This is a genomic window from Rhizobium sp. NLR10b (assembly GCF_019685435.1).
Taxonomy (GTDB): domain Bacteria; phylum Pseudomonadota; class Alphaproteobacteria; order Rhizobiales; family Rhizobiaceae; genus Rhizobium.
In genome coordinates this window covers 56797-113681 of record NZ_JABDWV010000005.1, presented here as the reverse complement: position 1 = coordinate 113681, position 56885 = coordinate 56797, and the positions used below count along the sequence as shown (strand labels likewise).

The 56885-nt window shown below is 61.3% G+C and carries 53 protein-coding genes (2 of these 53 only partly in view); 21 read left to right on the top strand and 32 right to left on the bottom strand.

The genetic code is table 11. From position 1 onward, the window contains the following. Positions 1-7 carry the 3' portion of a DUF992 domain-containing protein gene (locus HJB91_RS09535; protein ID WP_210629819.1) on the top strand. 476 nt of this gene lie to the left of the window's left edge, so only the last 7 of its 483 coding nucleotides appear in the window; its start codon lies beyond the left edge, outside the window; the stop codon is at positions 5-7. Positions 8-38: 31 nt separating this feature from the next. Here HJB91_RS09535 and HJB91_RS09530 read toward each other — a convergent pair whose 3' ends face one another. From HJB91_RS09530 to HJB91_RS09505, 6 genes are all read right to left on the bottom strand, one after another. Continuing rightward, complete coding sequence (locus tag HJB91_RS09530; RefSeq protein WP_210629818.1) at positions 39-1433, bottom strand: NAD(P)(+) transhydrogenase (Re/Si-specific) subunit beta; 1395 nt, start codon at positions 1431-1433, stop codon at positions 39-41. Positions 1434-1440: 7 nt separating this feature from the next. Next, complete coding sequence (locus tag HJB91_RS09525; RefSeq protein WP_003582338.1) at positions 1441-1839, bottom strand: proton-translocating transhydrogenase family protein; 399 nt, start codon at positions 1837-1839, stop codon at positions 1441-1443. After that, positions 1839-2984, bottom strand: coding sequence for a Re/Si-specific NAD(P)(+) transhydrogenase subunit alpha (locus HJB91_RS09520; protein ID WP_221154523.1), 1146 nt, complete (start codon positions 2982-2984; stop codon positions 1839-1841). Before HJB91_RS09520 ends, HJB91_RS09525 begins: the two co-directional genes overlap by 1 nt. A gap of 309 nt (positions 2985-3293) precedes the next feature. Further along, the gene (locus tag HJB91_RS09515) at positions 3294-3518 is read right to left on the bottom strand and encodes an aa3-type cytochrome c oxidase subunit IV (RefSeq protein ID WP_011426827.1); all 225 of its coding nucleotides are present in this window, start codon (positions 3516-3518) and stop codon (positions 3294-3296) included. Between the two features lie 223 nt (positions 3519-3741). After that, on the bottom strand, positions 3742-4494 hold the full coding sequence (locus HJB91_RS09510) for an N-acyl amino acid synthase FeeM domain-containing protein (protein ID WP_210629816.1): 753 nt from the start codon (positions 4492-4494) through the stop codon (positions 3742-3744). A gap of 141 nt (positions 4495-4635) precedes the next feature. Next, complete coding sequence (locus tag HJB91_RS09505; protein WP_210629815.1) at positions 4636-6939, bottom strand: bifunctional diguanylate cyclase/phosphodiesterase; 2304 nt, start codon at positions 6937-6939, stop codon at positions 4636-4638. Between the two features lie 327 nt (positions 6940-7266). On the opposite strand from HJB91_RS09505, the gene HJB91_RS09500 reads away from it, so the two are divergent. Then, complete coding sequence (locus HJB91_RS09500) at positions 7267-7806, top strand: TRAP transporter small permease subunit (protein ID WP_210629814.1); 540 nt, start codon at positions 7267-7269, stop codon at positions 7804-7806. Between the two features lie 20 nt (positions 7807-7826). Continuing rightward, a complete protein-coding gene (locus tag HJB91_RS09495; RefSeq protein ID WP_221154518.1) occupies positions 7827-9320 on the top strand; it encodes a TRAP transporter large permease subunit in 1494 nt (497 codons plus the stop codon). A gap of 81 nt (positions 9321-9401) precedes the next feature. Here the strand turns inward: HJB91_RS09495 and HJB91_RS09490 are convergent, their stop codons facing one another. Then, complete coding sequence (locus tag HJB91_RS09490; RefSeq protein ID WP_210629812.1) at positions 9402-10508, bottom strand: TRAP transporter substrate-binding protein; 1107 nt, start codon at positions 10506-10508, stop codon at positions 9402-9404. A gap of 289 nt (positions 10509-10797) precedes the next feature. Here HJB91_RS09490 and HJB91_RS09485 point away from each other — a divergent pair, with 289 nt between their 5' ends. Continuing rightward, on the top strand, positions 10798-11577 hold the full coding sequence (locus HJB91_RS09485) for a gamma-glutamyl-gamma-aminobutyrate hydrolase family protein (RefSeq protein WP_210629811.1): 780 nt from the start codon (positions 10798-10800) through the stop codon (positions 11575-11577). Between the two features lie 92 nt (positions 11578-11669). Here the strand turns inward: HJB91_RS09485 and HJB91_RS09480 are convergent, their stop codons facing one another. From HJB91_RS09480 to HJB91_RS09470, 3 genes are all read right to left on the bottom strand, one after another. Further along, positions 11670-12635, bottom strand: a complete 966-nt coding sequence (locus tag HJB91_RS09480; RefSeq protein WP_210629810.1) for a 2-hydroxyacid dehydrogenase — start codon at positions 12633-12635, stop codon at positions 11670-11672. Positions 12636-12662: 27 nt separating this feature from the next. Beyond that, positions 12663-13685, bottom strand: coding sequence for a LacI family DNA-binding transcriptional regulator (locus HJB91_RS09475; RefSeq protein WP_020922290.1), 1023 nt, complete (start codon positions 13683-13685; stop codon positions 12663-12665). Between the two features lie 119 nt (positions 13686-13804). Continuing rightward, a complete protein-coding gene (locus HJB91_RS09470) occupies positions 13805-14317 on the bottom strand; it encodes a MarR family winged helix-turn-helix transcriptional regulator (RefSeq protein ID WP_210629809.1) in 513 nt (170 codons plus the stop codon). Between the two features lie 85 nt (positions 14318-14402). Between HJB91_RS09470 and HJB91_RS09465 the strand changes: the two genes are divergently transcribed. The 4 genes from HJB91_RS09465 to cysE all read left to right on the top strand — a co-directional run bounded on the left by HJB91_RS09465 (position 14403) and on the right by cysE (position 18546). Then, a complete protein-coding gene (locus HJB91_RS09465; RefSeq protein WP_221146388.1) occupies positions 14403-15191 on the top strand; it encodes a creatininase family protein in 789 nt (262 codons plus the stop codon). Between the two features lie 145 nt (positions 15192-15336). Further along, positions 15337-16416: a GTP-binding protein gene (locus HJB91_RS09460; protein WP_221146387.1), complete on the top strand. Its 1080-nt coding sequence runs from the start codon at positions 15337-15339 to the stop codon at positions 16414-16416. After that, on the top strand, positions 16416-17405 hold the full coding sequence (locus HJB91_RS09455) for a WD40 repeat domain-containing protein (protein WP_221154517.1): 990 nt from the start codon (positions 16416-16418) through the stop codon (positions 17403-17405). The genes HJB91_RS09460 and HJB91_RS09455 overlap by 1 nt, the downstream gene beginning before the upstream one ends. 319 nt (positions 17406-17724) lie before the next feature. After that, positions 17725-18546 carry a serine O-acetyltransferase gene (gene cysE, locus HJB91_RS09450; RefSeq protein WP_221154516.1) on the top strand — a complete coding sequence of 274 codons (822 nt, stop codon included), beginning with the start codon at positions 17725-17727 and terminating at the stop codon, positions 18544-18546. A gap of 97 nt (positions 18547-18643) precedes the next feature. On the opposite strand, the gene HJB91_RS09445 is transcribed toward cysE, so the two are convergent. From HJB91_RS09445 to HJB91_RS09420, 6 genes are all read right to left on the bottom strand, one after another. After that, a complete protein-coding gene (locus HJB91_RS09445) occupies positions 18644-19621 on the bottom strand; it encodes a phosphodiester glycosidase family protein (protein WP_221154514.1) in 978 nt (325 codons plus the stop codon). A gap of 141 nt (positions 19622-19762) precedes the next feature. Further along, positions 19763-20917 (bottom strand): GGDEF domain-containing protein, encoded by a 1155-nt coding sequence (locus HJB91_RS09440; RefSeq protein ID WP_221154512.1) that lies wholly within the window; start codon positions 20915-20917, stop codon positions 19763-19765. A 110-nt stretch (positions 20918-21027) separates the two neighbouring features. Continuing rightward, the gene (locus tag HJB91_RS09435) at positions 21028-22053 is read right to left on the bottom strand and encodes a serine hydrolase (protein ID WP_221154510.1); all 1026 of its coding nucleotides are present in this window, start codon (positions 22051-22053) and stop codon (positions 21028-21030) included. A 221-nt stretch (positions 22054-22274) separates the two neighbouring features. Continuing rightward, positions 22275-22865 carry a GNAT family N-acetyltransferase gene (locus HJB91_RS09430; protein WP_221154509.1) on the bottom strand — a complete coding sequence of 197 codons (591 nt, stop codon included), beginning with the start codon at positions 22863-22865 and terminating at the stop codon, positions 22275-22277. A 96-nt stretch (positions 22866-22961) separates the two neighbouring features. Beyond that, positions 22962-24095: a type III PLP-dependent enzyme gene (gene odc2 / locus HJB91_RS09425; RefSeq protein ID WP_210629800.1), complete on the bottom strand. Its 1134-nt coding sequence runs from the start codon at positions 24093-24095 to the stop codon at positions 22962-22964. Continuing rightward, positions 24092-24601, bottom strand: a complete 510-nt coding sequence (locus HJB91_RS09420) for a hypothetical protein (RefSeq protein ID WP_210629799.1) — start codon at positions 24599-24601, stop codon at positions 24092-24094. Before HJB91_RS09420 ends, odc2 begins: the two co-directional genes overlap by 4 nt. Before the next feature lie 23 nt (positions 24602-24624). On the opposite strand from HJB91_RS09420, the gene HJB91_RS09415 reads away from it, so the two are divergent. The 3 genes from HJB91_RS09415 to HJB91_RS09405 all read left to right on the top strand — a co-directional run bounded on the left by HJB91_RS09415 (position 24625) and on the right by HJB91_RS09405 (position 27360). Continuing rightward, positions 24625-25518 carry a LysR family transcriptional regulator gene (locus HJB91_RS09415; RefSeq protein ID WP_210629798.1) on the top strand — a complete coding sequence of 298 codons (894 nt, stop codon included), beginning with the start codon at positions 24625-24627 and terminating at the stop codon, positions 25516-25518. Between the two features lie 130 nt (positions 25519-25648). Continuing rightward, on the top strand, positions 25649-26290 hold the full coding sequence (locus HJB91_RS09410; protein WP_210629797.1) for a DUF1007 family protein: 642 nt from the start codon (positions 25649-25651) through the stop codon (positions 26288-26290). Beyond that, complete coding sequence (locus HJB91_RS09405; RefSeq protein ID WP_221154508.1) at positions 26284-27360, top strand: nickel/cobalt transporter; 1077 nt, start codon at positions 26284-26286, stop codon at positions 27358-27360. The genes HJB91_RS09410 and HJB91_RS09405 overlap by 7 nt, the downstream gene beginning before the upstream one ends. A gap of 36 nt (positions 27361-27396) precedes the next feature. Here the strand turns inward: HJB91_RS09405 and HJB91_RS09400 are convergent, their stop codons facing one another. The 4 genes from HJB91_RS09400 to HJB91_RS09385 form a co-directional block, all read right to left on the bottom strand. Beyond that, positions 27397-27606, bottom strand: a complete 210-nt coding sequence (locus tag HJB91_RS09400) for a hypothetical protein (RefSeq protein WP_210629795.1) — start codon at positions 27604-27606, stop codon at positions 27397-27399. Then, complete coding sequence (locus HJB91_RS09395; protein WP_210629794.1) at positions 27603-28298, bottom strand: GNAT family N-acetyltransferase; 696 nt, start codon at positions 28296-28298, stop codon at positions 27603-27605. The genes HJB91_RS09400 and HJB91_RS09395 overlap by 4 nt, the downstream gene beginning before the upstream one ends. Positions 28299-28415: 117 nt before the next feature. After that, positions 28416-29135 (bottom strand): tellurite resistance TerB family protein, encoded by a 720-nt coding sequence (locus HJB91_RS09390; protein ID WP_210629793.1) that lies wholly within the window; start codon positions 29133-29135, stop codon positions 28416-28418. A 111-nt stretch (positions 29136-29246) separates the two neighbouring features. After that, positions 29247-29885, bottom strand: coding sequence for a 2-dehydro-3-deoxy-phosphogluconate aldolase (locus tag HJB91_RS09385; RefSeq protein ID WP_221154505.1), 639 nt, complete (start codon positions 29883-29885; stop codon positions 29247-29249). Positions 29886-30039: 154 nt separating this feature from the next. On the opposite strand from HJB91_RS09385, the gene HJB91_RS09380 reads away from it, so the two are divergent. From HJB91_RS09380 to HJB91_RS09370, 3 genes are all read left to right on the top strand, one after another. Next, positions 30040-30528: a CYTH domain-containing protein gene (locus HJB91_RS09380; RefSeq protein WP_210629791.1), complete on the top strand. Its 489-nt coding sequence runs from the start codon at positions 30040-30042 to the stop codon at positions 30526-30528. Next, positions 30506-31414, top strand: a complete 909-nt coding sequence (locus tag HJB91_RS09375; RefSeq protein WP_210629790.1) for a CHAD domain-containing protein — start codon at positions 30506-30508, stop codon at positions 31412-31414. The genes HJB91_RS09380 and HJB91_RS09375 overlap by 23 nt, the downstream gene beginning before the upstream one ends. An 86-nt stretch (positions 31415-31500) precedes the next feature. Beyond that, positions 31501-32430, top strand: a complete 930-nt coding sequence (locus HJB91_RS09370) for a rhodanese-related sulfurtransferase (RefSeq protein ID WP_221146498.1) — start codon at positions 31501-31503, stop codon at positions 32428-32430. A gap of 42 nt (positions 32431-32472) precedes the next feature. Here the strand turns inward: HJB91_RS09370 and HJB91_RS09365 are convergent, their stop codons facing one another. Together HJB91_RS09365 and HJB91_RS09360 are read right to left on the bottom strand one after the other, a co-directional pair. Next, positions 32473-34686, bottom strand: a complete 2214-nt coding sequence (locus tag HJB91_RS09365) for a bifunctional diguanylate cyclase/phosphodiesterase (RefSeq protein ID WP_221146372.1) — start codon at positions 34684-34686, stop codon at positions 32473-32475. 81 nt (positions 34687-34767) lie between these two features. Further along, on the bottom strand, positions 34768-36162 hold the full coding sequence (locus HJB91_RS09360) for a GH1 family beta-glucosidase (RefSeq protein WP_221146370.1): 1395 nt from the start codon (positions 36160-36162) through the stop codon (positions 34768-34770). Between the two features lie 252 nt (positions 36163-36414). Here HJB91_RS09360 and HJB91_RS09355 point away from each other — a divergent pair, with 252 nt between their 5' ends. After that, positions 36415-36816, top strand: a complete 402-nt coding sequence (locus HJB91_RS09355) for a DoxX family protein (RefSeq protein WP_221146369.1) — start codon at positions 36415-36417, stop codon at positions 36814-36816. Between the two features lie 85 nt (positions 36817-36901). On the opposite strand, the gene HJB91_RS09350 is transcribed toward HJB91_RS09355, so the two are convergent. From HJB91_RS09350 to HJB91_RS09330, 5 genes are all read right to left on the bottom strand, one after another. Beyond that, positions 36902-38089 carry a Gfo/Idh/MocA family protein gene (locus HJB91_RS09350; protein WP_210629785.1) on the bottom strand — a complete coding sequence of 396 codons (1188 nt, stop codon included), beginning with the start codon at positions 38087-38089 and terminating at the stop codon, positions 36902-36904. A gap of 190 nt (positions 38090-38279) precedes the next feature. Further along, entirely contained in the window at positions 38280-39335 is a 1056-nt protein-coding gene (locus tag HJB91_RS09345) for a sugar phosphate isomerase/epimerase (RefSeq protein WP_210629784.1), read from the bottom strand. A 248-nt stretch (positions 39336-39583) separates the two neighbouring features. Then, positions 39584-40531 (bottom strand): substrate-binding domain-containing protein, encoded by a 948-nt coding sequence (locus HJB91_RS09340; protein ID WP_011426857.1) that lies wholly within the window; start codon positions 40529-40531, stop codon positions 39584-39586. An 86-nt stretch (positions 40532-40617) separates the two neighbouring features. After that, positions 40618-41622 (bottom strand): ABC transporter permease, encoded by a 1005-nt coding sequence (locus HJB91_RS09335; RefSeq protein WP_221154503.1) that lies wholly within the window; start codon positions 41620-41622, stop codon positions 40618-40620. Between the two features lie 77 nt (positions 41623-41699). Further along, on the bottom strand, positions 41700-43226 hold the full coding sequence (locus HJB91_RS09330) for a sugar ABC transporter ATP-binding protein (protein ID WP_221154501.1): 1527 nt from the start codon (positions 43224-43226) through the stop codon (positions 41700-41702). A gap of 255 nt (positions 43227-43481) precedes the next feature. Here HJB91_RS09330 and HJB91_RS09325 point away from each other — a divergent pair, with 255 nt between their 5' ends. Continuing rightward, on the top strand, positions 43482-44513 hold the full coding sequence (locus tag HJB91_RS09325; protein ID WP_097597195.1) for a LacI family DNA-binding transcriptional regulator: 1032 nt from the start codon (positions 43482-43484) through the stop codon (positions 44511-44513). 61 nt (positions 44514-44574) lie between these two features. Here the strand turns inward: HJB91_RS09325 and xylA are convergent, their stop codons facing one another. The 5 genes from xylA to HJB91_RS09300 all read right to left on the bottom strand — a co-directional run bounded on the left by xylA (position 44575) and on the right by HJB91_RS09300 (position 51639). Continuing rightward, entirely contained in the window at positions 44575-45885 is a 1311-nt protein-coding gene (xylA, locus tag HJB91_RS09320; RefSeq protein WP_221154499.1) for a xylose isomerase, read from the bottom strand. A gap of 200 nt (positions 45886-46085) precedes the next feature. Further along, positions 46086-47540, bottom strand: a complete 1455-nt coding sequence (gene xylB, locus HJB91_RS09315; RefSeq protein WP_221124204.1) for a xylulokinase — start codon at positions 47538-47540, stop codon at positions 46086-46088. A 20-nt stretch (positions 47541-47560) separates the two neighbouring features. Further along, positions 47561-48583 carry a LacI family DNA-binding transcriptional regulator gene (locus HJB91_RS09310; RefSeq protein WP_210629779.1) on the bottom strand — a complete coding sequence of 341 codons (1023 nt, stop codon included), beginning with the start codon at positions 48581-48583 and terminating at the stop codon, positions 47561-47563. A gap of 201 nt (positions 48584-48784) precedes the next feature. After that, entirely contained in the window at positions 48785-50386 is a 1602-nt protein-coding gene (locus tag HJB91_RS09305) for a DHA2 family efflux MFS transporter permease subunit (RefSeq protein WP_210629778.1), read from the bottom strand. A gap of 44 nt (positions 50387-50430) precedes the next feature. After that, complete coding sequence (locus HJB91_RS09300; RefSeq protein WP_221154498.1) at positions 50431-51639, bottom strand: HlyD family secretion protein; 1209 nt, start codon at positions 51637-51639, stop codon at positions 50431-50433. A gap of 152 nt (positions 51640-51791) precedes the next feature. Here HJB91_RS09300 and HJB91_RS09295 point away from each other — a divergent pair, with 152 nt between their 5' ends. From HJB91_RS09295 to lysS, 5 genes are all read left to right on the top strand, one after another. Beyond that, on the top strand, positions 51792-52472 hold the full coding sequence (locus tag HJB91_RS09295) for a TetR/AcrR family transcriptional regulator (RefSeq protein ID WP_221154495.1): 681 nt from the start codon (positions 51792-51794) through the stop codon (positions 52470-52472). Between the two features lie 107 nt (positions 52473-52579). Continuing rightward, positions 52580-53419, top strand: a complete 840-nt coding sequence (locus HJB91_RS09290; protein WP_221146362.1) for an AraC family transcriptional regulator — start codon at positions 52580-52582, stop codon at positions 53417-53419. Positions 53420-53518: 99 nt separating this feature from the next. Then, the gene (locus HJB91_RS09285) at positions 53519-54268 is read left to right on the top strand and encodes a TerC family protein (RefSeq protein WP_210629774.1); all 750 of its coding nucleotides are present in this window, start codon (positions 53519-53521) and stop codon (positions 54266-54268) included. Between the two features lie 242 nt (positions 54269-54510). Then, positions 54511-55977, top strand: coding sequence for a glutamate--tRNA ligase (gene gltX, locus HJB91_RS09280; protein ID WP_210629773.1), 1467 nt, complete (start codon positions 54511-54513; stop codon positions 55975-55977). Positions 55978-55999: 22 nt separating this feature from the next. Continuing rightward, positions 56000-56885, top strand: partial view of a lysine--tRNA ligase gene (lysS, locus tag HJB91_RS09275; RefSeq protein ID WP_210629772.1) — the 5' portion only. The gene runs 611 nt beyond the window's last position; the window shows 886 of its 1497 coding nt (coding positions 1-886); it begins with the start codon at positions 56000-56002; its stop codon lies off the right edge, out of view.

The window sequence follows — 56885 nt, the reverse complement described above, 5'->3', positions numbered from 1 at the left end:
GATATGAGAAAGCCGCCCCAAAAGGGCGGTTCATCAGCTCAATGCGCGATCGCCTTGTTGATATCCTCGGTCATTTTCTTGGCGTCGCCGAGCAGCATCATCGTGCCGTCCTTGTAGAACAGGGTGTTGTCGATGCCGGCATAACCCGAACCGAGCGAGCGCTTGACGAACAGGCAGGTCTTGGCCCGATCGACGTCGAGGATCGGCATGCCGTAGATCGGCGAGGTCTTGTCGTCACGCGCTGCCGGATTGGTGACGTCATTGGCGCCGATGACATAGGCGACGTCGGCCTGGGCAAATTCCGAATTGATATCCTCGAGCTCGAAGACCTCGTCATAGGGAACATTGGCTTCGGCCAGCAGCACGTTCATATGGCCGGGCATGCGGCCGGCGACCGGGTGGATAGCATATTTCACCTCGACGCCGTTCTTCTTCAGATTGTCGGCAAGTTCGCGCAGCGCATGCTGGGCCTGGGCGACCGCCATGCCGTATCCCGGCACGATGATGACCTTCGAGGCATTCGCCATCAGATAGGCTGCATCCTCAGCCGACCCGAGCTTGACGGTCTTGTCTGACGTATCGGCCCCACTCGACGCCGTCTCGCCACCGAAGCCGCCGAGAATGACGGAAATGAAGGAGCGGTTCATCCCTTTGCACATGATGTAGGACAGGATGGCGCCTGAGGAACCGACGAGCGCGCCGGTGATGATCAGCGCCAGATTGCCGAGCGTGAAGCCGATGCCGGCCGCAGCCCAGCCTGAATAGGAATTGAGCATCGAGACGACGACGGGCATGTCGGCCCCGCCGATCGGCACGATCAGCAGGACACCGAGCGCCAGCGACAGTGCCACGACCGCCCAGAAGTCGAAGTGGCTTTCGGTCGCGGCAAGGCCGATGATGAAGAGCACGATCAGCGCCAGCAGGGTTGCATTGATCAGGTGCCGGTAGGGCAGCAGGATCGGCTTACCGGACATGCGCCCGTCGAGCTTCAGGAAGGCGATGATCGAGCCGGTGAAAGTCAGCGCCCCAATCGCGACGCCCAGCGCCATCTCGATGCGCGCCTCGGTGTGGATATGGCCGATATCGCCGATGCCGAAGGAGGCGGGCGTATAAAGCGCGGAGGCGGCGACCAGCACGGCGGCAAGGCCGACCAGCGAATGGAAACCGGCAACGAGCTGCGGCATCGAGGTCATGGCGATGGTGCGGGCGACATAGGCGCCGACGCTGCCGCCGATGGCAAGGCCGAGGACGATCAGCACGAAGCCGGCGAAATTGGGCATCGCCAACACCAGCGTCGTCAGGATGGCGATCCCCATGCCGATCATGCCGTAGAGATTGCCCTTGCGGCTGGTGGCCGGGTGCGACAGGCCGCGCAGCGCCAGAATGAAGAGGACGCCGGAAACGAGGTAGAGGAAGGCTGCGATATTGGTCATCGGTCCCTCACCTGTCTTTCTTGCGGTACATCGAAAGCATGCGCTGCGTGACCAGGAAGCCGCCGAAGATGTTGACCGAAACCAGCACCAGGGCGACGAAGCCGAAGCCGGTCGCAAGTCCGCTTGTGGAGATGCCGACCGCCAGCAGCGCGCCGACGACGATGACCGAGGAGATCGCGTTAGTCACCGCCATCAGCGGCGTATGCAGCGCCGGCGTCACCGACCAGACGACGTAATAGCCGACGAAAATCGACAAGACGAAGATCGCCAGCTGAAAGACGAAGGGATCAATTGCCCCGCCCGTTGCCGCACTTGCCGCTTCCGGGGCATGCGCGGCTGCAGTGGCGACGGCCGTCACGGCGTCGTTTAACTGCTGCAGGGCTCTGTCCATTGCTTCGCTGGCCATCATATGTCTCCCTTCTTCGCGCCGAAGGCGGGATGAACCACGTCGCCGGCATAGGTCAGCATCGTTGCCTTGACGAGCTCGTCGTCGAGGTTGACGACGACCGCCTTCGTTTCCTTGTTGACCATCGTCTCGAGGAAGGTGACGAGGTTCTTGGCGTAAAGCGCCGAGGCGCTGGCCGCGACCCGGCCCGGCATATTCGCAAAGCCGATCACGCTGACGCCGTCGACGTCGGCGACCTCGCCGGCGACGACACCCTCGATATTGCCGCCGCGCTCGACCGCGAGGTCGACGGCGACCGCACCTGGCTTCATAGAGGAAAGCATGGCGCGCGAGACGAGCCGCGGCGCCGGCCGGCCGGGAATGAGAGCCGTGGTGATGACGATATCCTGCTTGGCGATATGTTCGGCGACGAGCGCCGCCTGCTTCGCCTGATAGTCTGCCGACATTTCCTTGGCATAACCGCCGGCCGTTTCCGCTGCCTTGAACTCCTCGTCCTCGACAGCGATGAATTTGGCGCCGAGCGAGGCAACCTGCTCCTTGGCGGCCGGGCGCACGTCGGTGGCCGAGACCGCAGCACCGAGGCGGCGCGCCGTCGCAATCGCCTGGAGGCCGGCAACGCCGGCGCCCATGACGAAGACCTTGGCGGCCGGCACCGTGCCTGCCGCCGTCATCATCATCGGCATGGCGCGATCATAGACCGCCGCGGCCTCGATGACGGCCTGGTAGCCGGCGAGATTGGCCTGAGAGGAGAGCACGTCCATCGACTGGGCGCGGGTGATGCGCGGCATCAGCTCCATGGCGAAAGCCGAAAGCCCGGCGCTCGCGAGTGCCGCAATCGCCTCCTCATTGCCGTAGGGGTCCATGATCGCGATGACGACGGCGCCGCTCTTATAACCCGCGATTTCCGATGGGCTCGGGCGGCGCACCTTCAGCACCACGTCGGCCGAGGCGGCATCGGCAAAACTGCCGATTCTCGCGCCGACGGCCTCGAACTCGGCGTCCGGAATGCGCGAAGCCGTACCGGCGCCGGCTTCGACGACGACATCGAAGCCGAAACTTTTCATCTTCTTCACGGTCTCGGCGGAAGCCGCGACTCGCGTCTCTCCGTCCGTGACTTCCTTTGCAACGAAAACAATATTGCCCAACTGCCCCCTCCTCCGGGTCAGCCAGACCGCCGCAGGCTCGCCTGCGCAGGCCAAGCACCTAGAGCAATTCCAGGAAAGTGCGAATCGGTTTTCCGTCCGGAATTGCGTAAATCCAAAATGTTAGAGCGGTTCTGCGCTTCGGTGAAAAGCTGAACCGCTCTAATTCACAAAGCTTCGGAGAAGCCTCCCCTCCCCTTAGAGCGCCGTGCGTCCCCCTCCGGACGCACAAAGACGCTGCAACTCCCTCAGTCGACACATCGTGTTTGCTGAAAGTCAATTGCGATTTTCAGGCCGATGCGCCAGCCGCGATCAGCGGAACAGGAAGATGCCGGCGGCGAGAAGAACGATGAAGACGAAGAGGCCACCGAGAAGGCCGGCGCCGCCGAAGAAACCGGCGGTCATCGCCAGCAGGAGAACGACGAGAAGCATCGTGCCGTATTTCGTGCCGGCAATGAACATGTTGTAGGTCTGCTCATGTTCCTTGTAATCCATCGGCGCGCCGGTCTCGACCGGTCCGGTATGATGTTCGGCCATAAATATCGTCTCCCTGAAATGCTTTTGCGCTGCCTGATTCCCTCTTACGCCGAGGGAAGTCCCTGCCTGCAGGAATTACACAATGACAGGCGAAAGCGCAATGCATGAGAATGCCGCAGCCGCGGTTCCAAACCACCTTCTTCCGCAAGGAAAAACGTGAGGGCGTCGGCTGCGGATTTTGTTACCGCTATATGACTTCTCCTCATTCGCAGAGCAGGAGAAATTACAGCGGCAGGTCGGTGCCGAATTCACCTTGCGGCACGAAGCGCGCCGTCGGGATGATGGTAAGCGGCGGCAGCGTATCGTGGGGAGTGCGCGAAAACATCATGCGCTGTTCGCTGGCGCTGGAGATGAAGAAAGGATAGCGCGTCAACAACTTGCGCCCCACCTCCACCACATTCGTCGCCATCAGCGTGACATCAACCCCGTAACTCTCCGCCAGTCGGCCGGGCACGATGGTATCGGCATAGAAGACCCGCTTGTAGAAGGCGGCATGCGGGGGCCGGACGGACTGAATAACGCGGTCAGCCCGGAAATACGCTGCCGCGACGATGGCAGGTCTCAGCGTCAGATAGGGAACCCATGGCATGTTGGCGGTGAGCTCCGGATCGGCTGCGAAACGCGCCGGGTCGATCAAGGTCAGCCCCGCGTCCAAAAGCTCATCCATCGCCTCGGGAAAGGCCTCTCCGGATCGGCTGATACGATGCTCCGGCGTCACATAATGAATTCGGATCGTACTGACCAGTTCGCCATAATAGTAGAGACCGAAGATATAAGCATGGCTGTCGAAATCGACATCGTCCAATAGGCCTTCCGGGGCAAGCGACAGCGCGCCGTGGGCCTTGTAGGCCTTGTAGCGCAGCCGCTCCACCTCCTCCATGTCTTCGCTGCTTTCGACACGGCGATATTCGACGTGATCGAGAATTTCCAAAATTTTCGTACTGAAATCACTACGCGTGAACAGTGTGTCTGACATATTTTGATCCACTCGTTAACGGATCATTAATCATATGCCCGCGAGATTTAGGCAAGGAAATCCGATAATTCGGACCATTTATAAAGTATTAAGGTTAACGGCGGGGGAGTGTGACAAGGAAAATAGGCGGCTGCCGAGTGCTCAGGCGACCTTGTTGCGGCGACGTTGGACGACGCGGCGGCCGACGCCCTGTTGCAGAAGCGGGATGTTCTGGGAAGGCACCGGCTGCGAGAAAACATAGCCCTGCACCAGATCGGTGCTGCGGTGTTTGTTGAGCAATGCGAGCTGCTCTTCGGTCTCAACCCCCTCGATGACGATCTTGAGGCCGAGTTCCCTAGCGAGGTTGACCGTGCCGCGCAAGAGCTTGAGGCGACGGGTATCCTCGACGATATTACGCACGAAAGAGCGGTCGATCTTGACGATATCGAGCGGCAGCGTGTCGAGATAGCTGAGGCTGGAGAAGCCGGTGCCGAAATCGTCGATCGCGATGGTGATGCCGCGGGCTCTGAGTTCCGCCAGGATGGCGCGCACAGCCTGCGGCTCGTCGATCAGGCAGCTTTCGGTGACTTCGAGATGCAGCCGCGCCGCGTCGAGCCCGGAATTGGCAAGCGCGTCGGCGACCACCGACAGAATGTCGGCATCGCGCAAATCCCGTGCCGAGAGGTTGACCGAGACGGCGATGTGCTCCGGCCAGGTCATGCATTCGCTGCAGGCCTTGAACAGCACGAAACGGGTGATGTCGGAGATGATGCCCATATCCTCGGCGAGCCGGATGAAGACATCAGGCGGAATTGAACCCTTCTCCGGATGCACCCAGCGCGCCAGCGCCTCGGCGCATTCGATGCGCGAGCCGTCAGACCGGAACATTGGCTGAAAGACGAGATGCAGCGCCTGCGCCGTGACCGCCTCGCGAAGGTCTGCTTTCAGCTTCTGCTGCTCGATATAGCGCCCGTCCATCTCGCGTTCGAAGCCCGATATACCGCCCCTGAAGCGCGACTTGCTCTCGAACAGCGCAAGATCCGCCTTGACGCTCCATTCGTCCATCGCAAAAGCGGAACTTTCGAGAATGGCGTAACCAGCACTGAGCGAAATGAGGAAGGTCAGTTCATCGACCTCAAAATGGCCTTGGATCGCAGCGTGCACGCGACGGATCTCGAGGTCGAGTGAGGCTGGCTCCTTCGCATGCGGGAAGAACAGGATGAACTGGTCGCCCATCAGCCGGCCGAGGATGGCGTTGCCACAGACCTGTTTGATGCGGGCGGCGATGGCGCAAAGCAGATGGTCGCCGGTGACGTGACCGCGCATGTCGTTGACATGTTTGAACTCGTCGATATCGAGCACCATAAAGCCAAGCGGCCCCGATTTCCTCGGATGTTTGGCGAGATACTCCTGCACCAGCTGGCCGAAATATTCGCGGTTCGGCAGGCCGGTCAGCGCATCGAAGCGGACCATGTGCATGATCTTCTGCTCGGCTTTCACACGGCTGGATACGTCTTCGAAGATCAGCACTGCGCCGCCGTCAGCCCTGCGGCTGGCGGAGAATTCGAGCGACAGGCTCTCGGGAAAATGAATGAGCGTGCGCGACAGGTTGCCTTCGGCCACCTGGGTGAGCTGGCGCAGAATGAGCTCCGGCTGTGAGGCGTCCATGAAGCTGTAGCGTGCGCCATAGCGCAGCACGGCGCCAAGATCGCGGTCCTTCAACCGCTCCGGCGCGCCGATTTTCAACAGTTCGCAGGCCTTGCGGTTGACGACCTGGATGCGGTTTTCGGCATCGACCATCACGAGGCCATGCGGCATGTTGTTGAGCGCCGTGTCGAAACGGTCGGCGATGATGGTGATTTCCCGGCGCGCGATAACATTCTCATACAGAAACTCGCGCACGCCGTTCGCCATCGCCCGCGTCGTCAGCCAGAACGGGATGAGAAAGATCGACAGCACGCCGCGATAGAAGTCCAGCGCCAGCAGGCTGCCGACGATCATCGGCAGGCAGCAGAAGGCCGTCTGGAGGTCGACCGCGAAACGCGAGCCGTAGTTGCGCCCGACAACGGAAACCATGGTCGCCATGGTGACGGAAATGCAGGCAAGCTCCGCAAAGGAATCGTGCACGACGAAGATAGCGTAGCCGCTGGCGATGCCGAGGAGTGCGGTGGTGCAGGATCCGGAGGCAACAAGAATCCTCTCCCAACGTTCGATCCCGGCGCGCGACAGGCTCTGCTTGTCGATACGATCGAACTGCCGGAAGATGGCCATGCGAGCGCTGAAGACCAGAAGGAAGGCGACCGACAGCAGGATGTAGATGGAGTACTGTGTCTTGGCAGCCACTGCAAGGCACGTGGCGACATGGACGATCACGCCGACAAGAAGCGTCATGCGGTTCCCGGAAAGGGAGCTCACAAACGACAAATACACATCAATAGGGACCCTGTTCGGGTTATCTGGCTTCATCCACACTTTCCCTGTGCGCGGGGATTCTAAGCCCAACCCTTTAAAAATTGATTTCAATCGAATCAAACATTTGGTCAAATTTTCTAAAACCAACGGATGAACACCACAGCTTACGCGAGATAATGCATCCTGCTGGCGAGAACTGGAAAATAATTTATCCACGCCTGGGTTGTTAAAACATCGGCGAACCATACAGGCCGCCCGTTGCGACTTAGACTATGCTCTAACGCGAAGCATTTATCCTTCCAATTTCAAAAGCCGTGGTCTACACCGATTCCAAAGAGGGAAAGCTGCCGAAAAATGGCAGGACAAGAACAAGGGAAACGAATGTCGAGACTTCTGGCGGCAAGCCGGCTGATTGATTCGGTCAGTCGGATCATGGGCAAACTTTCCGAATATATGGTCCTGTTCTGCTGTCTCATCAGCGCCGGTAATGCCATCGTCCGCTACACCTTCAACTACAGCTCGAACGGTTGGCTTGAGATCCAGTGGTACCTCTTCGCCTTCGTCGTCATGCTCGGCGCCTCGCATGCGCTGCGCAACAATGAGCACGTTCGTGTTGACCTGATTTATGGCGCAGTGTCCGACAAGGCGAAGATCTGGATCGACATCGTCGGCCTCATCCTGTTCCTCATTCCCGTCTGCGTGTTCCTCACCTGGCTCTGCTGGCCCTTCTTCGCGCTTTCCTATCGGCAGGGAGAAATATCGGGCAATGCCGGTGGGCTGATCCGCTGGCCCGTCAAGCTGATCCTCGTCGCCGGCTTCGCGCTGCTTTCCCTCCAGGGCGTTTCCGAGCTGATCAAACGGATCGCGGCGCTGACCGGCCACATCAGCATCGACACCAAATACGAAAAGCCGCTGCAGTAGCGCTCCCGGGAGGAACGGATTTGTTTGATTTCGGCATCATTCCGCCGGCCATGTTCCTGGGCATGGTCATCTTCATGCTCTATGGCTTTCCGGTCGCCTTTTCACTCGCCGCCGTCGGCCTGTTCTTCGGCATCATCGGCATCGTCACCGGTCATTTCAGCGAAGCCTTTCTGCAAGCGCTGCCGCTGCGCTTTTTCGGCATCGTCTCCAACGACCTCTTGCTCGCCATTCCCTTCTTCACCTTCATGGGGGCGATATTAGAACGCTGCGGCCTTGCCGAGGATCTGCTCGCAGGCACCGGCAAGCTCTTCGGCGGCGTTCCCGGCGGCCTCGCCTATGCGGTCATCCTCGTCGGCGCCGTGCTCGGCGCCATCACCGGCACGGTAGCCGCCTCCGTCATTACCATGGGGGTGATCTCGCTGCCGATCATGCTGCGTTATGGCTACAGCCCGCGCCTTGCCACCGGCGTCATTGCCGCTTCGGGTACAATCACCCAGGTGATCCCGCCCTCGCTCGTGCTCGTCGTCCTCGCCGACCAGCTCGGCAGATCGGTCGGCGACATGTATCTCGGCGCCATCGGCCCCTCGATCCTGCAGGTGACGATTTTCGTGCTCTTCATCCTGGTGATGTCGATCATCCAGCCGAAATCGATGCCGCCGCTGCCGAAAGAGGTGCGCGGTGACTTCAACTGGGCGCTTTTAGCGAGGGTGCTGATGGGCATGGTGCCCTCGATCGTGCTGATCTTTCTCGTGCTCGGTACGATCTTCATGGGTCTTGCGACGCCGACGGAAGCCGGCGCGCTCGGCGTCGTCGGCGCCATGGCCCTGGCAGCCATGAACCGCCGTCTTACCTGGCCGCTGATCCGCGAAGCAATGACATCGACCACCCATATTACGTCGATGGTGGTGATGATCCTGATCGGCTCCACCTGCTTCAGCCTGGTCTTCCAGGGCATGGATGGTTCGCGCTGGATCGAGCACATGCTGTCGGGGATTCCCGGCGGCCCGGTCGGTTTCCTGATCTTCGTCAACATCTTCATCTTCGTGCTCGCCTTCTTTCTCGATTTCTTCGAGATTGCCTTCATCGTCATCCCGATGCTCGCCCCCGTAGCCTCCAGTCTTGGGATCGACCTGATCTGGTTCGGCGTGCTGATCTGCGTCAACATGCAGACCAGCTTCATGCATCCGCCCTTCGGCTTTGCGCTCTTCTACCTCCGCTCGATCGCCAGCAAGGACGTCAAGACCTCGGATATCTACATGGGCGCCCTTCCCTGGGTCGGCATGCAGATCATCCTCGTGGCGATCGTGATTTTCTGGCCGCAGTCGGTCACCTACTGGCTGGATCATGGCCCCAAGGTCGATCCGAACTCGATCAAGATCGAAGTCCCCGGCTTCGGCGGCCAGCTCGGCCTGCCGCCGGTGGGCGGCGGGAGCAACGGCTCGCCGCAGAATCCGGGCCTGACCCTGCCGCCGCTGAACGGCCTGCCGGTCGCCCCGCCGGCGCCAGCCAAATAGCCAAACAAAAACAAACCCCGGATCAATGATCCGGGGTTTTTCTTGCATTCGCCTAAAGCGTCGATGTCGGTCGTGGAAAGCCTAAAGCTTCCCGGCCCGCTGCTGGATCATCATGAATGTATCGAAGGTGTATTCCGAAAGCTGCATCCAGAGATAGGCGTCGCGCTTGAAGGCGGTCTGGTCCTCGTAGATCTTCTTGAAATACTGGTTGTTGGCCGAAATTTCGCCGTAGATGCCCATTGCCGCCTGGAAGCAGGCTTCCATGATCTCCTGGCTGAACGGGCGCAACGTCGCACCCTCCGCAACGAGCTGTTTCAGCGCCGTCGGATTCTTCATGTCGTATTTCGCCAGCATGTTGGTGTTGGCGAAGGCGCAGGCGTCGGCGAGCGCTGCCTGATAGTGCTTCGGCAGGTTGCTCCACTTTTCCAGGTTGAAGAAGGCGTGCACCGTCGGGCCACCTTCCCACCAGCCCGGGTAATAGTAGTATTTCGCCACCTTGTGGAAGCCGAGCTTCAGGTCGTCATAGGGACCGACGAACTCGGCCGCATCGATCGTGCCCTTTTCGAGCGCCGGGTAGATGTCGCCGCCGGCGATCTGCTGCGGGACGACGCCGACCTTCTCCATGATGCGTCCGGCAAGGCCGGCAATGCGCATCTTCACACCCTTCAGATCGTCAAGCGTATTGATCTCCTTGCGGAACCAGCCGCCCATCTGCGCGCCGGTATTGCCGGCCGGCAGGGCATACATGCCCTGTGTGGCGTAGAACTCGTTCATCAGCGTATTGCCATTGCCCTCGTAGAACCAGGCATTGGTCAGGCGGCTGTTCAATCCAAACGGGATGGCTGTTCCGAAGGCATAGGCCGGATCCTTGCCGACGAAATAATAGGAGGTGGTGTGTGCTGCCTCGACGGTCCCTGCGGCCACCGCATCGACAGCCTGCAGGCCCGGCACGACTTCACCGGCCGCGAAAGGCTGGATCGTGAAATTACCGTCGGTGGCGGCGGCAACATGCTTGGCGATGTCTTCCGCACCGCCATAGATCGTGTCCAGGCTCTTCGGAAACGATGACGTCATACGCCATGCGATCTTCGGATTTTCCTGCGCGATCGCAGGCGCTGCCAGCGCCGTTGCGGCAACCGCTCCGGCGCCGGCGGTTCCCGCCTTCTTGAAAAACGAACGACGATCCATCAAAAAACCTCCCGTATAGATGGCACTGCGCGGCCAATCCATCCCTACCCGCAGCGAGGGCAGAGCTAAGCATGGAGGGGGCCGCGATTCAAGCTTTAGTCTATTAGCCTTTGGCATCAGGATAGCAATAGGGAGCGCGCGCGGCGCCCATCAAAATCAGCAGCTTAGCGCGGGCGCCGGAACCGCGACGCCGTTTGCGGCGCAATTGGTCGTCGGACAAAGCCAGGCGTTGACATCACCACCGTTCTGGCGGCAAAAACGACGAGCAGAAGATTTTACCGGTGCAAAGATGACGAAACCGATCATTGCCATTCCTGCCGATATCCGCAGCTTCGACGGCGCGACCTGGCATGCCGTACAGCATCAATATCTCAGTGCCGCATTGAATGCGGCCGGCGTCATGGCCTTCGTGATCCCCGCCTTCGAGGCAGGCTATGATCCCGACGCGGTGCTCGACCGCGTCGATGGTCTGCTGGTATCAGGCTCGGCCAGCAATGTGCATCCCTCGCTTTACGGCGCCGAGGCGACCGACCGGGACGGCCCCTTCGACCCGGCGCGCGACGCCACCAGCCTGCCGCTCATTCGCCGCGCCATCGACCGCGCCATCCCACTGCTTGCCATCTGCCGCGGCATTCAGGAACTGAACGTCGCTCTCGGCGGCTCGCTGGCAAGCGAGATCCATGAGCAGCCCGGCATCTGGGACCATCGCCGGCCGGAGGGCGTCGACCGTGACGGCATGTATGCCATCCGCCAGACCGTCCATGTCAAGGAAGGCTCCTGCATATCAGGCATTCTCGGCCCGGGCGATATCCGCGTGAATTCGCTGCATCGCCAGGCGATCGCCAGAACCGCACCGCGCCTGCAGGTGGAAGCCACCGCCGAAGACGGCACGGTGGAGGCAGTATCCGTTATCGATGCCCGGGCCTTCGCCGTCGGCGTACAATGGCATCCGGAATATTGGGCCGAAACCGACAAGGCGTCGAACAAGCTGTTTGCCGCCTTCGGCGACGCCGTCCGCAGCTACGCCGCCAGAAAACTGGCGGTTGTCGCCGCGCAGGCGATCGCCTAGCGCATCGGCCGACCGTCGGTGCCGATTTCCGGAAAGCACGAGCGTCCTTTGTGCGTCCTCAAGCACGCATGGTATCTCAGAGGCAGCCGAGCTCAGTCTCGCTTCGCCTTTTGCGGTGTCTCCGGCACCGGCGTCAGCGCCGCCCCCACCTCGAACCAGGCGACGAGATTGTCGGCGACCAGATCGGCCATTGCCATGCGCGTGGGCACGGAGGCCGAAGCAACGTGCGGCAGCAGCACGGCATTGGCCGCTTCCAGCAGGCCGGATGGGACGCTCGGCTCTTCGTAAAAGACGTCGAGGCCGGCCGCACCGAGCGCGCCTGATGCGAGGGCGGCACTCAGCGCCTCTTCGTCAACCGTCCAGCCGCGGCCGACATTGACGAGAATTCCGTTCGGACCGAGAGCGGCCAGGATATCGGCATCGATCGTCTTATGCGTCTGCGGCGTTTTCGGAACGATGGCGATCAGCGTGTCCACCGCCTCCGCCAATCCCTTCAACGTCGGGTGATAATCATACGGTGCATCCGGATGGCGCGAACGCGTGTGATAACTGATCTTCACCTTGAACGGCTCCAGCCGTTTAGCGATCTCGACGCCGATGCGGCCAAGGCCGTAGAGCCCGACATGACGGCCCTTGAGCGAAAAGCGTGACAGCGGATAAGCCGTGCCCGGCTTCCAATTGCCCTGACGCAGCCAGGCTTCGGCCCGCGGCAGCTCGCGAATGGTGTTCAGGAGCAGGCCGATCGCCGTATCAGCAACCTCGTCGTTCAGAACGTCTGGCGTATTGGTGACCACGATACCCTTTTCCGCCGCACGCTTCACATCGATGCCGTCATAACCGACGCCGAAACTGGCGATCACCTCGACGTCAGGCAACTGGTCCATCCAGGCGCCGGGAAAAGCGCCGGAGACGGCGACGCCGCGGATGCGGCCGGCGGTGTCGCTGTCGAGCGCTAGCTTTTCCTCGCGGGTGACAGCGATGATCTCAAAACGATCCTTCAGCCTTTCGAGAACACGCTCGTGTATCTTCCCAGGAACGAGAATGGCGATGCGGGACATGGCTTTTCCTCTTGGACGGGGGCTGGTTCAGGCGCGGGGCCGATGGGGACTGGTCGACTGGCGGATGCGCATTTCCGGCTTGATGAGATGCATGCCATCCGGTTCGTGGCTGCCGGCAAGACGATCGAGAAGCGCGCGCGCAGCCAGGCGGCCGACTTCGGTCTGGCCGTTCCAGACGGTTGTCAGCGCCGGCGTGGCGATCGAGGCCTCCTCGAGATCGTCATAACCGGTAACGGAAATATCCCGGCCCGGCACCAGGCCGGCGCGGGCAATGCCGTTCATCAGACCAATCGCGACGAGGTCGTTCCAGCAGACGGCCGCCGTCGGTTTCTGCGGCAGCGAGAGGAAATGTACCGCCGCCTCGAAACCGCCCTGCTTCGAGCGGGGCCCGGGAATGCGCAGGTTCGGATCGACTTCGATGCCCGCCTTGCGCAGGGCATTGACATAGCCCTGGTAGCGGTCGCGGCCGGTGGATGTCTGGTCCGTACCGCCGATCATGGCGATTGAGCGGTGACCGAGACCGATCAGGTGGTTGGTGGCGAGCGAGATGCCATAGCTGTCGTCACCGCGATAGGTCGGCAGCTCCAGACCGTCCATCGAGCGGGCGACCAGGATCGCCGGCATGCCGTTCTCTTCCGCCAGTTGCAGATCTTCCGGCGGCGTACCGATTGCTGGAGACATGATGACGCCGTCGCCGCCGAGCTGCAGCAGCGTCTCGATGAAGGTGCGCTGCTTTTCGACATTGTCGTAATGGTTGGAAAGAATGAAGGTGTGACGGCTGCGATCGAGCTCGCTTTCGATCGCCTTCAGAATCTCCCCGTAAAATGGGTTCATGATATCGTGGACGACGACGCCGATGATGCCCGAGCGCGAGGTGCGCAGGCTGGCGGCGCGGCGATTGTAGATATAGCCGAGCGCGCGCGCCTGCTCCTTGATCTTCTCCCGCGTATTGCCGGCGACGAGCGGACTGTCGCGCAAGGCGAGCGACACGGTCGCCGTTGAGATGCCGAGCGTCTCGGCGATTGTCGAAAGCTTGATCTTCTGGACCACGTGTCCTCCTCCAGGCAGCACGCAAGGCAGCAAGAGACCACGCCGGAAACGGCGCCGCCCTTAAAATGTTTAATTAAAAGATTTAACCGGCGGAGGCAATTCGTCTTTCAGGGGAAATTTCAGTCTTCGTCCGGCTCTTCGATGGCCTGCGCCTCGGCCTGCAGATTGGCGTCGATCGCCTTCAGCAGACGAACCAGATTGCGGATTTCCTTTTCTGAAAATTCCTGCGTCGCCAGCCTGTCGCAGGCCGAGGCCGCCATCTCGATCGCCCGCACGCTGTCACGGCCGAGCGCAGTGAGATAGACCTTGGTGAGGCGTGCATCCTCGGCATCGGGCTTGCGCTCGAGAAACCCCTGCGCCTCCATGCGACCGATTGTGCGCGTCATCGTCGGCGCTTTCACGCCGAGCTTTTGCGCAAGACCGCCCGCTGTCATGCCGTCGCTCTCGGCAAGCGAGAGAATGACGCCGTCCTGGCCGGCATAAAGACCGCTTTCGAACAGGTTGCGCGAGAGCACCGTGCGCATGGAACGGGCCGCCTGGGTGAGCGCCGGAGAAAGATCGACGAGCGTGTACTCCGTCTGGTCCTTCTTCTTGGACTTGCTCTTCTTGCCGTCCTTGTGCTTCTTTCCCATAGCCATCCCTTTGATCTTTAAGCCCCGACGCCACTGCGCTATGACATTGCCCATGATCTCGTCATAAACAAGAGGCAACGACCGGATGATGACGCCTTCGCCCCGTTTCGAGGACAGCGGCTCGGTCTGCGCCCCTGCCGGGCGCCATCCGATCGCCGTACTGCCGCTTGGCGCCCACGAGCAGCACGGCCCTCACTTGCCCTTCGAAACGGACACGCTGATTGCCGAAGGCATCGCCGGACGATTGAAGATGGCCCTGCCCGCCGGCCTACCCGTTACCTTCCTGCCCGCCGAATCGGTCGGATATTCCATAGAGCATACGGATGTTGAAGGAACGAAGACGCTCGCCTTCGAAGAAGCGGTCAACCGCTGGCTCGGCATTGCCGAAGGGTTGGCGAAGAGAGACATTCGCAAATTCGTGATGCTGAACGCCCATGGCGGCAATTCGCCTCTGATATCAGTCGTCGCGACCGAGGCGCGGGTCCGCTTTGCCATGCTGGCGGTAGCGACGAGCTGGACCCGCTTCGGCCTGCCGGATGGCGTGATCCCACTGGCAGAAAAGGCGATCGGCATCCATGGCGGCGATATCGAGACCTCGGTGATGCTGGCGCTTCACCCCGACAAGGTAGACATGGCAAAGGCTGAGGATTTTCCCTCGCGGCAGACGGAATTCGCCACCCGCTTCAAGCACCTGCGCGCCTACGGCCCGCATGCCTTCGGCTGGAAGATGTCGGATATCAATGAACAAGGCGTGGCGGGCAATGCCGCGGCTGCGACGGCTGAAAAGGGCGAGGCGCTGATTGCCCATGCGGTGAAGGGGTTGGTGGAATTGTTGGAGGATGTCGATGCCTTCGACGTCAGCGCACTGAGTTGAAGAGGGATCATCCGCATCGGCCGGCAACGTGATCTTATAACATATAAAATCCTTTGAACTGCCGTGCCCATGCCATTATATGAGACCAACCGTTCAAGCGGCCGATCCCTAGCCGCTCGGCCGTACGCCTAATTTAGAGGTTCTCATGACCGACGCGATCTCCACCCAGAAGCCTATTCCCGTCACTGTGCTCACCGGTTATCTCGGTGCGGGAAAGACGACCTTGCTCAACCGCATCCTCTCCGAAAACCACGGCAAGAAATACGCGGTCATCGTCAACGAGTTCGGCGAAATCGGCATCGACAACGACCTGATCGTCGAGTCGGATGAAGAAATCTACGAGATGAACAACGGCTGCGTCTGTTGCACGGTGCGCGGCGACCTGATCCGTGTCGTCGAGGGCCTAATGCGCCGCCCCGGCCGTTTCGACGGCATCATCGTCGAGACGACAGGTCTCGCCGATCCGGTACCGGTCGCCCAGACCTTCTTCATGGACGACGACGTTCGCGCCAAGACCGAGCTCGACGCCGTCATCGCCCTCGTCGACGCCAAGCACCTGCCGCTGCGCCTGAAGGACAGCCGTGAGGCCGAAGACCAGATCGCCTTCGCCGACGTCGTCGTCATCAACAAGAGCGACCTCGTTACCCCGGAAGAGCTCGATGTGATCGAAGACATCGTCCGCGCCATCAACCCGGCCGCCCGCGTCTACAAGACCAGCCGCTCCGGCGTCGATCTCGCCCGCGTGCTCGATCAGGGCGCCTTCAACCTGGAGCGCGCGCTCGAAAACGATCCGCATTTCCTGGAACACGGCCATGACGACCACGTCTGCGGCCCGGATTGCGATCATGATCACGACCACCACCATCACGATCATGGCCATGATCACGACCATCACCATCATGGTGCGATGTCGGCGATCCATGATGTGACGGTGCAGTCGGTGTCGCTGCGCGGCGGCGAGATGAATCCGGAGCGCTTCTTCCCGTGGATTCAGAAAGTCACCCAGGTGCAAGGCCCGAACATTCTTCGCCTCAAGGGCATCATCGCATTCAAGGACGATCCCCAGCGTTACGTCGTCCAGGGCGTACACATGATCATCGAGGGTGATCACCAGCGTCCGTGGAAGGATGGCGAGAAGCATGAAAGCCGTCTCGTCTTCATCGGCCGCGATCTCGACCGCGAAAAACTCGAGGCTTCCTTCAAGGCCTGCGAGGCAGCCGCCTGATGCCGACAGTTGCGCCGCTTGATCTCGACGGCCACGTTCTGGCCGTCGAATTTTTGGGTGATGTCCCCTTCTTCGCAAGCGCAAACGGTACGTTTCACCGGCTGGATGGCGGCGAGAAGGTTTCAGAGGCCCATCAGGGCATGCTCACCGCGATCCGCGATCCCTACAGCGAAAGCCTGATCTCCGGCGGCGAGGATGGCAAGGTCCTGCGCATCGCCGCCGACGGCAGCGTCAGCGAGCTCGCGACCGCGCCGCGCAAGTGGATTTCTCAGGTCGCGGCCGGCCCGCAAGGCGCCATCGCCTATTCCTACGGCAAGAGTTCGCTCGTGCGTCTTGCCGACGGCACGACCAAGGAATTCGCTGAGGAGCGCACCGTCGAAGGAATCGCCTTCGCGCCGAAGGGTCTGCGCATCGCCGCCGCCCGTTACAATGGCGTGTCGCTCCACTGGGTCGGCATGAGCGCCAAACCGGTCGATCTCGAATGGAAGGGTGCGCATACCGGCGTGACCTTCTCGCCTGACGGCAATTTCCTCGTCACCTCGATGCAGGAAAACGCCTTGCATGGCTGGAAGCTCGACAGCAAACCCGGCGCGGAAGCCCGGCACATGCGCATGACCGGCTACCCCTCCAAGGTGAAATCCCTCTCCTGGTCGGTCAAGGGCAAATGGCTCGCCTCCTCGGGCGCGCCGGCGGCCATCGTCTGGCCGTTCCAGGGCAAGGACGGGCCGATGGGAAAGGCGCCGCTGGAGCTCGGCACTCGCGCCAACATCATGGCGACGTCGGTGAAGTTCCATCCGCTGGAGGATATCCTTGCCATCGGCTTCGTCGATGGGATGATCCTGGCTGTGCGCATCGCCGACAGCAAGGAAGCGCTGCTTCGCCGCCCCGGCAAGGGCGCGATCACGGCGATGAGCTGGAGCAGGGACGGCAAGCTGCTTGCGTTCGCCTCGGAAGCCGGCGATTGCGGTGTCGTCGACATTTCGGCATGAGGCTGCGTTACCCGCAATGGCCGATGCCTTGACGGAACCTAAAATCGTCGCACTTGGCGCCGACCAACTACGAGCGGCGGTAAGGATTCGGCCTGTCACTCTGTGGGAGCCGCTGCCCGCTGCAGACGCCTGGGAAAGAAGAGCCTGACGTGCTCTTTCATTCGCGCGCCGGCTTCCGAAGCCGACGCCTGCCTGAACGAACTGGCTAGAAGATCGGATGCCAAGGCTTTAGAATATCGGGCTTGCCACTGTCTTGGCCAGAGGAAACATAAAAATCCGCGCAGCGATCACCTGGGCGTGACGGACGGAGGAAACGCCAATGCCGGAATCGACCGGCCTCGGTTTGGCCGAGCCACAGGCTCAGTCCCTCGATAGCGTATCCGCCGTCTGGGCCGTGATCCGCGCCGAGGCGAACGAGCTTGCGACGCGCGAGCCGATATTGCGGCGGCTGCTTGCCGAGCAGGTGACGGACGCTGCCGGCAGCCATGAGATCCTCGCCCGCGTGCTAGCCGCGCGGCTCGCGGTGGCGCAAGTTGAAACAGGCGATCTGTTCGATCTCATCCTGTCTGCGCTTGATGACGACATCATGCGGAAAGTCGAGGCCGATCTCGCCGCCGTACGCGAGCGCGACCCGGCCTGCACGACGTTTCTGCACGCGCTTCTGAACCTCAAAGGCTTCCATGCGCTGCAGACCCATCGCATCGCCCATGCGCTCTGGAACGGCGGCCGCCCGGAGATTGCCACCTGGCTCGCCAATCTGGCCTCGCTGGTCTTCGGCCCCGATATCCATCCGGCAGCACGGATCGGCGCCGCCATCATGCTCGACCATGGCTCGGGCATCGTCATCGGTGAAACGGCTGTCATCGAGGACGAAGTGTCGATCCTCCAGAACGTCACGCTAGGCGGCACCGGCAAAGAGACGGGCGACCGTCATCCGAAGATCCGCCACGGCGTGATGATCGGCGCCGGCGCCAAGATACTCGGCAATATCGAAATCGGCGCCTTCAGCAAAATCGCCGCCGGCAGCGTCGTGCTGAAGCCGGTTCCCGAACATTGCACGGTCGCCGGCGTGCCGGCCGCTGTCGTTCGTATCCATCGCGGCGATGAGATCCCGGCCGAGACGATGGATCAGAATATTTAGCGCAAATCCTCCGATCGATGAATCGATTGCGATGTGACGACGGAGCTCGAATGCCGGCGGAGACGACAGGTATTGTTCTTGCGGCTTTGCCCTCAAACTATCTCCGCTCGACCGTCAAAACCATCGGCATGGCCCAAGTGGCCTGAAGAATCGGCCAACGTAGCAATTTGACGTTGTCATCCTCGACCTGCGCCTCCCATCGCGCATAAAATTTCTGGCTATACCCGTTCAGCCGAACGCTGCGGTGCGCGAGGGGTCCGCCGTCAAGGTTAAGGGCGACCTTGAGATCAAGTGGCGACGCCTTGAGAAATTCCGCCAACCGATCGAGAGAAAAGAACGCCTCCTTCGTCGTGCCGATCACGATGCGATCTGAGCCATCCTTGGCGACAAAGGTTCGATTGGCCAGCCAGCGGCTTTTCACATTCACATGAGTCTGACCATCGTCGCCGATCAGGAGCGGATAAGAAACCATCGCATTCGTCGCCCCGGCGAAGGCGCTTCCCCAATCTTGATGGGTCAGGTCACGGATGTCGGCGGAGGCAGCGTCCGCGATGAAGGCGCCTGCCTTCGCATCATACTGCTGGGGACCCATCGCTACACCCTCACTGATGAAGGGCGTGTCGGGCCGGCCATGCATGTCGTAGTAGCTGCCATTGACGATCAGCACGGCCTTGGGCAAGGCATGTTCCCATTCGTCAATGCCCTTAACACCCTGTGACGCATTGTGGACGACGAAGCGGAAGCGCGCCGGATCAATTCTGCTGAGGAAAATGCGATCGACTTCACGACCATTGGCAAGCACCGGCAGCTCCGCCACCTCGAAGCCAAGTTCAGGTTCTTGCCAGGCCAGCGATCCCGGCTGCACGGCCGGAACCGGGCTCTTCAACGCCAATTGCATCGAGGCCGATAGCCGCTCATCGTCAGGCTTAACAGTGATCCAGTAGGTTCCGCCACGGCGCAATATCGTGTTGAACCCATAAACGCCGGCGACCTGCCAGAGCCAACCGGCGCCGACAACAATCATAACGACAAAAGCTGCCGTCAGCCCGAATAGGAGCTTGCGAATTACTGACATCAAATTCTCTATGAGCAAATAGTCGGGTTCAGTATGCGACGCGATGGTTCGCCCTGCGCAAATGCGATTTCAAGTGAGGCTTTTCTACGACGTCCAAATACATCAAAGGCGGCACCTAGGCTTCGCCGATAAGTACGGCCCTTAGGCAGCCTGCTGATTTTCTCCGAAGGCTTCGACGCGGTTGCGACCTTCACGCTTCGAGCGATAGAGCGCCTCGTCGGCCTTGTGTACGAGCCGTTCGAATTCTCCGCCGCCTTCCCGCGTGGCGACGCCGATGCTCAGCGTCGGAAAGACGGCGAGATCCTGCCGCTGCGTGACGGCGGCGGCGAAGTCGAGACGGATGCGCTCGGCAATCGCCACCGCATCTTCCTGGGAGAGGTTTTTCAGCACCGCCAGGAACTCGTCTCCGCCTTGCCGGGAGAGCAGATCGTTTGAGCGCATGATGCCTTTACAAATGCTGGCGAAAAGCCGCAGGATCTCGTCGCCGGCGGCGTGGCCATGCCTGTCGTTCAGCTGCTTGAAATGGTCGATATCGATGATCAGCAGCGATATCGGCCGGGAAGCGAGAGCGGGCAAATGCTGGGCAAGGCCGCCCCGATTGAGTGCGCCGGTCAGTGGATCGTGATGGGCGAGTTCGGTCAGCTGATTGCGGCTGCGCTCGGCTGCCATCAGCACCATGGCCATGCTGCGCAGCATGATGAAAGCCACCGCCGATACCCCCATCCAGCTATGGACCACGCTGCCGCCGAATGGATCCGGCCCGCCGATCTCGCCGGTCGCAGCAAGGATGCTGCGGACCGCAAAGATCATGGCGGTGCAGACATAGAGGCCGATGAGCAGACCGGCGGAATAGAGCTTCTCGCGGCGGACAATGCTGATCGCCTCCCCTGCGACCGCAAGATCGCACAGGCTGCAGATGACTGAGACGTAAAGAAGCCTTGCCGAGACCGCTGCGGGATCGCTGACGATCAGCACGACGGGAACGCTGACGAGAGAGATGGCAAGCCAGAAGGTGCGCTGGTCGAGAACCCGTCCCGAAAAGACGCGCACGGCAAAAAACATCAGCATATAGCCCGCGACGGTGACGATATTGCCGCCGTCGACCGAGACCGCGTAGGGAACGAAATTGCGCAGCACCACGAGGAAGGAACCGACGCCGACGAAGAGGTTGCTCAAGCCCCACCAAAGCGGCCACCTCTCGAAGCGGCCTGTTGCATAGGCTGCAAGCTGGAGAATCCCCAGCACGAAGCAGCTTACGGCAACGATGAAATAGATCGTCCTGAGATCCAGTAGCATGGCGCTTTTCCGAAGTTCTGGTGGCGGAACCTACAGCAAGGATTTTGCGGTTTGATTGGAGCCTTCGTTAAAACTTGAACGATCGGTGGTTTTCCCTGCCGCCGCCGTGGTCAAGCGGCCCGCACCGTGCCGATGATATCGGCCAGCAGATCGTGCAGCAAATCCCGGTAGCCGTTTCGGGCCGAGGGACCGCTCTCTTCCGAGGTCATGACGACGGTCAGATCGAGCGACGGCACGATGTAGAGCATCTGGCCGCCATAACCCCAGGCGAAATGCACCTGCTCGCTGCCGATCTCACGCGTGAACCAGCCATAGCCATATTCGTCGCCGGAGAAGCGTGAATTGGTACGGCGCTGCCAGGATTGCACGATCCAGTCGGCAGGCACCACCTGCACTCCCTCCGTCGTACGCCCGCCATTGCGATAGAGCTCGCCGAAGGCAAGCAGGGACCGGGCGCTCATCGCCATCTGATTGCCGCCGAGATAGATCCCCTGCGGGTCGCGCTCCCATGCGCCGATGCGGAAACCCTCGATTGGGCCGAGCCATTCGCGCGCCAGCGCCATGGTCGACCGGCCGCTGACCTTGGTCAGAATGGCCGAAAGCAGATGCGTGGATGCGGTGGAATAGAGCATCTCCCCACCGGGCTGGTCGACGAAAGGCTGCGAAAGGGCAAAGCGCACCCAGTTGCGCGAGGAGACCCAGCGGCCATAATTCGGCCCGGACATACGGTCGAGCCCCGCCTGCATGGAGAGAAGATTGCCGATAGTGATGTCGTTGAGGCGCGGATCAGCCGATGAAGGAAGATCGGCCTTCAGGATCGGCGCGATCTTCTGGTCCGGCCCATCAAGCAGTCCTTTGCCGATCGCGATACCGACAAGCGCCGAAATGATCGATTTCGAAGCGGATTTGATATTGGTCGATTCCGACGGCGAATGACCACGGAAGGCGCGTTCGGCGAGCACGCGTCCCTCACGAGCGACGACCACCGTCTTGAGCGGTCGCAGCGCCGGATCGGTCGCCGCTTGGTCGAGACGCGGACCAAGCCCGGCGGCGGATGCCGTGCCCTGGGCAGACGCCTGGCCTGTTGCGCCAAACGGCAGGCAGAGAAAAAGGAGAAGGGAAAAAATACGGATCATGCGGCACATGATAGGATATCGCAGCGGCATCTTCGCATGCCCTATGGCACTTTTCACGCGATCGTGTCTGCTGGTGAGCCCATTATTCGCACTCCTCACCGCTCTGTCACTGAAAGACAATCCGCGCCGCAACCATCGCAGGCCCGCCTGCCTACATGGCCAAGCGGCGCGGACGTCGCCGGCCAGGGAAGAGATCCCCACCTGCCCGGCGGGCACGCAGCTCAAGCTGCGCGGCGAACCGGCGCCCTGGCCAGCATGCGTCCCGAGGGGACGATCATTCCGGCCGCGCCGTCAAGCCAGCCCTCGGTGAGCTCAAGGGCGAGAAAGCGCGAACGTTCGAACGGACCGGGCATGACAAGATGGCGAGCCTTTTCGGCGAAGAAGCCGAAACGCTCGTAATAGGCGGCATCGCCGACGAGCAGGACCGCGCCATGTCCGCGGTTCTTTGCCTCGAGGATCGCCGCGCGCATCAGGGCCGAGCCGACGCCCTTGCCGCCGTGACGGCAATCGACGGCCAGCGGACCGAGCAGCAGCGCATTGATCGGCGTGCCTTCAGCGTTGACGCCGGCCTCGACGTTCCAGAGCCGCACTGTGCCGATCAGATGGCCGTCGCGATCACGAGCGACCAGCGCAAGTCCTTCGGCCGCAATGCGGTTGCGGCGGATCTTCTCCGACGACTTCTTGCGACGGTCAGTGCCCATGACGCGATCGAGCAGGTTTTCACGCGCGACGACATCCGACGGATTTTCGGCGTCGATGGTGAAAATGGAAGGCGCAAAGAATGCGCGGACAGAATCAAGAACAGCGGCCATCGTGGCCTCCCGCACTCAAAACCGCTTCAGACGGTGACTTCGGAGAATTGTGGATTTGCCGCCCCGGCTGGTGACGGGACTAGCAGAAACAAGACCTTAGATGACGTAGGCCTTCAGCGGCTCGAAGCCGTTGAAAGCGACTGCCGAGTAGGTCGTCGTATAGGCGCCGGTGCCTTCGATCAGGACCTCGTCACCGATCGTCAGGGACAGCGGCAGCGGGTAGAGGTTCTTTTCATACAGCACGTCAGCCGAGTCGCAGGTCGGGCCGGCGATCACGCAGGGCTCCATCTCGTCGCCGTCGCGTTCGGTGCGGATCGGGTAACGAATAGCCTCGTCCATGGTTTCGGCGAGACCGCCGAACTTGCCGATGTCGAGGAAGACCCAGCGCGCGTCGTCATTGTCCGACTTCTTGGAGATCAGCACGACCTCAGCCTTGATGACGCCGGCATTGCCGACCATGCCGCGGCCCGGCTCGATGATCGTCTGCGGAATCTGGTTGCCGAAATGCGTGCGCAGCGCCTGGTAGATCGACTTTCCGTAAGCTTCCGCGGACGGAACGTCACGCAGATACTTGGTCGGGAAGCCGCCGCCCATGTTGACCATCTGCAGGTGGATGCCCTGCTTGGCCAGCTGGACGAAGACACGCTTGGCATCGGCAAGAGCCGAATCCCAGGCATCGACCTTGGTCATCTGCGACCCGACATGGAAGGAGACGCCGTAGGACTGCAGGCCGAGCTGATGAGCGTAGACGAGAACGTCGACGGCCATCTGCGGAACGCAGCCGAACTTGCGCGACAGCGGCCATTCGGCGCCTTCGCCATCGGTCAGCACGCGGCAGAAGACACGGGCGCCGGGCGCGGCGCGCGCGATCTTCTCGACTTCCTCGTGGCTGTCGACAGCAAAGAGGCTGACGCCGAGCGTATGCGCGCGGGCGACATCACGTTCCTTCTTGATCGTGTTGCCATAGGAGATGCGGGCGGCGGTCGCACCGGCTTCGAGCGCCATTTCGATTTCGGCAACGGATGCGCAATCGAAATTGGAGCCGAGGCTGGCGAGCAGCTTCAGCACTTCCGGAGCCGGGTTGGCCTTGACGGCGTAGTAGATGGCGCTATCCGGCATGGCGTGGCGGAAAGCGTGGAAATTGTCGCTGATGACATCGAGGTCAACCACGAGGCAGGGACCGTCGGGACGTCGGGTTGCGAGAAAGTCGCGGATGCGCTGGGTGGTCATATCAGTTCCCTCTTCCAGTTCCAGAGCTCCGGCATGATCCGGAGGACAAAGGGCATACGAGAACTCGCATTGGAACCAGCCGGTGGAGACCCCGGAACCACAGCAAGCGCTCGATGCGCGGATAATGAACCAACGCCGCAAACGCGGTGTAAGTTCGGCTTTGTCTGCCATGGATTGGAGGGAGAGTCCCAACCGCACTTCCGGCAATGATGGTGTGCCTCTTCAGTAACCCCCGCTGATGGAAAGCAGGGAGAGAACAAAAAGGCCCGCACCGTCGTTGCTTCAGGCGTCCTCGCATTTTCCGGTTGGCCGGAATAGCGACTGGAGGGGTTAATTCCAGGTACCTTACCGATTTCCTCACCAATTCGAGGGTTCGGCGGACACCCATGGGCACGTGCGACTTTGGGCTGACTGGTGAGATAAGAATATTCGCCTTCATAATCAAGCGATTTTTTGATCTTGAGGTCAAAAAATAATTGAACAAACCGGCGCGATTTGTTCAACATTCCAAAACACCTGTGGGGATTTCATGGACACCTTGACCCGCATACGCGCCTTCATTGAAGTCGTCGAGGCCGAAGGCTTTTCCGCCGCCGCGCGGCGCACCGGCCGCTCGAAGGCGCTGCTGTCCAAATATGTGCGCGAACTGGAAGACGAACTCGGCGCGTTGCTGCTCAACCGCACGACCCGGCAGTTCTCTATGACGGAGGCCGGCCACACCTATTATCGCAGCGCCTCCGACATTTTGAAGGAGATCGACAACCTTGCCGATCTAGTGCGCGAAAACAATGCACAGCTGAAGGGACGGTTGCGCGTCTCCGTCCCCCGCACCTTCGTCGATGCCGACGTCGGCCAGTCGCTGATCGATTTCGCCGGCGAGAACCCGGACCTTTCGCTGGAGATCGCCGCCGATGACCGATTCGTCGATCTGATCGAGGAAGGCTTTGACGTGGCGATCCGGATCAGCAAGCTCGAAGATTCCGGCATGATTGCTCGCAAGATCTCCGATTTCCGCGTCCATCTCTGCGCCACCCCGGATTTTCTCGAGCGCCATCCGGATCTGGAGCATCCAAGCGACATGTCCAATCTTCCCTTCATCGTCGATACCAATTCACGCACCCAGGGGAGCATCCGCTTCCACAATCCTGACAACACAACCTTCGCCGTCGCCGTCTCCGGGCCGATCGAGGTCAACAGCCCGCACGCGACACTCCGCGCCGCCCTCGCCGGCATCGGCATCGCCCTCATTCCCGATTTCATCGCCCGCAAGCCGATCGAAAGCGGCGAACTGGTGACGCTATTCAACGATTACATACCAACCGACCGCGGCATTTATGCCGTCTACCCGCACCGGCGCTACCTGCCGGCCAAGGTGAGGATCTTTGTCGATTACCTGCACAACTGGTTCAAGAAGCATCCGTGAGATCTGCACGGCAAGACCGGTCGGGCCGGACGATGGAGCGGTGCCGATCGGGACTCACCGACAAGCCGGTCCCAATTCCGTCCCAATTTCTGGCAAGAACTCGGGTCGAGCGAACAAGGCAGCGGGACGCATGAACAAATCCATACCATTGATCACCGCGCTTCTTTCGCTGGCGCCGGCCGCCGCCTTCGCGCATCCGCACATCTTCGTGGAGGCGCGGCTCGAAGTCGTGGCCGGCGCTGACGGCAGTATCGAGGAACTGCGCAATGTCTGGCGCTTTGACGAGGTCTTCTCCTCCTCGGTCGTCATGGATTTCGACAAGAACACCGATCTGAAGCTGGAGCCGAACGAACTCGCGCAGGTCGGCAAAACGGTGAAGCAATCGCTTGCCGATTACGATTATTACATGAACCTGACGATCAACGGGAAGAGCATCACCGTCCAGCAGCCCGACATCATCCATGTCGACTATAAGAACGGCCAGCTCCTGATGTTCTTTGCGGTCAAGCCGGTGGAGAAGATGCCGCTCAAGGGCAGGCTTACCTTCGGCGTCTACGATCCGACGCTCTATACGTCGATCGATTTCCCCACAGACAACGAGCTGGCAACGGTGGGCGACGGCTTCAAGGCCTGCAAGCACCAGGTGATAAGGCCGGATGCCGACGAGGTGATCTCGCAAAACAAGCAGTCGCTGACAGACGCCTTTTTCAACGATCCCACCGGCACCAACATGTCCAAACTCTTCGCCACCCGGCTGGAGCTCACATGCTGATAAAACGCCCGTCCCTGATCCTTTCCGCGGCGCTCCTTGCGCTCCTGACCGCGGCAAGCCTCGCCCACGCGCAATCGCCGCTCGGCATCGGCACGGCCGAACCCAGTTTCCAACCGACCGGCGGGCCGCTTGCGCCACTTTTGCTCTACGTGAACTATGAACAGCAGGCTTTCTATCGGGCGCTGACCGGTGCGTTGAAGGGCATGCGCGAGGATCCGTGGCAGCTGACATCGCTGGTCGGCCTTTCCTTCGCCTACGGCGTCTTCCATGCCGCCGGCCCCGGCCATGGCAAGGCGGTCATCTCCTCCTACATGATCGCCAACGAGGTCGAGTTGAAGCGCGGCGTGGTTATTTCCTTCATTTCGGCTTTCATCCAGGGCGTCGTCGCTGTGGCGCTGGTCGGCGGCGCCTGGCTGGTGCTGCGCGGCACCGGCATTACACTGACGACAGCCACTCATGCCATGGAAATTATAAGTTTCGTCATGGTTATCCTCTTCGGCGGCTGGCTGCTGTTCCGCAAACTGCGTTTGATGGCTCGCAATCTGCCGCGCCGCCGGCTGGTGGCGACGTCGGCCGGTCCGGTGTCCATGATGCTGGATTGGAAGGATAACGCAGCCGAACGCCAGGCCTATGCCTTCAACGGCAAGGCGCAGGCCGTGAACGCCGGCCACAGCTTCGTTCCCGGCATGGCCTGCGAGACCTGCGGCAATACGCACGTGCCGGACCCGGCCCTGCTCGCCGGCGACAGGTTCAGCGCTCGAGAGGCTTGGTCGGCGATCGTAGCCGTCGGCCTTCGACCCTGCTCAGGGGCTTTGCTTGTCATGACTTTCTCGTTGCTGAACGGCCTCTATCTCGGCGGCGCGCTTTCGGTCGGCGCCATGTCGCTCGGCACGGCGATCACGGTTTCCGTGCTCGCGACGCTTGCCGTCACCGCCAAAGGTGCGGCGGTCCGTCTCTCCGGACGCGGCTCGACGGCTTCGGTCTGGGTCGGCAACGCCATCGAAATCCTCGGCGCCCTGCTCGTCATCCTGATGGGCGCCGTCCTGCTCGGAGCTTCGCTGCAAGGCTAGACACCCTCAGGGCTCCGTGCCCCGGACGCCCCTGGATTACTGTCTATCTCTGCGACGCTGGTAGCGCGCCCGCAGCCAGAAGATCGCAAAGAACGCCATGATCAGGCAGAAGCCGACGGCGATCCCCAGCGTTGGCGAGAAATTGCCGATCCATAGAACGATGGTCGGCAGAAAGTAGACGACGAGGCCGGCGCCGAGCAAGATGACAGCGGCGGCGATCGCCTGCGAGCGGCTTTCCGGGCTCACGCGAGCCTTTCCTTCTCCAGATCCGCACGAATATCCTGCAGGCGGCGGATCTGATTGCCGGCCGCGTCGAAATTTGCAGGCGAAAGCCAGGCCTCGAAAGCATCGTTGATCAGCGGCCATTCGGCGTCGATCATCGAGAACCAGGCGGTGTCGCGGTTGCGATGCTTGGAGATCATGTGCTGACGGAACACCCCTTCGAAGCTGAAACCGTACCGCAGTGCCGTCGTCTTGCTCGCCTCGTTCTTATTATCGCATTTCCATTCGTAGCGACGATAGCCGAGATCTTCGAAAACATGTTTGGCCATCAGATAGTGCGCTTCGGTGGACAGCGGCGAACGGCTCATAGCGCGACCATGAGCCACGCCGCCGATTTCCACGACGCCGTTTGCCGGGTCGGCGCGCATGTAGTTCGCCATGCCGACAACCTTGCCGGTGGCGTTGTCGCGGAAGATATGGGTGAGCCAACCGGACTTGGTGTGGACGTTTTCCAGCCAGCTGGCGAAGTCCTCGATGCCCGAGAAATCATCCTGCGAAAAATAGAGCAGCAGCGGGTTGATGCCCATGCCGCCGAGCCCTTCCCACAGCGCTTCGAGATGCTCCTCGCGGCGATAGGGCTCGACGGTGACGAAACGGCCTTTCAGCGTAACCGGCTTTGGCGCCGGGCAGCCCTTGAAATTTGCAAGATCGCGCATGTTCACTCCCCTATTCCAGAGCCTTCCCCGATTAAATTGACGAAAGCGTCAATTTAACCGGGGAAGGCTCCGGGAGTGGATAGGCCAGTCGCCCGATAAAGGCAATCGGCCGGCATGTCACTGTGACAAGGTCGTCTTGGCGGATGACACCGTCGCCTCGATATGGTCGACCAGCTGATCAGCAAGGCCGAGCCGGCCGGCGAGCAGATCGAGATAACCGCGCTCGGCGCGCGAATCCGGATCGATGGTCAGCCGCGAGGCGGTGTAGAGCTCGACGCGCTGTTCTTCCGTGAGCGCCGCAGCAACGAGCGCGTCGATATCCGTCGGAGACGCAAGTTCTCCCTCGATGAAAGCCGCAGCCTCGCCGCTGACGTCAGCAGCCTTGATCTTGTCCATGATCAGGACGCGTTCGGCGTCGTCGATATGACCATCGGCCTTGGCGGCGGCGATCATCGCCCGGATCAGCACCAGCACGAATTCGTTGCTCCCGGCAGGCGATGCTGGTCCGAAACCGGAGTCGACGGGCGGCGGCAGGAGCACCGGATTGTTTGCCGACGGCGCATCCGAGGGGGCCGCGGGCGCTTGCCCAGCCTGATAGTTCTTGTAAGCCTGATAGCCAAGGCCGGCGATAGCAGCAAGACCGCCGATCGCCAATGCGTTGCCGGCAATACTGCGGCCGGTCTTGGTGCCGAGAAGCACGGCTGCGATCGCGCCGCTCTTCATCGGATTGTTCTTTGCCGTCTGTATGGCCTCGCCCGCCCTGTCGCGGACTGAACCGCCGAGACCCGGCACCTGCGAACCCAAGAACTGGTCGAGAAGCTTCTTTGCGTCGAACATTCCTCGTCGTCTCCCTGTTTGAGGCCGGAGGAGAACATAGGTTTGCGACGGCTGAAATACAAATATTGGGCGTGGGGCTGTGCCTGGCGCTCATACCCCGCTCATGCAACCTCAGGCCTTCAGAGCGGCGGCCTCAGCCGCAAGCTTGGTAACGCCGGCCCAGTCGCCGGCTGCGACCAGTTCCTTCGGCGCAACCCACGAACCGCCGACACAGACGACGTTCGGCAGCGAAAGATAATCCCTGGCGTTCTTCAGCGAAATGCTGCCGGTCGGGCAGAACAGCGTGCCGGCGAGCGGCGAAGAAAGCGCTTTAAGATAAGCGGCGCCCCCAGCCTGCTCAGCCGGAAAGAACTTCAGCACCTGATAACCTTCCTCACGCAACGCCATGACTTCGCTGGCGGTCGCAGCTCCCGGAAGCAGCGGCACGTCGGAATCGGCAGCGGCATCAAGCAGCTCCTGCGTCGTGCCCGGGCTGACGATGAACTTCGAGCCGGCCTCGACAGCCGCTTCCCAATGGGCGGCATTCAGGATGGTGCCGGCGCCGACTTCGGCGCCCTCGACCTCGGCGGCGACGGCGCGCACGGCTTCAAGTGCCGCCGGCGTGCGCATGGTGATCTCGATTGCTTTCAGGCCGCCTGCGACAAGCGCGCGGGCCAGCGGCACCGCCGACCTGGCATCGTCAACGATCAGGACCGGAACGACCGGCTGGAGTTTCAGGATGGAAAGGAGCTTCTCTGTTTTCTCGCCCATGGTCGCACGACCTCCTTGAAACGATTGAAATTTGCATCCCGAATAACGCCCTCGCCGAACCTTGTCGAGATAAAACCCGGCTGCGTGAGAAGAAGGTATGAAATGCTTGGAAATTGGTCTACCGTGCGGCATTCGTCACAAAAGGTTCACTGACATGGCGAAAGAGATCGAGCGGAAGTTTCTTGTACGCGGCGATGGATGGCGTTCCGCCGTCGAGAGCAAGTCTGTCCTGAGGCAGGGTTACATCGCCTCGATGGACGACCGTTCCGTCCGCGTTCGCACCCTCGACGGCAGGAAAGCGAAGCTGACGATCAAGATTGGCCGCAGTGCCATCACCCGTGACGAATTCGAATATGACATCCCGATTGCCGATGCCGAGGAGCTGTTGCAGAGCGCGATCGGCGTCGTCATCGAGAAGACGCGCTACCGCGTCCCGCATCAGGGCTTCGTCTGGGAAGTCGACGTCTTTGCCGGCGAGCATCTCGGGCTGGTGATTGCCGAGGTAGAGATGACGGCAGAAACCGACAAACCCGTCCTGCCTGCCTGGCTTGGTCGCGAAGTGACCGGCGATTTCCGCTATTCCAACCAGGCCCTTGCCACAGAATACGAGCACGACAGGCATGGCCTATCGCATTCGGCCTGACGCCGATTTCACCGAGGCATTCCGGAGCATCGCGACCGAGCAGCTGGAAGGTGCCATTACCTTTCTCGAAGAACGGCCGGAAGGTGCGCACGAGGCGATCCATTCCTTCCGAAAAAACCTGAAGAGATTGCGCTCGCTCTACCGGCTCGTCGCACGCGAGGTGCCTGATTTCCAGGAGCAGGAAAATGCAAGGTTGCGCGACGCCGCGCGCTCGCTTTCGGCAATCCGCGACGCTGCCGCGCTCATCGGCACCGCGCAATATCTGCAGCATTCAGCCCGCGGGAAAGAGGAAAGCGAGGCGCTCGGCCGGATCGTCATCATTCTCGAGGGGCGCCGCGACTGGATGGCGGAGGCCGAAAGCGGTCTTGAACGGCAGCTGATGGAAACCTCGGACGTGCTCAGGGAGGCGATTTCCGCTCTGGATGGAATCTCCTTCGATGGCAGCCACCGCAAGAATGCCCGCATGCTGGCGAAGAGCTGGCGCCGCACGGCGCGCAAGGCTGAGGCCGCGCTTGCCAACTGCCACGGTGATGCATCGGCCGGCGATTTCCATGATCTGCGCAAACGCACCTACGACTACCGGCTTTACCACGCTCTTCTGCGCGACGTCTGGCCGGGTGCGATGAAGGCCAAGCAGGATGCGGCCAAGGAGCTCGTCGAGGATCTCGGCCGCATCCATGACCTTGCCGTACTCTGCGAACTGGTCGAAGCCGAGCCGCAGCTCTTCACCCGCAACGACGACCTGGCGCATCTTCTTGAGGCAATCATCGTCCGCCAGCAGGAAGACCGGCGGCAGGCCCTCCTCAAGGCCGAAGCCGTCTTCGCCGATGATCCCGACGAGGAATCGGAGCGTATCGAGCTTCTCTGGCTGACGGCTGCAAGTTGAGCGATGGCAGGCGCGATCCTGGAGGCGGTCGGCCGCCTGTGCGGAAGGCAATTGCGCGACCGGTCAATTTTCTGTATTTCCGGCGCATGACCGACAGCCTGACACACACCGGCCCGTTCCTCGTAGCGGCGCTCTACCATTTCGTATCCGTGCCGCGCTTTGCCAGCTTGCAGGCCCCGCTGCAGGCGCTGTGCGAGGAAAACGGCGTCAAGGGAACGCTGCTTCTGGCGCATGAGGGCATCAACGGTACGATCGCGGGACCGGATGCCGGCATTCACGCCGTGCTCGCCTTCCTGCGCGTCCAGCCGGAATTTGCGGGCCTGGAGCACAAGGAAAGCCGCGCCTCGAAAATGCCCTTCCTGCGCATGAAAGTGAAGCTGAAGAAGGAAATCGTCACCATGGGCGTCGAGGACATCGACCCCAACAAGGTGGTCGGCACCTATGTCGCGCCCAAGGACTGGAATGCGCTGATCTCCGATCCCGATACGATCGTCATCGACACCCGCAACGACTATGAGACGGCGATCGGTGCTTTTCGCGGCGCGCTCGACCCCAAGACCAAGACATTCCGCGAATTTCCGGATTGGGTGCGCCGGAATACGGGACTGCACAACAAGCCGAAAGTCGCCATGTATTGCACCGGCGGCATACGCTGCGAAAAGGCCACTGCCTTCATGAAGGCCGAGGGTTTCGACGAGGTCTATCATCTGAAGGGCGGCATCCTGAAATATCTGGAGGAAGTGCCGCAGGAAGAAAGCCTCTGGGAGGGCGCCTGCTTCGTGTTTGATGAGCGTGTATCCGTCGAACACGGGCTGAAGGAGGGTGAGCACCGGCTGTGCCACGCCTGCCGCAACCCGATCACATCAGAGGAAATTGCCTCGCCGCTTTATGAGGAAGGCGTTTCCTGCAGCCACTGCTATCCAAGACGCACAGAAGAAGACCGGCTGCGCTACCGTCAACGGCAGCATCAGATCGCGCTGGCAAAAAAACGCGGCCAACGGCATATCGGCAGCTGAGCTTGTTGCTGTTGAATGAGCTTTGCGCCCAGAATTTCGCCGTCAGGCCGCGCCGAGACGGCACGGGGTTGACTGTTCCGCAGTACGAAGCTCGTTGAGCATCTCGGTAATTCGCTCGGCCGCCGCAGGCTTTCCGAACAAATAGCCCTGCAGACAGTCGCAGCCGAACAGGCGCATGGCGACCGCCTGCCCCTCGGTTTCGATGCCTTCCGCCGTCACCGGGATATCGAGCGAGCGGGCGAGCGCCACCGTCGCCTGCAGCATTTCGCGCTGGCGCTTGTCCTCGTTGACGCCCATCACCAACGAGCGGTCGATCTTGATGCGGTCGAAGCCGAACTGCCGGAGATAGCCGATCGATGAGAAGCCGGAACCGAAGTCGTCGAGCGCCACCTTGACCCCCAGACCTTTCAGCCGCTCGATCGACTGGCGGGTACGCTGCGGATTCTGGATCATATACCCTTCGGTGATCTCGAGAGTGATGCGGCTGGCCTCGATCTCCGTCTGCTTCAACACGTAGCGCACATAGTCGGTGAAGGCTGGATTGCGGAACTGGCCGGGCGAGACATTGACAGATACGTTCAGCTCCGGCCACTGCTTGGCCGTCTCGCAGGCCTTGCGCAGCACGAACAGGCCGAGTGATTCAATGAGGCCGCTGGTCTCGGCGATCGGAATGAACACCTCTGGCGAAACCGGGCCGTGGCCCGGACGGTTCCAGCGCACCAGCGCCTCGACGCCGGTCAGCGCATGCGTGGCCGCATCGACCAGCGGCTGATAGGCAAGTGTCAGATCACCGCTTTCAATGGCGATTCTGAGATCGAGTTCTAGCGCATTGCGCTGCTGCCGGTCCGCATCCATCGACGGGTCGTAAAGCGTCATGCGCGCACGGCCCGCCTCCTTCGCCTTATACATGGCAAGGTCGGAACGGCGCACCAGTTCCTCGCGATCGATTGCGCCGGCAGGCGACATGGCGATGCCGATGCTGGCGCCGACGACGACGACACGGCGACCGATCTCCAGCGGCTCGACGAGAAAATCGAGGATCTGCTCGGCGAGCTGCAGGGCGGCGGCGTTCTCGCCATCGGAGAGAAAGGCGATCGCAAATTCATCGCCGCCGATGCGGGCTAGAACTGCGCCTTGCGGGATCAATACCTTGAGGCCGGCCGCGACCGCGCGGATCAATTGGTCACCGGTGCCGTGTCCATAGCTGTCATTGACTTCCTTGAAACCGTCGAGATCGAGATAGAGGAGCAGCACGTTGCGTTTGCTCTGGCGCGCTTCGAGGACACAACGATCGACGGCGAGCCCGAGGCCGTCGCGATTGGAAAGGCCGCTCAGCCTGTCGCGCAGCGCCTCTTCGCGCGCGCTGTTTTCCTCCGCCTTCAGGCGTCGGCCGACCAGCCAGCCGATGGCCAGAAGCACCCCGAAGAAAAGCCCGACGAGACCGAGTGCCTCGATGACCATCGGTCGTACCTGCGCGTAGGCAATATTGCCGGGTGAGCGCGAATTCCAGACGAGCTTGCCGATCGTTGCCCCCGACGGATCGGCGATAGGTACAAAATATTCTGCCTCGAAACTCGGCGGCGCCAGCCTCAGTCCGCCGATCACATAGGTCTGGCCGAGTCCGGCCACCCTGTCGTCATCGAGATGGCGTGCGAAAATGAGATACCGGTGCTGCCCGGCGGGCGCATCAAGCGCGCCGGATTTCTTCCGCACCAATGCCACGCCGACAGCGGCAATGCCGCGTTTGGTGGTGATGAATCCGACCGCCTGGGGCGAATCGGCCGGACCGGCCGCCTTGACCACGTCGAACAGCTTCCACAGCGAAGGCGCGAAGAAATCCGCGGGCGGCTCCTCCATCGGTTTGCCGTCGCGATACGCCATGATCGAGTTCTTCGCATCATCGACAACGATTGCCATGTCGAAAAGTGAGCTGTTGACCGACATCTCGCCGTAGTTGCTAACCGTCCACGCCATGCCATCCGACGCATAGACGTTGGCGGCGGCATCGTCCCAGGCGGCATAATCGTCGAGCGTCGCACCGAGCTGATCCTCGAAGGTCTTCAACGCGCCGATTGTCGTTTCGCGCGAGCGCTCGTCATCAAGGACATTGGCGTTCTCAGCCACGCGTTCGAGTGCCGTCAGCACCATGATGGTGGCGACCGCGACGATGACGGCGAAGGAGAGCAGCACGCCCGTGACGGTGACGTCACGGCCTATTCCCGATCCCCTGCCCTGCAATTTTCCGAGTATCTGCATTCCTGCTCCCTGACCAGCGGAGTTTGCCAGTCAAGGGTTCAGAAACGTTTAAGCAACCGCCTGTTGCAGCTTTCCGCTGGTCTATTTTTTCAGTTTGCTATGCTGAGCCGGCGTGTGATTGCCTTTCGGAAATTCAGCCGCGAGTGCGCGATACCATTTACCGCTCTTCTTCACCGTGCGCCGCTGCGTCTCATAATCGACATGAACGAGACCGAAGCGCATGCGATAGCCTTCCGCCCATTCGAAATTATCCATCAGGCTCCAGGCAAAATAGCCGCGCATGGGGTAGCCGTCTTTGATGAGGTCGGCCACGACATCGAGGTGACCGCCGAGATAGTCGAGGCGCATCGTATCGTCGACCTCGTCCCCGACGACACCGGTATTGTCACAGGCGCCGTTCTCGGTGATGTAGCATTCCGGCAGGTCGTAGCGGCGATAGAGGTCCTCGACCAGGAGCTTCAATCCGGGCGCATAGATTTCCCAGCCGATATCGGTCTTGACGTCGCTTGCAGGCGGCGCTTTCACCGTCCAGGGGAAGTCGCCTTTTCGTTCGGCATCGTCGGTGACGCGCTCGGGCGTGTAATAATTCAGACCCCACCAGTCGAGCTTCTGACTGATGAGCTTCAGGTCCCCGTCATCGATCACGGGCATGCGGTCCCCGAGCGCCTCGACGAATTCGTTCGGATATTCGCCCTTGAAGACGGGATCGAAGAAGGCGCCGTTGTGGAACTGATGCGCCCGTTCGGCGGCTGCCAGATCGGCCGGGCTGTCGGAGCCCGGGATGACCGCGGCGGCGTTGAGCACGAGCCCGACCGGCACATTGGGAGCTTCCGAACGGATTGCCTCGACACCGAGGCCATGGGCGAGGTTCATGTAATGCATGGCGTGAAGGGCAGCCTGCATGTTGCGCTCACCCGGAGCATGGATGCCGTAAAGGTGGCTCAGCCAGACGATGCACCAGGGCTCATTGAATGTCGCGACGGCGTCGAGACGATCGCCGAGGCGGTTCATCACAGTCTTGGCGTAGCGCTGATAGGCATAGGCGGTCGAGCGCGCCGTCCAGCCGCCGTCGCCGGCGAGCATCAGAGGCAGGTCCCAATGGTAGAGCGTCGCGAAGGTCCTGATCCCGCGCGCCTTGCAGCCATCGACCAGCCGATCGTAGAAATCGAGGCCCGCCTCGTTCACCGGGCCCGTGCCCTCCGGGACGATCCGCGGCCAGGCAATGGAAAAACGGTAGGCCTCAACGCTCATGTCCTTGATGAGATCGAGGTCTCGCTCCAGGCGGTTATAGTGGTCGCAGGCAATGTCGCCGTTGTCGCGGTTATAGACGCGGCCGGGCATGTTGCAGAAGGCGTCCCAGATCGACGGCTTGCGGCCATCGGCCTTGCTGGCGCCTTCGATCTGGAAGGCGGCGGTGGCAACGCCGAAGGTGAAATCACCGGGAAAGCGGCTTGCAAGCGTCTTGGCGTCGATCATCTGTATCCCCCGGCTCTCAGCAATGTGGGTTGCCCGTGGGCCGGATTTAGCCAAGCCGGCAAGCAAAGTACAGGTGCTGGGGAAGAAAAACTGCAACGTTGCAGGACTAGTGACAGAACGGCATCGTTCCGTCGCCTCGGTCGCCATACTTTCGGCCCCCACGCTCTCATAACGCGAATGTCAGCAGTCGTGACTTGCTGCCGAGCCCATGATCACTACACAGCGAAGACATCACAACGTGAAAGGAATCCCATGCTGTCTTCGATACATCTGCTGCAGCCGCATCTGCTGAGCCTGCTGCGCCTCGTCTCGTCGCTCGTGCTTTTCAGCTACGGAACGCAGAAGATTTTGCACTTTCCGGCCGCGGCAAGCGTGCCGCCGATGGGCTCGCTCTCCTGGATCGCCGGGCTGATCGAACTCACCCTCGGCTTCGTCGTGGTGATAGGATTCCAGACACGCATTGCAGCCTTCGTACTCTCCGGCCTGATGGCCTTCGCCTATTTCCTCGGCCATGCGGGGAAGAGCTTTTATCCCGCGCAGAACGGTGGCGTCGCCGCGATCCTGTTCTGCTTCGTGTTTCTCTATTTGGTGGCGGCAGGCGCCGGCCCGCTCAGCATTGACGGCCTCATGAAGCGCAACCGCGCTGCGGCCTGAGGCCTGACGGACAAGCCGAGGCGGCCCAAGACCGCCGCGGCATTTCCCGCGACTCCGCGCCATCCGACGCACGGATCGCCAAAGATCAGAGCTTGACCCAGGCGCCGTTTTTCTTGGACGAGGCAACACAGGCCTCGACGAAGGCGACACCCTTCACGCCGTCGTCGACTGTGGGATAGACCACCGCCTTATCGACTTCCTTGCCCCTCTTGCGGGCGTTGATCGCATGCGCGGCTTCCGTATAGATCGTCGCAAAGGCTTCGAGATACCCTTCCGGATGCCCTGACGGCACGCGTGACACGCGCCCGGCAGCCGCTCCGGCGCCGGCGCCGCCGCGGGTGATCAGCCGCTTCGGCTCGCCGAAAGGCGTGTACCAGAGGTAATTCGGGTCCTTCTGGGTCCATTCCAGCCCGCCCTTGCTGCCATAGACGCGCACCATCAGGCCGTTTTCATGGCCCGGCGCCACCTGGCTGCACCAGAGCATACCCTTAGCCGGCTTCTCCGCGCCCTTCGCCTTGAAGCGCAGCATGACATGGGCGTTATCGTCCAGCCGGCGGCCGGGAACGAAGCTGTCGAGGTCGGCGGCCAGGCTGTCGAGTTCCAGTCCGGTAATGAAGGAGGCAAGATTATAGGCATGTGTGCCGATATCGCCTGTAGACCCGCCGACGCCGGACTGGGCCGGATCGGTGCGCCAGGCAGCCTGCTTCTGCCCGGTCTGCTCGACCGCTTCCGTCAGCCAATCCTGCGGATATTCGGCCTGGACCACTCTTATATCGCCGAGTTCGCCGTTCGCGATCATCTCCCGCGCCTGGCGGACCATCGGATAGCCGGTGTAATTATGCGTCAGCACGAAGAGCGCGCCGCTCTCGTCGGCCACCTTCTTCAGCTTCTTCGCATCGGCGAGGTTCGATGTCAGCGGCTTGTCGCAGATGACATGAATGCCGCGTTTCAGGAATTCCTTGGCCGCGTCATAGTGCACATGGTTCGGCGTGACGATCGCCACCGCCTCGATGCCGTTCTTCAGCTTCGCCTCGCGGATCGCCATCTCGCGGTAGCTGGAATAGGTCCGCGACGGGTCGAGGCCAAGGTCGCGGCCGGACTGAACCGCCTTCTCAGGCGTCGACGACAGCGCGCCGGCGATGAGATCGTACTGATCGTCGATGCGGGCTGCGATGCGGTGCACTGCACCGATGAACGCGCCCGCGCCGCCGCCCACCATGCCAAGCCGGATGCGCGGCTCGCGGGTCTGTTCGGATGATGCTTCGATTGCCATTCTTGTCCTCCTGAAATTGAATCTGGTGCGGGTGCGCCCCTCATCCGGCTGCTGCCCCCTTCGCCCCGCAAGCGGGGCGGAGGCGATATGCCGCAGCGGCTTTTCCGCTCTCAACGTTTGGTCGGGCAAGTCCCCTCTCCCCGTTTACGGGGAGAGGGTTAGGGTGAGGGGCACCCACCAGATGCCCTGTTTAGGAAAGCCCCAGCATCCGCCGATTGGCCGCTTGGTCCGTGCCGCCGGCGGCAAAATCGTCGAAGGCCTTTTCCGTGACGCGGATGATATGGGCGGCGACGAATTCGGCCCCCTCGCGGGCGCCATCCTCCGGATGCTTCAGCGCGCATTCCCATTCGACCACGGCCCAGCCGTCGAAATTATTGGCCGTCATCTTCGAGAAGACCGCGCCGAAATCGACCTGGCCGTCGCCGAGCGAGCGGAAGCGGCCGGCGCGTTCCACCCAGCCCTGGTAACCGCCGTAAACGCCCTGGCGCCCGGTCGGATTGAACTCGGCATCCTTGACGTGAAACATCTTGATGCGGTCCTTGTAGATGTCGATGTTCTCGAGATAATCGAGGCACTGCAGGACATAATGCGAGGGATCATAGAGCATGTTGGCGCGGGAATGGTTCTTCACCCGCTCCAGGAACATCTCGAAGGTGATGCCGTCATGCAGGTCTTCACCCGGATGGATCTCGTAGCAGACGTCGATGCCGTTTTCATCCGCATGGTTGAGGATCGGCGTCCAGCGGCGGGCAAGTTCGTCGAACGCGGTCTCAACCAGGCCGGCGGGACGCTGCGGCCAGGGATAGATGAAGGGCCAGGCAAGCGCCCCGGAGAAGGTCGCATGCGCCTTGAGGCCGAGGTTTTTCGATGCGGTCAGCGCCAGCTTGACCTGCTCGACCGCCCATTCCTGGCGCGCCTTCGGGTTGCCGCGCACCTCGGGGGCCGCGAAGCCGTCGAAGGCTTCGTCATAGGCCGGGTGAACGGCGACGAGCTGGCCCTGCAGATGGGTCGAAAGTTCGGTGATTTCGATGCCGTTTTCGCGGGCCTTGCCGGCGAATTCGTCGCAATAATCCTTCGACGTCGCGGCCTTCTTCAGATCGATCAGCTGGCTTGTCCAGGTCGGCACCTGGACGCCCTTGTAACCGATGTCGGCCGCCCATTTGGTGATCGCGTCCCAGGAATTGAAAGGCGCGGTATCGCCCGCGAACTGGCCAAGAAAAAGGCCGGGGCCCTTGATCGTCTTCATGTCAGATTCCTCCCTGAACATCGACCGTAAACGTTTCTGAAAACTTGTAGCACGCATTTTGACGGGTGCAAGGCGCTTCCTTGTCCTGCCTCGCGGATTTGGCGCGAGGCCAGATGCGATATGGTTGCGAGCTAATCATGATGGGCGTTGGCGGGCAAGAGGTACGTGCAGCATTTTCAGCGCCGCGCCGCATGCGCGCATAAAAATGCGCCCGTCCTTTCGAACGGGCGCGTCTTTCGGTCGTCGGATCAGAACGGAGAATCCGGGAAGTAGAAGTTCTTGGCATTCTCCTTGGTGACGAGCGTTGCGTCGAGGATGTAATTGCCGTGAACCGGGACCTGATCGTAGAGCGCCGCCGCCGTCAGCTCCATTGCCGTGCCGACCATTGCCGGCGGATAGAGAACGTCGACCGGGATCAGCTTGTCGCCGTCCATGACCTTCTTGACCATGTCCTTGGAGCCGGCGCCGGCGACGACATATTGAATGTCGGTGCGCTTGGCCTGCTCGATCGCCTGCAGTACGCCGACGGCCATATCGTCGTCCTGGCACCAGACGACATCGATTTTCGGGTACTTCGTCAGGTAGTCCTGCATCACTTTGAAGGCGTCGTCGCGGTTCCAGTTGCCATACTGGCGGTCGAGAACCTTGACCTTGGAGCCGGCGATACCCTTGTCGAAGCCATCCTGGCGCTGCTGGTCGATCGGGATCGGCAGTCCGCGGATAACGACGACCTCGGCTTCCGGCGTCTTTTCGGCAATGTACTTGCCGGCGACTTCGCCGAGTGCCGGGTTGTTGCCGGCGACGTAAAGATCACGCACGGAATTATCGTTGTTCGACGGCGCGCGGTCGACAAGTGCTACGAACTTACCCTTGTCCTTGACTTCCTTGATGGCGTTGACGAGCGGATCCGGGTCCGACGGCAGGATGACCAGCGCGTCGATGCCCTGTGTATCGAGGTCCTGCACGGCGTTTGCCTGCGTCGCGGCATCCGGTGAAGTCTTGACGATGACGTTCAGGCCCGGATGTTCGGCCATCAGTTTCTTGGCGATACGCTCGGCATGGAACACGACGCCAGAGGTCCAGCCGTGGTCGGCGGCCGGAATGGACACACCGATCGTGTAGTTCTTGTCCTGGGCGTAGGCTGCGCCGGCAAAAGCCACCCCCGCAACAGCCAGACCCAACATGAGCTTGCGCATGCTTATTTCCTCCCAAAATATCAGGGACTTGCCCAATTCGAGCCGGGTGCCCCGTGAAGCCCGGCCAATCCGAGAAGCTCTTTGCCTTAGGATTTGCGAACCAGCGACCGCTGCACCAGCATGGCGATGATGATGATTGCACCCTGGATCGCGCCGATGAGATACTCGCTGATGAAGTTCGAAAGCAGCATGATGTTGCCGACGAGTTCGAGAATGAAGGCGCCGCAGATGGTGCCCCAGACCCGGCCTGCGCCGCCCTTGAGAGCCGTGCCGCCGACGACGACGGCGGTGATGGCCTGCAACTCCCACAGGATACCGGTCGTTGCCGAGGTGGAACCGAGACGCGGTACATAGAGCAGCACGGCGATCGCCACGCAGAGACCCTGGATAACGAAGGCAATCGTGCGCACGCGGTTGACTGCAATGCCCGAGTAGCGCGCGACGTCGCTGTTCGAACCGACAGCCACGACATGGCGGCCGTAACGGGTGCGATAGAGGATAAAGGCTGCAATTGCGGTGACGACGAGGATTACCAAGATCGGGACGGGAACGCCGAGAATATTGCCGAAATAGGCTGGACGGTAGAGCGTCTGGATTTCACTCGAGCGCAACGTGATCGCGCCGCCCTGCGACAGCCAGGTGGTCAGGCCGCGATAAATGCCCATTGTGCCGAGCGTGGCAATGAAAGGCTCGATCTTGCCGACGGTGGTGATGAGGCCGTTTGCGAGGCCGCAAAGAGCCCCCGCAATCACCGTAAAGACCACCGCTGCCGTCAGCATCAGCACCGGATCGGCAATGACGCCTGAATTAATGAGCAGGATCATCAGACTGGCGACGAAGGCGACCATCGAGCCGACGGAAAGGTCGAGGTCTCCGGCCGAGATCACGAAAGTGGCGCCGACCGCGATGATAGCGATGAAAGCGCAGCGCGTCGCGACGTTGGCAAGATTGGTGATGCCGATGAAGTTCGGATTGACCAGTGCGCCGACGACGAGAAGCAAGGCCAAGGCGGCAAACGGTGCAACCGCGCGCAGATCAACGTCACGCCAGGACCTGCGCCGGATCGCCCTGGTCTCCTCGTTAATGCTCATGTCCAAAACCAACCTCCCGTCCCAGATCGTCTGGGTATCCTATTTATTGTCCGCGTCGGCGAAGTCTTGCTCCGCCCTCACGCAGCCACCTTCTTTTTGAGCCCGGCGGCGTAACGCATGATCTCCTGCTCGGAAATCTCGTCGCCCTCGAGCACGCCGACGATCCGCCCCTCGCGCATGACGGCCACTCTCGTGCAGAGGCCGATGACTTCAGGCATTTCCGACGAAACGACAATGATCGACCGGCCGTCCCGGGCGAGCGCCGAAATGAAATGATAGATCTGCTGCTTGGTGCCGACATCGATGCCGCGCGTCGGCTCGTCGATGATGATGATGTCGGGATCGGTCTCCATGACTTTGGCGAGCAGCAGCTTCTGCTGGTTTCCGCCCGACATGCGGCCCGCGACGATAGCGCTGTCGCGAACCCTGATGTCAAAACGACGTTTGGCTTTCGCCAGTGCGGCCGCCTCGCTGCTCGGGCTGAGATAGCCGTGGCGCGAATGCCGTCCGAGCGATTGCAGCGTCAGATTGGTCGCCATGCCGGAGCGCAGCAGCAGACCCTTCGACTTGCGGTCTTTGGTCATATAGGCGAGGCCGCAGCGATTGGCCGCGTGCACGTCGCCGGAGGGAACCGTTTGCCCTTTGATGACCACCTCGCCCTCGAGGCGGGGCCGCAGTCCCGCAATCGCCTCCATCAGCTCGGTACGGCCGGAGCCGATCAGGCCGGAAAACCCGATGATCTCGCCCTTGCGCACTTCGAAGCTCGCATCCCTGACATATCCCGTCGACACCGAAGAGACGCTGAGGACGATCTCCTCGTCGACATTGGGCTCGACCTTGGCCGGATAGAGGCTGGAAAGCTCGCGGCCGACCATCAGCTGCGCGATCGATTCGCCATCCAAAATGGCGGTCGGCGACGTCTTGATCCACTGGCCGTCGCGCAGCACCGTCACCCGGTCGGTCAGCTCCATCACCTCGTCGAGCTTATGGGACACGAAGACGAAGCTCGTGCCCTGGTCGCGAAGCTTGCGGACCTGCTTGAACAGCATATTGGTCTCTTCCCGGGACAACACGGCGGTTGGCTCGTCCATAAAGACGACACGGGCATCGCGACTGATCGCCTTGGCAATCTCGACCATTTGCTTGTCGGCGATGGAAAGCGTGCTGATCAAGGCATTCTCATCGACATGCGAACCGAGCACGTCGAGGACCTTGCGCGTTTCAGCCCGCATATACCTACGGTCGAGCACGCCGAGACGCGTAACCTCGCGACCGAGGAATAGGCTCTCGGTCACGGTCAGATGGTCGGCGAGGTTGAATTCCTGATGAATGATGACGATGCCGAGCGCTTCCGCAGCGCCATTCGGCGGCAGCACCACAGGCTTGCCGTCGAGCAGGATTTCGCCGGAACTCGGCTGTTCGAAACCCGAGAGCACCTTGACGAGGGTGGATTTGCCGGCGCCGTTTTCGCCCATGAGCGCATGGATTTCGCCGGCGCGGAGATCGAAGTTGACGCTGAAGAGGACCTGCACGCCGCTGAAGGATTTACATATGCGCCTGGCGGACAGCACCACGGGTGCGGTGTCAGCGATCTCCACAGTCATTATGCCTCCCCTAGAGCGCCGCACCCGGCAACGCTCCGCTTTGAACTAGCGCACATTTTCCTTCTGAAAACCGCCTTGGGCTCTCAAACAGGCACGCGCATGCGGCTCCCGACCGCTTTGAGCCTTATGTAAACCTTTACATCATGCATGTAAAGGTTTACATCGTGGATTAACACAGATGAGTTGACGCTTACCTTTGACCTCTCGACAAGTCTGTGTAGTGTCGCGGCGAAGACAGCCTTAAGGCAGAGCCCAGTGTCGAATTCCACGCCCGCAACAATCGAAGATGTCGCCCGGATCGCCGAGGTCTCTATCGCGACGGTTTCCCGGGCGATCCACACGCCGGAGAAGGTCGCCAACTCGACGCGGCTCAAGGTCAACCAGGCGATCGCCATCACCGGTTATACGACTAATGCCATGGCGCGCAGCCTGAGGCTCGGCCGCTCCAACATGATCCTCGTGGTGGCGCCCGACATCGGCGATCCCAATTTCTCCAACATTCTCGTCGGACTGGAGAACGAGGCTCGCGCCCACGGCTACGGCGTCCTGATCGGCCACACCCAGAACGATGCCCAGCGCGGCTTGGAATATCTGAAATTCTTCAACTCCAACCAGGCGGCTGGGCTCATCCTCTTCACCGGCATCCTGCCCTTCGGTCACCAGACCATGACGGCGCGCCTACCGCCGAGTGTCGGGGTCTTCGAACCGGTCTTCAACGGCGGCATTCCCTATGTCGGCGTTGACGATACCGAGGGCGCGCGAAAGGCCGTGGATCTGCTGCTGGCCGAAGGCCATCGCAAGATCGCCTTCATCGGCGATTCCCGCACTCGGCTCGCCTATACCAGGCGCCGCATGGGTTATGATGCCGGTCTCGACGCTGCCGGCGTCCCGCCCGATTTGCGGATCGTGCTCGAAGGCGACGGCACGATCGAAAGCGGACGGCATGCGGTCGAGCAGCTTTTCATGCGCGACACGCTTCCGACCGCCTTTATGTGCGTCAACGACCAGACGGCGATCGGCGTCATGATCGGACTCGGCGCGCGAGGCTATGATATTCCGCGGGATTTCTCGGTGACCGGCTTCGACGATGTGCCGCAGGCCGTCTTCATATCCCCATCGCTGACGACGATCCGTCAGCCGAGAACGGCGATCGGCAAACAGGCGATGGCGCTGCTGCTGGAGCTCCTGTCCGACGGACAGCCAGCCGAGACGGAAATCCTGCTTAGGCCGGATCTGGTGGTGCGAAACTCCGTCTCAGCGCCGTCGCGCAACTGGTTGAAGCGCTGAACGGAGATGGCATAGCCGGCTAACAAATGCGCCGGCGACCGATGGCCGCCGGCGCCTGTCATCAGACGTAACGGTTGACGACGTTTTCGAGCAGTTCCTGCTTGCCGGATTTCGGCTGCGGGTTGACGTCCTTGCTCTCGACCCAGTTCGTGATCTCATCGAGCGAATACTCGCCGCGGAAGAGCTTCTGCGCCTCGGCCGTTTCCCAACCGGCATAACGGTCGGCAAGCGGCTGCGACAGAGCCTTGTCCTCGATCATCTTGGCAGCCGCCTTCAGGCCGCGGGCGCAGCAATCGATGCCGCCGATATGACCGATCAAGAGGTCTGCCGGATCGAGCGACTGGCGGCGCAGCTTCGCATCGAAATTGGTGCCGCCGGTCTTGAAGCCGCCGCCCGCCAGAACGTGGTAATAGGCGAGCGCCATTTCCGGAACGTTGTTCGGGAACTGGTCGGTGTCCCAGCCGGACTGGTAGTCGTTGCGGTTCATGTCGATCGAGCCGAAGATGCCAAGCGCATTGGCAAGCGCCAGCTCGTGCTCGAATGAGTGGCCGGCAAGGATCGCATGGCCCTGCTCGATATTGACCTTCACTTCGTTTTCGAGACCGTGCTTCTTGAGGAATCCGTAGACAGTCGCCACGTCGTAATCATACTGGTGCTTGGTCGGCTCCTGCGGCTTCGGCTCGATCAGGATCGTGCCCTTGAAGCCGATCTTGTGCTTGTATTCGACGACGAGGTTGAGGAAGCGGCCGAGCTGGTCGAGCTCGCGCTTGAGATCGGTGTTGAGCAGCGTCTCGTAACCTTCGCGGCCGCCCCAGAGCACGTAGTTCTCGCCGCCGAGCTTCTGCGTAGCGTCGATGCAGGTCTTGACCGTCGCAGCTGCGAAAGCAAAGACGTCCGGATCGGGGTTGGTCGCCGCACCCGACATGTAGCGGCGGTTGGAGAAGAGGTTCGCTGTGCCCCAGAGCAGCTTGGTGCCGGTGGCTGCCTGCTTCTCGGCAAAATAATCGACGATCTCGTTGAGGTTCTTGGTGTTCTCGGCAAAGTTCTTGCCTTCAGGGCGCACGTCGGCGTCGTGGAAGCAGTAATAGGGCGCACCGAGCAGCGAGAAGAATTCGAAAGCGACGTCGGCCTTGAGCTTGGCCGCCTTCATCGTGTCTTCGAACCAGGGACGCAGGAAGGTCTGGCCGCCGAAGGGGTCGCCGCCCGGCCAGGTGAAGGTGTGCCAGTAGGCTACCGCAAAACGCAAATGGTCTTCCATGCGCTTGCCGAGGACAATCTCGTCCGGCTGGTAATAGCGGAAGGCCAGCGGATTGGTGCTGTCCGGGCCTTCATATTTGATCTTCTGGATATCGCCGAAAAATCCGGTGCTCATGTTGGGGTCTCCTTGGGTTCGTATCTCTTGGCAGTTCTGAATTCTTGTCTGCGGAGGCGGCCCTCATCCGCCTGCCGGCACCTTCTCCCCGAGGGCAGAAGGGACTTGCCGCTACGTTGCAGCTCTTTCAAAGCCATTGCTGCGAACTCCCCCTCTCCCCCGGGGAGAGGGTAGGGTGAGGGGGCCGCCGGCTCGAGTTCTCAATGCGCCAGCGACTTGATCGCCGGATAGAGCGCCCGATAGCGCTTGTAAGCGTCCTCGTAAGCGCCCTTAAGCGCCGCGACCGGTTCGATCGTGCCTGCCGTCATCGGCGGCGTGCAGACGGCGATCGGATCCGCACCCGTCGCCGCGATTAGGCCGAGACGGGCCGCACCGAAAGCTGCGCCGAAATCGCCGTCGGCCGGTAGATCGACCGGAACGCCGAGCGCCGTCGCGATCGACGCCAGCCAATAATGCGAGCGCGAACCGCCGCCGATTGCCGTCACGCGGGAGATGCCGGTGCCGGCCGAACGCAGCGCTTCGAGATTGTCGCGAATGGCGAAAGCCACGCCTTCGAGCACGGCCTGGGTCAGCGCCGCGCGGCTGCTTTCATGCCCGAGCCCGATAAAGGCCCCGCGGATGACGGCATCATTGTGTGGCGTACGCTCACCGGAGAGATAGGGCAGGAAGGTGACGCCGCTCGGCGCCTTCAGTGTCTCGCCGAGTTCGCCTGTGAGATCAGCGGCCGATTTGCCGGTCACACCGGAATGCCAGTTGAGCGCATCGGTGGCCGAGAGGATGACGCCCATCTGATGCCAGGTGTTGGGCAGCGCATGGCAGAAGGCATGCACGGCGCTTTCCGGCTTCGGCAGATAGGAGCCGTTGGCGGCAAAAAGCACGCCCGAGGTGCCGAGTGAGACGAAGGCCGCGCCATCGCTGACCGTGCCCATGCCGCAGGCCGAGGCTGCATTGTCGCCCGCGCCGCCGGCAACGACGACCGAGCCTGATATGCCCCACTGGGCCGCGAGTTCGGACCGCAGTCTGCCGGCCTGATCGGTCCCTTCGACAAGCGCCGGCATCTGCTCCCTCGAAAGGCCGGTGGCGGCAAGCAGTTCCGACGACCAGCCGCGCTTGCCGGTATCGAGCCAGGAGGTGCCTGCCGAATCCGACATTTCGGAGATATATTCGCCGGTCAGCCAGAGACGCAGATAATCCTTCGGCAACAATACCTTGGCGACCTTCGCGAAAGTCTCAGGCTCATGCTTCCTGATCCAGGCGAGCTTGGGCGCCGTAAAGCCGGGAAACACGATATTGCCGGTCAGCGCCCGGAAACGCGGGTCGGCGTCGAGTGCGGCGGCTTCGACGTGACTGCGTGTATCGTTCCAGAGAATGCAGGGCCGCAATACCTTGTCGCTCGCGTCGATCAGCGTGGCGCCGTGCATCTGGCCCGAAAGGCCGATGCCCGTGACTGCGGCGAACTCCTTTGGATGTTTCGCCTTGAGGCCGGCCACGGCCTCCTCGGTCGCGCGCACCCAGTGAGCCGGTTCCTGTTCCGACCAGCCGGAATGCGGGCGCGAGACGTCGAGCGCACCGTTGGCCGAACCGACGATCTTCTGGTCGCCGTCGATCAGCATCGCCTTGACGCCGGAGGTTCCGAGATCGAGACCGAGATACATGTGGCATTCTCCCTTTGCCGTTACGGCAGATTGTCCTTCAGGAATATGTCGAGGCGGATACGCTCCTGCGCTTCGATGACGGCGAGCCCGTCCGCCTTGGCCTTCAGCACGCGAATGGCGCTGCGCACCTCATGACCGGCATTCTGATTCAGGATCGCATCAATCGTGTTGTCGATGAGCGCCGTCCGCGTGTGGGCGGTCAGCTCGTGGGCAATGACCGTCAGCGTCCGATCGACGGCCTTCTCCTTCAGCGCCCGGATAAGGCCGCGATTGCCTGCCCCGAGACTATAGACGCCGATAATGTCGGCATTCCCAAGTGCCTCGGCGACGAGCATATGGGCGATCTCAGGATCGTCACGCCCTTCCAGAACCGGAAGGATCGCAAGATTGGGAAACTCCTCCGCCACGACCGAGGTGAATCCTTCCAGCCGCTCGCGATGGTCGCGCACCAGCATGGAGCCGGCGAGCACGGCGATCTCGCCCTTTCGCGGCCCGAGGAATCGGCCGAGCAGGCGGGCCGCCGTGCGGCCTGCCGCGATATTGTCGACGCCGGCGTAGTGATGGCGCAGCGATCCGGTAAGATCGGACACCAGCGTGACGATGGGAAAGCCCGCATGCACCAGCCTGTCGACGACGGCATGCACTTCAGGCGCATCGGTCGCAACCATTGCGATGCCGCAAGGTTTTTCGCGGGAAAGCCCGTCAAGCACGGCGACAAGAGCGGCCGGATCGAAGGCAGGCACCTCGATGGTGCGAATATCGGTGCGTTCGGCCGGCGAGCGAAGGATCGCCTGCCGGATTTCGGCATTGAGCCCGTGCATGAAGGAATTGTCGCTGGCCGGCAGGATGAAGACCAGCGGATAGGTGCGACCCTTGGCGAGATTGGCGGCGGCGACGTCCCTGACATAACCGAGTTCGCGGATTGCGGTCTCGACCTTCTCCCGCGTGACATGGCGCACACCAGGACGCTGGTTGAGCACCCGGTCGACAGTCGCGAGACTGACGCCCGCCGCAGCGGCGATATCGTGAACAGTTGGCCTCATCATTCCTCCTGACGAGACCATTAGCGCCAAATTTGATGTACGTAAATCAAAAAATCCAGCGGCGCGATTTCCGCATTATTTTACCGGCATTACCGCCCGTTGGCATCGATTCGATCAGCGCCCCCCTGATGACACAGAGGCCTGAAAACCGCAACAAAAAGGCCCTCCGAAGAGGGCCTTTTCAAGGGACGGGGCCGGAGGTCAGTGGCCGCCGCCACCTCCTCCGCCGCCTTGCGGCGCGGGTTTCTTGATCATGGCGACACCGAGGATCATCGCAACGAACAGCGCAGTCAGGATGAGGAACACATCGCTGAAGGAAAGGATGACCGCCTGCTTGGTGGCGAGGCCGACCATCTGCTTGATCGCGACTGAAGTGCCGTCCATGCCGTAACTGCTGAAATTGGCAGTCATGTTGTTCATCTGATCGATCGCCGCCGGATTGCCCCAGTCCATATTCTCCCGCAGCCGCTCGTAGTGCACATCCTGCCGGCTGGTGAGCACGGTATTGATGACCGCGAGACCAACGGCGCCGCCGAGGTTTCTAGTCAGGTTGAACAGGCCGGACGCGCCGCGGATGCGCGACGGCGGCATCGTGCCGAGCGCGATGTTGTTGATCGGCACCATGCACATCATCAGGCCGAACCCGCGCAGGATCTGCGGAATGAACAGTTCATAGAAATCCCAATCCGCCGTCAGGTGGATCATGATGTATGTGCCGGCGGCGAAGCTGATGAAACCGATCACCATCATCAGGCGCAGGTCCATCTTGGTCGACAGCCGCCCGGCGATCGGCGCGGTGAAGAACATCGCAAGGCCAGAGACGAACATCGTCTCGCCGATCATCAGCGAATCATAGCCGCGGATACGCCCGAGATAGACCGGGTAGATATAGGTAAGGCCGTAAAGGCCGATGCCCATGACGAAGGAAAACACCGAGCCGAAGGAGAAATTCCTGTTCGCAAAGGCCTTGAGATCGACTACGGGAAACTCCACCGTGAAGGCGCGATAGAAGAAGACGATGGCCGCGACGCCGGAAGCGACGGCAGCCAGCGCAATGGAATTGTCGTTGAACCAATCGTTCGAGTTGCCCTCTTCGAGCACATATTCCAGCGCGCCGAGGAAGACGCCCATCGAGATCAGCCCCCACCAGTCGAACTTCTTGAAGAGCGACAGTTCCGGCTTGTCGAAGTCGATGAAGTTCCAGGTAACCAGCGTGACGATGATGCCCGGAACGATATTGACGAGGAACAACCAGTGCCAGGAGAAGGCGTGGCTGAGATAGCCGCCGACGGTCGGGCCGATGGTCGGCGCCAGCGTCGCGATCAGGCCGATGATCGGCGAGACGATGCTGCGCTTCGACGGCGGAAAGATGGTGAAGGCGGCCGCGAAAACCGACGGGATCATGCCGCCGCCGATGAAGCCCTGGATGGCGCGGTAGACGATCATCTGGTCGATATTCGTCGCCGTCGCCGCAAGCGCACTCGCCATGGTGAAGCCGGCGGCCGAGATCGCGAAGAGGTAGCGCGTCGAGATGATGCGCGCCAGCGTTCCCGAAAGCGGGATCATGATCACTTCCGCGATCAGATAGGCCGTCTGCACCCAGCCGATTTCGTCGGAACCGGCCGACAGGCCGGCCTGAATTTCGGCAAGCGAAGCAGAGACGATCTGAATGTCGAGGATCGACATGAACATGCCGAGCACCATCGCGAAGAAGGCGATGAGCTTCCTCGGATCCATGCGATCTCCGGCGTGGGCAGGCACCGCCGGCATCGTTCCCGCTGTTGCTGTCGCGCTCCCGGCCATCGGACCACCTCCGCCTTTCCTTTTGCTGGAATTGCTCCGAAGGTTTACTTGTTCGGTGCCGTGCGGGTATCGACGTCGACGACGACGCTGAGGCCCGCGCGCAAACGCCCGCTGTCGAGCGCATCCTGCGGCAGCGCAATGCGCACCGGCACACGCTGAATTACCTTGGTGAAGTTGCCCGTGGCGTTTTCCGGTGGCAGCAGCGAAAAGACCGAACCGGAGGCCGGCGAGATCGATTCGACGGTACCGACGATCGGATGGTCGTCATAGGCATCAACATGGACGTTGACCTTCGAGCCTGGAACGAGATGCTGGATCTGCGTTTCCTTGAAATTGGCGTCGATATAAAGCTGGCGCACCGGAACGAGCGCCATCAGGCGCTGGCCGGGCGAGACCAGATCGCCTTCCTGGATGGAACGATTGCCGACGATGCCGTCATAGGGCGCCTTGAGCACAGTGAAGGAGAGGTCGCGGGCGGCCTTGTCGCGCTGGATTTCCAGCGTGCGGACGGAACCTTCGGCTTCCCTGCGTTGGGCTTCGAGGATGGCGATATTGGCCTGTGCCGCCACGATATTGGCGTCGCCGCCGGCAAGATTGGCCTTGACCTGATCGAGGGCCGTATTAGCATCATCGAGATCCGCGGTGGTGCCGACCGACTTCGCCTGCAGGTCGCTCTGGCGCTTCTGCTTGATTTCCGCGCCGCGAACCGTCGCTTCGAGGGCAGTCTTCTGGGCCTGAGCCTGCACGAGGCTCGCCTTGGCGCCTTCAATCTGCGCATCAATACGGCTCAGCGAAAGCTGCTCGGTCGCGATCTGGGCATTCGCCTGATCGAGGGCATTTTGGTAGTCGCCGTTATCAAGGGTAGCGAGAACGTCGCCTGCCTTGACTTCCTGGTTGGCGACAACATTCACCTTCGCGACATAGCCGGTAACCTTCGGCGAGATGGTCGCGATATCGCCTTCGATATAGGCGTCGTCGGTCGACACCATGAACCGGCCGTTCATCCACCATTCGTATCCATACCAGCCGCCGCCCGCAAGCAGGGCAAGCACGACGATCGGCAGCACCGGGCTGCGGCGCTTCTTTGCCGAAGCAGCAACCGGGGCCTCGGTCGGCGCCGATTGCGCGGGAGCAGCCGGCTTTTCCAGGGCTTCCGCCGTCGGAGCCTCTGCAACCACCGCGACCTTTGCCTCTTCGGCCTCGGCGTTTTCGCTGACGATACGCGCGACGTTGCTTTTCTGGTTGCTCGACATGGCCACTTTACCGATCTTTGGAGTAATAATCGAACTGAACGGTTCGGTTCAGTTGACATAAACCTGTTTTATCGTCATATCAAGATGTATAGAACCAATCGGTTCGATTTCTTTTAAGGAAAATGCGAAACCGTAAACACGGTTAAGGAGACATGACGTTAAAACCCGACCACGCCGCCGTATTCAGCCCTCCCGCTGCCGGAGGCCGATTTGCTGCGGGCGAAGATCCGGCCAAGCGCCAGCAAATTCTTGCCGGCGCCAAGCGCGTGTTCATGAAAATGGGCTTCGACGCCGCCAGCATGAACGACGTGACGCGCGAGGCCGGAGTCTCCAAGGGAACGCTCTACGTCTATTTCACCAATAAGGAAGAACTGTTTTCGGCGATGATCGAGACCGAGCGCGCCGCTTTCGTGGCGGCCGTGCGCACGGCGCTTGCCGAGCATGACGACCCCGAAGCCGGCCTGCACGAGTTCGGGATAAGCTTCGTCACCCACATGACCGATGAAAAGGTCATCAGCGCGATGCGCACTGTTCTCGGCGTTCGCGACCGCATGCCCGTGCTCTGTCAACGCTTCTTCAAAGGACCGGTAAACCTGCGCACCATCATGCGCGACTTTTTGGAACAGCATGTCGCCGAAGGCCGGCTCGAGATCGACGACATCGATCTGGCCGCGGGCCAGTTTCTCGATCTTGCCAGCGGCAGCTTCTTCAAGCTCCGTCTGTTCGGCAGCATGGAAGAACCGCCGACTCGTGAGGAAATCGACCGCGTCATCCGCGGTGCGATCAAGGTCTTCATGGCAGCCTACGGCGTGCGCCGGCACGAGACTGCCTAACCCCGCACCGTTGACTGCCGCTCTCCTTCGGCCAAAACTCCGCAAGAACGATCAAACCCGGCTGCCGGCTTTTCTCTAAGGAAGAAGCCGCAACCAAGGGAGTGAGGATGAGCGCCGTCGCAAGGGCGATCTGGTTTATAGAGAGCCATTTCGAGAGCGATATATCGCTGGAAGAGATATCGGAAGCCGCCGGATTGTCACGCTATCATCTGTCACGCGTCTTCGGGCTCGTCACCGGCCACTCGATCAGCAGCTATATCAGGGGGCGGCGCCTCAGCCGCGCCGTGCCCGCGCTGGTCGGCGGCTCATCCACCATTCTCGAGGTTGCGCTTTGCGCGGGCTACGGCTCGCACGAGGCTTTCACCCGTGCCTTCCGCGACCAGTTCGGCATGACGCCGGATGCGGTGCGCAGACAGGGGCACGCCCGCAATCTTGTCTTGCTGGAGCCGATCAGAATGGACCCCGCCCACCTCAACGACCTCGAACCGCCCCGCTTCGAAAAGCGTCAACCGATGCTCCTTGCCGGCCTGCAGGAGACCTATCCCTATGGCGGTAACGCCGCCATCCCCTCTCTCTGGCAGAAATTCAACGCCCATTTCGGTCATGTTGCAGGCCAAAAAGGCAATGTCGCCTACGGCGTCTGCACCCATATCGATGGCGAAGCGGAGAAGTATCGCTATATGGCCGGCGTCGAGATCTCCGATGCCAGCGACCTTCCGCCGGATTTTACGACGCTCAGGCTTCCGGGCCAACGCTACGCTGTCTTCACCCATCGCGGCCATGTCTCCGGCATTTCCTCGACCATGAACCGAATTTTCGGCGCATGGTGGCCAACGTCTGGCCTGGAACACGGCGAGACGCCCGACATGTTCGAACGTTACGACGAACGCTTCGATCCCTATACCGGGATGGGCGTCACTGAAATCTGGCTACCTGTCAGGGAATAAAAGTCACATCGATTTCGTATATCCCCTTGCGGCGCTTGTGCAGCAGGCCGCGGACACTACATTGCGGGCGTCATCGGTGACGCAAGGGGATATAAGCTAATGCAGGAAATCATGACGCTCATTCAGGACCCGGCCGCCTGGGTGGCGCTCATCACACTGGTGGTGATGGAAGTCGTTCTCGGTATCGACAACCTGATCTTCATTTCCATTCTCACCAACAAACTGCCGTCCGAGCATCGCGAGAAAGCCCGCCGGATCGGCATCGGCCTTGCCCTGGTCATGCGCCTGGCGCTGCTCGGCACCGTAGCCTGGATCGTACAGCTGACCGAACCGCTGTTTACGGCCTTCGGGCACGGCTTCTCCTGGAAGGATCTGATCCTGATCGCCGGCGGCCTGTTCCTCGTCTGGAAAGCCACCAAGGAAATTCACCACACGGTCGACCCGGTGGATCATCAGGAGGATTTCATCGCGAAGTCCGCCACCACGGGTTTTGCATCGGCCATCGGCCAGATCCTGCTGCTTGACCTGGTCTTCTCCGTCGATAGCATCATCACCGCCGTCGGCATGACGCCGCATCTGCCGATCATGGTGATCGCCGTCATCGCCGCCGTCACCGTCATGCTGGTTGCCGCGACCCCGCTCGCCAACTTCATCGAGAAGAATCCAACGATCGTCATGCTGGCGCTCGCCTTCCTGCTGATGATCGGTACGACGCTGATCGCCGAAGGCATGGGTTTCCATGTGCCGAAGGGTTACGTCTACGCCGCCATGGCCTTCTCCGCACTGGTCGAGGTGCTGAACATGTTCGCACGCAACGCCCGCAAGCGGAAACGCGAAGGCGCGCATTGAGGCTGATACGGGAGAGCGCGCCGCAACCGGTGCACTCTCTCAGCGCCGGCAAGCCGTTGCGGACGCGGTTTTTCTTGACGCGCCCGGTTGAATATGGCCTAAGGCCAGCCGAACGGACGATCGGCGAATGGTGCGGGCGAATGCCCTTTTTCGGCCGGTTTGCCGATGAAGATATCTGCATCCTTCCGGCCGAACCTTGCTTTCCCGTGAAAGCAGTCCGGCTTCATTGACGGGCACATACAATGACAAATTCCGGGACAGCTTCCGGCGTCCGCGTCCGCATCGCTCCCTCGCCGACCGGCGAGCCGCATGTCGGCACCGCTTACATCGCTCTCTTCAACTACCTCTTCGCCAAGAAGCACGGTGGCGAGTTCATCCTGCGCATCGAAGATACCGATGCGACGCGCTCGACCCCGGAATTCGAGACGAAGGTGCTCGACGCGCTGAAATGGTGCGGGCTGGACTGGAAGGAAGGCCCCGATATCGGCGGCCCCTACGGCCCCTATCGCCAGTCCGACCGCAAGCCGATGTATCAGCCCTATGCACAGGAATTGCTGGACAATGGCCATGCCTTCCGCTGTTTCTGCACGCCCGCGCGGCTGGAGCAGATGCGCGAGGCGCAGCGCGCCGCCGGAAAGCCGCCGAAATATGATGGCCACTGCCTCAATCTGACGGCGGAAGAGGTGACGTCACGCATGGCGGCGGGCGAAGCCGCGGTCATCCGCATGAAGATCCCGGCGGAGGGTTCCTGCGACTTTACCGACGGCGTCTATGGCGACGTGTCCATTCCGTGGGATTCCGTCGACATGCAGGTCCTGATCAAGGCCGACGGCATGCCGACCTATCACATGGCCAACGTCATCGACGACCATCTGATGAAGATCACCCATGTGGCGCGTGGCGAGGAATGGCTGGCTTCGGTGCCGAAGCACATCCTGCTCTATCGCTATTTCGGCTGGGAGCAGCCGGTCTTCATGCATCTGTCGCTGATGCGCAATGCCGACAAGTCGAAGCTGTCGAAGCGCAAGAACCCGACCTCGATCTCCTATTACTCCGCGCTCGGCTATATCCCCGAGGCGCTGATGAACTTCCTCGGCCTGTTCTTCATGCAGATCGCTGAAGGTGAAGAGCTGTTGACGATGGATGAGCTCTCCGAGAAGTTCGACCCCGAAAACCTTTCCAAGGCCGGCGCGATCTTCGACATCCAGAAGCTCGACTGGCTGAACGGCCGCTGGATCCGCGAGAAGCTCTCCGAAGAGGAATTCCAGGCGCGCGTGCTGACCTGGGCGATGGAGAACGACCGCCTGAAGGCTGGCCTGCGCCTGTCGCAGACCCGCATTTCCAAGCTCGGCGAGCTGCCCGATCTCGCCAGCTTCCTGCTGAAGTCCGATCTCGGCCTGCAGCCGTCCGACTTCGCCAAGATCAAGTCGCCGCCGGAGGAGATCCTCGAGATCCTCAACACCGTTCAGCCGGATCTCGAAAAGATCCTGGAATGGAATGTGGAGACGATCGAAGCGGAATTGCGCGCCATCTCCGATCGCATGGGCAAGAAGCTGAAGGTCGTGGTCTCGCCGCTCTTCGTCGCCGTCTCCGGCTCGTCGCGTTCCCTGCCGCTCTTCGATTCCATGGCCATCCTCGGCCGCTCCGTCGTGCGCCAGCGCCTCAAACTCGCCGCCCAGGCGGTCGCCGCCCTCGTCGGCTCGAAGTAAGAATAGTCAGAGGATTTCGACAGTGGCTGACAACAAGACCGAAAACACCCTCTCCTCCGACGCGACCGAAGTGCGCGCCCAGAAGCTGAAGCTGCTGCGCGAGCAGATCGGCGAGGTCTATCCGGCGCATTTCCACCGGACGCTGACCAATGCCGAGCTTGGCGCCAAGTATGAATCTCTGGAACCGGACGTCGAGACGCAGGATGTCGTCACCGTCGCCGGCCGCGTCTATTCCTCGCGCAACTCCGGCATGTTCATGGATATCCGCGACGCTTCCGGCAAGATCCAGATCTTCAGCCACAAGGACACGACGCCGGAAGAGGCCCGCGACCTGCTGCCGATGATCGACATCGGCGACATCATCGGCGTCACCGGCATCGTGCGCCGCACCAAGCGCGGCGAACTGACGATCAACGCCCAGAAGATCGAAATGCTGACCAAGTCGCTGCTGCCGATGCCCGAGAAGTGGCACGGCCTCTCCGACATCGAGCTGCGCTATCGCAAGCGCCATCTCGACATCATGACCAATGAGGATTCGAAGCTGCGCTTCCAGCAGCGCTCGAAGATCGTCTCCGGCATCCGCCGTTTCATGGAAAATGACGGCTTCATGGAAGTCGAGACGCCGATGCTGCATTCCGTCTATGGCGGCGCCACCGCCGAGCCGTTCAAGACGCATCACAACACGCTGAAGCTCGACATGTACCTGCGCATCGCGCCGGAATTGTTTCTGAAGCGCACTCTGGTTTCAGGCCTCACCGACAAGGTCTTCGAGATCAACCGCAACTTCCGCAACGAAGGCGTTTCCACTCGGCACAATCCCGAATTCACCATGATGGAGTGTTATTGGGCCTATGCCGATTACGAGGACATGATGGATCTCGTCGAGCGGCTGTTCGAGACCCTGGCGC

Bases quoted from the DNA above. Each gene is read 5' to 3' on its own strand.
- HJB91_RS09380 (WP_210629791.1), top strand. From the start codon at position 30,040: ATGGCGAAAGAGATCGAGCGGAAGTTTCTTGTACGCGGCGATGGATGG.
- HJB91_RS09350 (WP_210629785.1), bottom strand. From the start codon at position 38,089: ATGGCAATCGAAGCATCATCCGAACAGACCCGCGAGCCGCGCATCCGG.
- HJB91_RS09420 (WP_210629799.1), bottom strand. From the start codon at position 24,601: ATGTTGAACAAATCGCGCCGGTTTGTTCAATTATTTTTTGACCTCAAG.
- HJB91_RS09440 (WP_221154512.1), bottom strand. From the start codon at position 20,917: ATGCTACTGGATCTCAGGACGATCTATTTCATCGTTGCCGTAAGCTGC.
- xylA (WP_221154499.1), bottom strand. From the start codon at position 45,885: ATGAGCACCGGATTTTTCGGCGATATCCAGAAGATCAAATATGAAGGC.
- HJB91_RS09485 (WP_210629811.1), top strand. From the start codon at position 10,798: ATGACGAAACCGATCATTGCCATTCCTGCCGATATCCGCAGCTTCGAC.
- HJB91_RS09395 (WP_210629794.1), bottom strand. From the start codon at position 28,298: ATGCGCGATCTTGCAAATTTCAAGGGCTGCCCGGCGCCAAAGCCGGTT.
- HJB91_RS09445 (WP_221154514.1), bottom strand. From the start codon at position 19,621: ATGTCAGTAATTCGCAAGCTCCTATTCGGGCTGACGGCAGCTTTTGTC.
- HJB91_RS09530 (WP_210629818.1), bottom strand. From the start codon at position 1,433: ATGACCAATATCGCAGCCTTCCTCTACCTCGTTTCCGGCGTCCTCTTC.
- HJB91_RS09340 (WP_011426857.1), bottom strand. From the start codon at position 40,531: ATGCGCAAGCTCATGTTGGGTCTGGCTGTTGCGGGGGTGGCTTTTGCC.
- HJB91_RS09385 (WP_221154505.1), bottom strand. From the start codon at position 29,885: ATGGGCGAGAAAACAGAGAAGCTCCTTTCCATCCTGAAACTCCAGCCG.
- HJB91_RS09415 (WP_210629798.1), top strand. From the start codon at position 24,625: ATGGACACCTTGACCCGCATACGCGCCTTCATTGAAGTCGTCGAGGCC.
- HJB91_RS09470 (WP_210629809.1), bottom strand. From the start codon at position 14,317: ATGGGAAAGAAGCACAAGGACGGCAAGAAGAGCAAGTCCAAGAAGAAG.
- HJB91_RS09390 (WP_210629793.1), bottom strand. From the start codon at position 29,135: ATGTTCGACGCAAAGAAGCTTCTCGACCAGTTCTTGGGTTCGCAGGTG.
- xylB (WP_221124204.1), bottom strand. From the start codon at position 47,540: ATGTATCTCGGTCTCGATCTCGGAACCTCCGGCGTCAAGGCGATGCTG.
- HJB91_RS09455 (WP_221154517.1), top strand. From the start codon at position 16,416: ATGCCGACAGTTGCGCCGCTTGATCTCGACGGCCACGTTCTGGCCGTC.
- HJB91_RS09460 (WP_221146387.1), top strand. From the start codon at position 15,337: ATGACCGACGCGATCTCCACCCAGAAGCCTATTCCCGTCACTGTGCTC.
- HJB91_RS09360 (WP_221146370.1), bottom strand. From the start codon at position 36,162: ATGATCGACGCCAAGACGCTTGCAAGCCGCTTTCCCGGTGATTTCACC.
- HJB91_RS09345 (WP_210629784.1), bottom strand. From the start codon at position 39,335: ATGAAGACGATCAAGGGCCCCGGCCTTTTTCTTGGCCAGTTCGCGGGC.
- HJB91_RS09505 (WP_210629815.1), bottom strand. From the start codon at position 6,939: ATGAAGCCAGATAACCCGAACAGGGTCCCTATTGATGTGTATTTGTCG.
- HJB91_RS09370 (WP_221146498.1), top strand. From the start codon at position 31,501: ATGACCGACAGCCTGACACACACCGGCCCGTTCCTCGTAGCGGCGCTC.
- HJB91_RS09300 (WP_221154498.1), bottom strand. From the start codon at position 51,639: ATGTCGAGCAACCAGAAAAGCAACGTCGCGCGTATCGTCAGCGAAAAC.
- HJB91_RS09465 (WP_221146388.1), top strand. From the start codon at position 14,403: ATGATGACGCCTTCGCCCCGTTTCGAGGACAGCGGCTCGGTCTGCGCC.
- odc2 (WP_210629800.1), bottom strand. From the start codon at position 24,095: ATGACCACCCAGCGCATCCGCGACTTTCTCGCAACCCGACGTCCCGAC.
- cysE (WP_221154516.1), top strand. From the start codon at position 17,725: ATGCCGGAATCGACCGGCCTCGGTTTGGCCGAGCCACAGGCTCAGTCC.
- HJB91_RS09310 (WP_210629779.1), bottom strand. From the start codon at position 48,583: ATGAGGCCAACTGTTCACGATATCGCCGCTGCGGCGGGCGTCAGTCTC.
- HJB91_RS09480 (WP_210629810.1), bottom strand. From the start codon at position 12,635: ATGTCCCGCATCGCCATTCTCGTTCCTGGGAAGATACACGAGCGTGTT.
- HJB91_RS09435 (WP_221154510.1), bottom strand. From the start codon at position 22,053: ATGATCCGTATTTTTTCCCTTCTCCTTTTTCTCTGCCTGCCGTTTGGC.
- HJB91_RS09285 (WP_210629774.1), top strand. From the start codon at position 53,519: ATGCAGGAAATCATGACGCTCATTCAGGACCCGGCCGCCTGGGTGGCG.
- HJB91_RS09355 (WP_221146369.1), top strand. From the start codon at position 36,415: ATGCTGTCTTCGATACATCTGCTGCAGCCGCATCTGCTGAGCCTGCTG.
- HJB91_RS09330 (WP_221154501.1), bottom strand. From the start codon at position 43,226: ATGACTGTGGAGATCGCTGACACCGCACCCGTGGTGCTGTCCGCCAGG.
- HJB91_RS09525 (WP_003582338.1), bottom strand. From the start codon at position 1,839: ATGGCCAGCGAAGCAATGGACAGAGCCCTGCAGCAGTTAAACGACGCC.
- HJB91_RS09490 (WP_210629812.1), bottom strand. From the start codon at position 10,508: ATGGATCGTCGTTCGTTTTTCAAGAAGGCGGGAACCGCCGGCGCCGGA.
- HJB91_RS09375 (WP_210629790.1), top strand. From the start codon at position 30,506: ATGGCCTATCGCATTCGGCCTGACGCCGATTTCACCGAGGCATTCCGG.
- HJB91_RS09405 (WP_221154508.1), top strand. From the start codon at position 26,284: ATGCTGATAAAACGCCCGTCCCTGATCCTTTCCGCGGCGCTCCTTGCG.
- gltX (WP_210629773.1), top strand. From the start codon at position 54,511: ATGACAAATTCCGGGACAGCTTCCGGCGTCCGCGTCCGCATCGCTCCC.
- HJB91_RS09500 (WP_210629814.1), top strand. From the start codon at position 7,267: ATGTCGAGACTTCTGGCGGCAAGCCGGCTGATTGATTCGGTCAGTCGG.
- HJB91_RS09410 (WP_210629797.1), top strand. From the start codon at position 25,649: ATGAACAAATCCATACCATTGATCACCGCGCTTCTTTCGCTGGCGCCG.
- HJB91_RS09335 (WP_221154503.1), bottom strand. From the start codon at position 41,622: ATGAGCATTAACGAGGAGACCAGGGCGATCCGGCGCAGGTCCTGGCGT.
- HJB91_RS09365 (WP_221146372.1), bottom strand. From the start codon at position 34,686: ATGCAGATACTCGGAAAATTGCAGGGCAGGGGATCGGGAATAGGCCGT.
- HJB91_RS09290 (WP_221146362.1), top strand. From the start codon at position 52,580: ATGAGCGCCGTCGCAAGGGCGATCTGGTTTATAGAGAGCCATTTCGAG.
- HJB91_RS09295 (WP_221154495.1), top strand. From the start codon at position 51,792: ATGACGTTAAAACCCGACCACGCCGCCGTATTCAGCCCTCCCGCTGCC.
- HJB91_RS09305 (WP_210629778.1), bottom strand. From the start codon at position 50,386: ATGGCCGGGAGCGCGACAGCAACAGCGGGAACGATGCCGGCGGTGCCT.
- HJB91_RS09515 (WP_011426827.1), bottom strand. From the start codon at position 3,518: ATGGCCGAACATCATACCGGACCGGTCGAGACCGGCGCGCCGATGGAT.
- HJB91_RS09510 (WP_210629816.1), bottom strand. From the start codon at position 4,494: ATGTCAGACACACTGTTCACGCGTAGTGATTTCAGTACGAAAATTTTG.
- HJB91_RS09430 (WP_221154509.1), bottom strand. From the start codon at position 22,865: ATGGCCGCTGTTCTTGATTCTGTCCGCGCATTCTTTGCGCCTTCCATT.